General features: G+C 74.4%; 49 protein-coding genes. 22 read left to right on the top strand and 27 right to left on the bottom strand.

Annotated features, from left to right (window positions below; all coding sequences use genetic code 11):
- Positions 1-3: 3 nt before the first annotated feature.
- Positions 4-699 (bottom strand): TetR/AcrR family transcriptional regulator, encoded by a 696-nt coding sequence (locus tag ACIA79_RS26905; RefSeq protein WP_399430920.1) that lies wholly within the window; start codon positions 697-699, stop codon positions 4-6.
- Between the two features lie 120 nt (positions 700-819).
- On the opposite strand from ACIA79_RS26905, the gene ACIA79_RS26900 reads away from it, so the two are divergent.
- Positions 820-3,111 (top strand): MMPL family transporter, encoded by a 2,292-nt coding sequence (locus ACIA79_RS26900; protein ID WP_399430919.1) that lies wholly within the window; start codon positions 820-822, stop codon positions 3,109-3,111.
- Here ACIA79_RS26900 and ACIA79_RS26895 read toward each other — a convergent pair.
- The 10 genes from ACIA79_RS26895 to ACIA79_RS26850 all read right to left on the bottom strand — a co-directional run bounded on the left by ACIA79_RS26895 (position 3,108) and on the right by ACIA79_RS26850 (position 14,627).
- Entirely contained in the window at positions 3,108-3,734 is a 627-nt protein-coding gene (locus ACIA79_RS26895) for a GNAT family N-acetyltransferase (protein WP_399430918.1), read from the bottom strand. The genes ACIA79_RS26900 and ACIA79_RS26895 overlap by 4 nt on opposite strands.
- Before the next feature lie 100 nt (positions 3,735-3,834).
- Complete coding sequence (locus ACIA79_RS26890; RefSeq protein WP_399430917.1) at positions 3,835-4,032, bottom strand: helix-turn-helix transcriptional regulator; 198 nt, start codon at positions 4,030-4,032, stop codon at positions 3,835-3,837.
- Between the two features lie 281 nt (positions 4,033-4,313).
- Positions 4,314-5,744: a hypothetical protein gene (locus ACIA79_RS26885; RefSeq protein ID WP_399430916.1), complete on the bottom strand. Its 1,431-nt coding sequence runs from the start codon at positions 5,742-5,744 to the stop codon at positions 4,314-4,316.
- Positions 5,745-5,818: 74 nt separating this feature from the next.
- Complete coding sequence (locus ACIA79_RS26880; protein WP_399430915.1) at positions 5,819-7,111, bottom strand: MFS transporter; 1,293 nt, start codon at positions 7,109-7,111, stop codon at positions 5,819-5,821.
- Between the two features lie 8 nt (positions 7,112-7,119).
- Positions 7,120-8,457, bottom strand: coding sequence for a ThiF family adenylyltransferase (locus tag ACIA79_RS26875; RefSeq protein ID WP_399430914.1), 1,338 nt, complete (start codon positions 8,455-8,457; stop codon positions 7,120-7,122).
- Entirely contained in the window at positions 8,450-10,411 is a 1,962-nt protein-coding gene (locus ACIA79_RS26870) for a B12-binding domain-containing radical SAM protein (RefSeq protein WP_399430913.1), read from the bottom strand. Before ACIA79_RS26870 ends, ACIA79_RS26875 begins: the two co-directional genes overlap by 8 nt.
- Complete coding sequence (locus ACIA79_RS26865; protein WP_399430912.1) at positions 10,408-11,190, bottom strand: 2OG-Fe(II) oxygenase; 783 nt, start codon at positions 11,188-11,190, stop codon at positions 10,408-10,410. Before ACIA79_RS26865 ends, ACIA79_RS26870 begins: the two co-directional genes overlap by 4 nt.
- Positions 11,191-11,310: 120 nt before the next feature.
- Positions 11,311-12,717: an ABC transporter substrate-binding protein gene (locus ACIA79_RS26860; RefSeq protein WP_399430911.1), complete on the bottom strand. Its 1,407-nt coding sequence runs from the start codon at positions 12,715-12,717 to the stop codon at positions 11,311-11,313.
- A 95-nt stretch (positions 12,718-12,812) separates the two neighbouring features.
- The gene (locus ACIA79_RS26855; RefSeq protein WP_399430910.1) at positions 12,813-12,950 is read right to left on the bottom strand and encodes a hypothetical protein; all 138 of its coding nucleotides are present in this window, start codon (positions 12,948-12,950) and stop codon (positions 12,813-12,815) included.
- Positions 12,951-13,382: 432 nt separating this feature from the next.
- A complete protein-coding gene (locus ACIA79_RS26850; RefSeq protein ID WP_399430909.1) occupies positions 13,383-14,627 on the bottom strand; it encodes a helix-turn-helix domain-containing protein in 1,245 nt (414 codons plus the stop codon).
- A gap of 197 nt (positions 14,628-14,824) precedes the next feature.
- Here ACIA79_RS26850 and ACIA79_RS26845 point away from each other — a divergent pair, with 197 nt between their 5' ends.
- The gene (locus ACIA79_RS26845) at positions 14,825-15,097 is read left to right on the top strand and encodes a hypothetical protein (protein ID WP_399430908.1); all 273 of its coding nucleotides are present in this window, start codon (positions 14,825-14,827) and stop codon (positions 15,095-15,097) included.
- Between the two features lie 153 nt (positions 15,098-15,250).
- Entirely contained in the window at positions 15,251-15,448 is a 198-nt protein-coding gene (locus ACIA79_RS26840; RefSeq protein ID WP_399430907.1) for a hypothetical protein, read from the top strand.
- A gap of 84 nt (positions 15,449-15,532) precedes the next feature.
- Here the strand turns inward: ACIA79_RS26840 and ACIA79_RS26835 are convergent, their stop codons facing one another.
- Entirely contained in the window at positions 15,533-16,447 is a 915-nt protein-coding gene (locus tag ACIA79_RS26835; protein ID WP_399430906.1) for a sugar phosphate isomerase/epimerase family protein, read from the bottom strand.
- A 125-nt stretch (positions 16,448-16,572) separates the two neighbouring features.
- On the opposite strand from ACIA79_RS26835, the gene iolC reads away from it, so the two are divergent.
- The 6 genes from iolC (at position 16,573) to ACIA79_RS26805 (ending at position 23,616) form a co-directional block, all read left to right on the top strand.
- Positions 16,573-17,736, top strand: coding sequence for a 5-dehydro-2-deoxygluconokinase (iolC, locus tag ACIA79_RS26830; RefSeq protein ID WP_399430905.1), 1,164 nt, complete (start codon positions 16,573-16,575; stop codon positions 17,734-17,736).
- Positions 17,733-18,617, top strand: coding sequence for a deoxyribose-phosphate aldolase (locus ACIA79_RS26825; protein WP_399430904.1), 885 nt, complete (start codon positions 17,733-17,735; stop codon positions 18,615-18,617). The genes iolC and ACIA79_RS26825 overlap by 4 nt, the downstream gene beginning before the upstream one ends.
- A gap of 29 nt (positions 18,618-18,646) precedes the next feature.
- The gene (iolB, locus tag ACIA79_RS26820) at positions 18,647-19,498 is read left to right on the top strand and encodes a 5-deoxy-glucuronate isomerase (protein WP_399430903.1); all 852 of its coding nucleotides are present in this window, start codon (positions 18,647-18,649) and stop codon (positions 19,496-19,498) included.
- Positions 19,495-21,384, top strand: coding sequence for a 3D-(3,5/4)-trihydroxycyclohexane-1,2-dione acylhydrolase (decyclizing) (gene iolD, locus ACIA79_RS26815; protein WP_399430902.1), 1,890 nt, complete (start codon positions 19,495-19,497; stop codon positions 21,382-21,384). The genes iolB and iolD overlap by 4 nt, the downstream gene beginning before the upstream one ends.
- A 25-nt stretch (positions 21,385-21,409) precedes the next feature.
- Entirely contained in the window at positions 21,410-22,912 is a 1,503-nt protein-coding gene (gene mmsA, locus ACIA79_RS26810; protein ID WP_399430901.1) for a CoA-acylating methylmalonate-semialdehyde dehydrogenase, read from the top strand.
- Positions 22,913-23,016: 104 nt separating this feature from the next.
- A complete protein-coding gene (locus tag ACIA79_RS26805) occupies positions 23,017-23,616 on the top strand; it encodes a DUF4291 domain-containing protein (RefSeq protein ID WP_399430900.1) in 600 nt (199 codons plus the stop codon).
- Between the two features lie 45 nt (positions 23,617-23,661).
- On the opposite strand, the gene ACIA79_RS26800 is transcribed toward ACIA79_RS26805, so the two are convergent.
- Both ACIA79_RS26800 and ACIA79_RS26795 read right to left on the bottom strand, forming a co-directional pair.
- Entirely contained in the window at positions 23,662-24,852 is a 1,191-nt protein-coding gene (locus ACIA79_RS26800) for a S8 family peptidase (protein WP_399430899.1), read from the bottom strand.
- 72 nt (positions 24,853-24,924) lie between these two features.
- Complete coding sequence (locus ACIA79_RS26795) at positions 24,925-25,356, bottom strand: GNAT family N-acetyltransferase (protein ID WP_399430898.1); 432 nt, start codon at positions 25,354-25,356, stop codon at positions 24,925-24,927.
- A 133-nt stretch (positions 25,357-25,489) separates the two neighbouring features.
- Between ACIA79_RS26795 and ACIA79_RS26790 the strand changes: the two genes are divergently transcribed.
- Both ACIA79_RS26790 and ACIA79_RS26785 read left to right on the top strand, forming a co-directional pair.
- Entirely contained in the window at positions 25,490-28,297 is a 2,808-nt protein-coding gene (locus ACIA79_RS26790; protein WP_399430897.1) for an alpha/beta fold hydrolase, read from the top strand.
- Positions 28,294-29,151 (top strand): ABC transporter permease, encoded by an 858-nt coding sequence (locus ACIA79_RS26785; RefSeq protein WP_399430896.1) that lies wholly within the window; start codon positions 28,294-28,296, stop codon positions 29,149-29,151. Before ACIA79_RS26790 ends, ACIA79_RS26785 begins: the two co-directional genes overlap by 4 nt.
- A gap of 75 nt (positions 29,152-29,226) precedes the next feature.
- Here ACIA79_RS26785 and ACIA79_RS26780 read toward each other — a convergent pair whose 3' ends face one another.
- Positions 29,227-29,928 (bottom strand): DNA-binding response regulator, encoded by a 702-nt coding sequence (locus ACIA79_RS26780; RefSeq protein WP_399430895.1) that lies wholly within the window; start codon positions 29,926-29,928, stop codon positions 29,227-29,229.
- A gap of 1,005 nt (positions 29,929-30,933) precedes the next feature.
- Here ACIA79_RS26780 and ACIA79_RS26775 point away from each other — a divergent pair.
- Positions 30,934-31,650, top strand: coding sequence for a DUF4142 domain-containing protein (locus tag ACIA79_RS26775; RefSeq protein WP_399430894.1), 717 nt, complete (start codon positions 30,934-30,936; stop codon positions 31,648-31,650).
- 19 nt (positions 31,651-31,669) lie between these two features.
- On the top strand, positions 31,670-32,329 hold the full coding sequence (locus ACIA79_RS26770; protein WP_399430893.1) for a class F sortase: 660 nt from the start codon (positions 31,670-31,672) through the stop codon (positions 32,327-32,329).
- 7 nt (positions 32,330-32,336) lie between these two features.
- Here ACIA79_RS26770 and ACIA79_RS26765 read toward each other — a convergent pair whose 3' ends face one another.
- The 3 genes from ACIA79_RS26765 to ACIA79_RS26755 form a co-directional block, all read right to left on the bottom strand.
- The gene (locus tag ACIA79_RS26765; protein ID WP_399430892.1) at positions 32,337-33,107 is read right to left on the bottom strand and encodes an SDR family NAD(P)-dependent oxidoreductase; all 771 of its coding nucleotides are present in this window, start codon (positions 33,105-33,107) and stop codon (positions 32,337-32,339) included.
- Between the two features lie 65 nt (positions 33,108-33,172).
- On the bottom strand, positions 33,173-34,126 hold the full coding sequence (locus ACIA79_RS26760; protein WP_399430891.1) for an NAD(P)H-binding protein: 954 nt from the start codon (positions 34,124-34,126) through the stop codon (positions 33,173-33,175).
- Positions 34,123-34,746, bottom strand: coding sequence for a ScbR family autoregulator-binding transcription factor (locus tag ACIA79_RS26755; RefSeq protein WP_399430890.1), 624 nt, complete (start codon positions 34,744-34,746; stop codon positions 34,123-34,125). The genes ACIA79_RS26760 and ACIA79_RS26755 overlap by 4 nt, the downstream gene beginning before the upstream one ends.
- Before the next feature lie 205 nt (positions 34,747-34,951).
- Here ACIA79_RS26755 and ACIA79_RS26750 point away from each other — a divergent pair, with 205 nt between their 5' ends.
- Positions 34,952-35,908, top strand: coding sequence for a ScbA/BarX family gamma-butyrolactone biosynthesis protein (locus ACIA79_RS26750; RefSeq protein ID WP_399430889.1), 957 nt, complete (start codon positions 34,952-34,954; stop codon positions 35,906-35,908).
- 236 nt (positions 35,909-36,144) lie between these two features.
- Here the strand turns inward: ACIA79_RS26750 and ACIA79_RS26745 are convergent, their stop codons facing one another.
- Complete coding sequence (locus tag ACIA79_RS26745) at positions 36,145-37,365, bottom strand: IS701 family transposase (protein ID WP_399430888.1); 1,221 nt, start codon at positions 37,363-37,365, stop codon at positions 36,145-36,147.
- A 248-nt stretch (positions 37,366-37,613) separates the two neighbouring features.
- Between ACIA79_RS26745 and ACIA79_RS26740 the strand changes: the two genes are divergently transcribed.
- Together ACIA79_RS26740 and ACIA79_RS26735 are read left to right on the top strand one after the other, a co-directional pair.
- Positions 37,614-38,852 carry an acyltransferase family protein gene (locus ACIA79_RS26740; RefSeq protein ID WP_399430886.1) on the top strand — a complete coding sequence of 413 codons (1,239 nt, stop codon included), beginning with the start codon at positions 37,614-37,616 and terminating at the stop codon, positions 38,850-38,852.
- Complete coding sequence (locus tag ACIA79_RS26735) at positions 38,849-39,460, top strand: DsbA family protein (RefSeq protein WP_399430885.1); 612 nt, start codon at positions 38,849-38,851, stop codon at positions 39,458-39,460. Before ACIA79_RS26740 ends, ACIA79_RS26735 begins: the two co-directional genes overlap by 4 nt.
- Positions 39,461-39,733: 273 nt before the next feature.
- Here the strand turns inward: ACIA79_RS26735 and ACIA79_RS26730 are convergent, their stop codons facing one another.
- From ACIA79_RS26730 to ACIA79_RS26695, 8 genes are all read right to left on the bottom strand, one after another.
- Positions 39,734-40,219, bottom strand: coding sequence for a MarR family winged helix-turn-helix transcriptional regulator (locus ACIA79_RS26730; protein WP_399430884.1), 486 nt, complete (start codon positions 40,217-40,219; stop codon positions 39,734-39,736).
- Between the two features lie 191 nt (positions 40,220-40,410).
- A complete protein-coding gene (locus ACIA79_RS26725; RefSeq protein WP_399430978.1) occupies positions 40,411-42,900 on the bottom strand; it encodes a sugar phosphate nucleotidyltransferase in 2,490 nt (829 codons plus the stop codon).
- 52 nt (positions 42,901-42,952) lie between these two features.
- Positions 42,953-43,327: an STAS domain-containing protein gene (locus ACIA79_RS26720; protein WP_399430883.1), complete on the bottom strand. Its 375-nt coding sequence runs from the start codon at positions 43,325-43,327 to the stop codon at positions 42,953-42,955.
- Entirely contained in the window at positions 43,324-45,264 is a 1,941-nt protein-coding gene (locus tag ACIA79_RS26715; RefSeq protein ID WP_399430882.1) for an AGE family epimerase/isomerase, read from the bottom strand. The genes ACIA79_RS26720 and ACIA79_RS26715 overlap by 4 nt, the downstream gene beginning before the upstream one ends.
- Positions 45,261-45,872 carry a DJ-1/PfpI family protein gene (locus ACIA79_RS26710; protein ID WP_399430880.1) on the bottom strand — a complete coding sequence of 204 codons (612 nt, stop codon included), beginning with the start codon at positions 45,870-45,872 and terminating at the stop codon, positions 45,261-45,263. The genes ACIA79_RS26715 and ACIA79_RS26710 overlap by 4 nt, the downstream gene beginning before the upstream one ends.
- Before the next feature lie 38 nt (positions 45,873-45,910).
- A complete protein-coding gene (locus ACIA79_RS26705; protein WP_399430879.1) occupies positions 45,911-46,369 on the bottom strand; it encodes a nuclear transport factor 2 family protein in 459 nt (152 codons plus the stop codon).
- 35 nt (positions 46,370-46,404) lie between these two features.
- Complete coding sequence (locus tag ACIA79_RS26700; RefSeq protein WP_399430977.1) at positions 46,405-48,033, bottom strand: thiamine pyrophosphate-binding protein; 1,629 nt, start codon at positions 48,031-48,033, stop codon at positions 46,405-46,407.
- 28 nt (positions 48,034-48,061) lie between these two features.
- Entirely contained in the window at positions 48,062-48,889 is an 828-nt protein-coding gene (locus tag ACIA79_RS26695; RefSeq protein WP_399430878.1) for a type 1 glutamine amidotransferase domain-containing protein, read from the bottom strand.
- Positions 48,890-49,220: 331 nt separating this feature from the next.
- Between ACIA79_RS26695 and ACIA79_RS26690 the strand changes: the two genes are divergently transcribed.
- The 6 genes from ACIA79_RS26690 (at position 49,221) to ACIA79_RS26665 (ending at position 57,345) form a co-directional block, all read left to right on the top strand.
- The gene (locus ACIA79_RS26690; RefSeq protein ID WP_399430877.1) at positions 49,221-51,176 is read left to right on the top strand and encodes a maltotransferase domain-containing protein; all 1,956 of its coding nucleotides are present in this window, start codon (positions 49,221-49,223) and stop codon (positions 51,174-51,176) included.
- Between the two features lie 137 nt (positions 51,177-51,313).
- The gene (gene treS, locus ACIA79_RS26685; RefSeq protein ID WP_399430976.1) at positions 51,314-52,987 is read left to right on the top strand and encodes a maltose alpha-D-glucosyltransferase; all 1,674 of its coding nucleotides are present in this window, start codon (positions 51,314-51,316) and stop codon (positions 52,985-52,987) included.
- A gap of 8 nt (positions 52,988-52,995) precedes the next feature.
- The gene (locus ACIA79_RS26680) at positions 52,996-54,315 is read left to right on the top strand and encodes a hypothetical protein (protein ID WP_399430876.1); all 1,320 of its coding nucleotides are present in this window, start codon (positions 52,996-52,998) and stop codon (positions 54,313-54,315) included.
- Positions 54,316-54,338: 23 nt separating this feature from the next.
- Positions 54,339-54,968, top strand: coding sequence for a TetR family transcriptional regulator (locus ACIA79_RS26675; RefSeq protein WP_399430875.1), 630 nt, complete (start codon positions 54,339-54,341; stop codon positions 54,966-54,968).
- Between the two features lie 140 nt (positions 54,969-55,108).
- Positions 55,109-56,026, top strand: coding sequence for a UTP--glucose-1-phosphate uridylyltransferase GalU (galU, locus tag ACIA79_RS26670; protein WP_399430874.1), 918 nt, complete (start codon positions 55,109-55,111; stop codon positions 56,024-56,026).
- Positions 56,027-56,322: 296 nt separating this feature from the next.
- Complete coding sequence (locus ACIA79_RS26665) at positions 56,323-57,345, top strand: winged helix-turn-helix transcriptional regulator (protein ID WP_399430873.1); 1,023 nt, start codon at positions 56,323-56,325, stop codon at positions 57,343-57,345.
- Positions 57,346-57,512 lie beyond the last annotated feature (167 nt).

The raw sequence follows: 57,512 nt of genomic DNA, 5'->3' as shown, positions 1-57,512 counted from the left end.
GCGTCACGTCCCGGCGGGGGTCGCGGGTACGACGTGACCGATGACCGGCTCCAGGTAGCGGAACATCACCTGCTTCAGCTCCCTGATGTACGCCTCCCGCTCCTCGCCCTCGTGGCCGATGACGAGGTCGAGGCCGGCCTTGAAGAGCGCGAACGCCATGCTCGCCGTACGGGTCCGGTCGGCGGCGGGCATGTCCGGCAGATAGTGGCCGAGCAGTTCCTCGACCCGCGTCAGCAGGGAGGCGTGCAGGGCGTCGTGCTCCTCGGCGATGCGGCCGGGTACGTCCGAGCCGTGCATCAGCGCGAGGAACACCGGATGGGCGCAGTTGAACTCGATCATCGGGTCGAGGATCGCGTCGAGCATCTCGGCGAGCGGCAGGTCGAAGTTGGCCGGGGTGAACGCCTGGCCGTGCGCCTCGCGCATCCGGTGCAGCAGCCGCTCGCCCAGCTCGACGGCGATCGCCTCCTTGTTCGGGAAGTACTGGTACAGCGTGCCGGGGGAGACGTGCGCCTCGCGGGCGATGGCGTTGGTGCTCGCCGCCGTGTAGCCGGTCGTGCGGAAGACGGTGGCGGCGGCGTCCAGGAGCTGTGCGATACGTCGCTCGCCCCGGGCCTGCCGGCGTCGCGGTTTCACTTCGTCCGGCACGTGTATCCCCAGCTCCCTCGAACGCGGTTGACAAATGCGAGCGGGCGCTCGCATTCTTGGAAAACGCGAGTGATCTCTCGTGTTTGCCAGTCTATGGCGATGGACGACCCGTGCCGCGGCCGCAGCTACGGCCGCGGCCGCGGCTACGGGTCACGGTGAAGGGGACACCGCGTCATGTCCGAAGTCAACCGACCACCCCGGCAGGGTGGCTGGACCCGTTTCGCCACCGCGCGCCCGCGGCTGTCGCTGCTGGTCGCCCTGGTGATCACGGCACTGGCCGTGTTCGCCGGCAGCGGGGTGGGCGACCGCCTCGGCAGTGGCGGCTTCGAGGATCCGGCGGCCGGCTCGACGTACGCCACGGAGGCCCTGGAACGCGAGTTCCCCGCCTCCCGGCCGAACCTGCTGCTCCTCGTGGACGCCGGCCCGGCGGGCGTGGACGACCCGGCCGTCGCCGCCGAGGCGCGGCGCCTGGCCGAGCGGCTCGCCGCGGAGCCGGGGATCGTCGGCGTCGGCTCGTACTGGCAGACCCGTTCCCCCGCGCTGCGTGCCGACGACGGGCACGAGGCCCTGATCGCCGCCCGGATCCAGGGCGACGAGAAGACCGCGGCGGGGACACTGGAGCGGATCGCGCCCGCCTACCGCGGCGCGCACGGCCCGGTGCGGGTCTCCGTCGGCGGCCCGGTGGCGGTGCTGCACGAGATGCAGACCGTCATCCAGGAAGACCTGCTGCGCGCCGAGCTGATCGCCCTGCCCGTGACGCTCGTGCTGCTGGTGATGGTGTTCGGCAGCGCGGTCGCCGCGCTGCTGCCGCTGGGCATCGGCATCGTCGCCATCCTGGGGACGAACGCGGTGCTGAGGGGTCTGACCGAGTTCACCGACGTCTCGGTCTTCGCGCTGAACCTCACCACCGCGCTGGGACTCGGACTCGCCATCGACTACGCCCTGTTCGTGGTGCGCCGGTTCCGTGAGGAGCTGGCCGGCGGCGCCGGCACCGGAGCGGCGCTCGCCACCACCCTGCGCACGGCCGGGCGCACGGTGCTCTTCTCCGCGCTGACCGTTGCGGTCTCGCTGGCGGCGATGCTGGTCTTCCCGCAGTACTTCCTGCGCTCGTTCGCGTACGCCGGCATCGCGGTCGTGCTGCTGGCGGCGGCCGCCGCGCTGATCCTGCTGCCGGCCGCGCTGCTGCTCCTCGGGCACCGGGTCAACGCGCTGGACCTGCGGCGGGCCCTCGCCCGGGTCCGTGTCCCCGGGCGGCGCGGCGCAGCGGTGGAGGGCACCCGCGCGCCGGCCGGGCCGGGCTCCGCGGAGGGCACCGGGTGGGGGAGGGCGGCGGCGCTGGTGATGCGCCGGGCCCCCGTCTTCGCGGTCGCCACCACCGCCGGACTGGTCCTGCTCGGACTGCCGTTCCTGGGGGTGAAGTTCGGTACGGCCGACGACCGGCAGCTCCCGGCCGGCGCCGAATCCCACGTCGTCCAGCAGCACATACGGGACGGCTTCCCCGGCAACCCGAGCGGCGGACTCGACGTCCTCGCGCAGGGCCGGGCCACCCCGGCCCAGTACGCCGCCTACCGCGACCGGATCGCCGGCCTGCCGGGTGTGGCGCGGGTGGACGGACCGGTGGTCTCGGGGACGTACGCCTACTTCGCGGTACTGCCGGAGGGGGAGGCGGTCGACGAGGACACCCAGCGGCTCGTGGGGGAGCTGCGCGCGCAGAAGGCACCGTTCGCCACCGAGGTGACCGGGGCGGCCGCCGTGCTGGTCGACTCCAAGGACGCCATAGCGGACCGGCTGCCCTGGGCGGTGGGCATCATCGTCGTGGCCACGCTGCTGCTGGTCTTCCTGCTCACCGGCAGCGTGCTGATACCGCTCCAGGCCGTGGTGCTCAACGCCCTCAGCCTGACGGCGATGTTCGGCGCGGTGGTGTGGGTCTTCCAGGACGGCCACCTGTCCGGGTTCCTGGGCTTCACCGCGACCGGGAGCATCGAAACGACCCTCCCTGTGCTGATGTTCTGCGTCGCCTTCGGACTCTCCATGGACTACGGCGTCTTCCTGCTCTCCAGGATCAAGGAGGAGTACGACCACAGCGGCGACCACGACCACGCCGTGCGGTTCGGGCTCCGGCGCACGGGCGGGCTGATCACCGCGGCCGCGGTGATCCTGGCGGTGGTGATGGTCGCCATCGGCACCTCCCGCGTCACCAACACCAAGATGCTCGGTCTGGGAGTGGCCCTGGCGGTCCTGATGGACGCGATGGTGGTGCGCAGCCTGCTGGTCCCCGCCGTGATGAAGCTGACCGGACGCGCCACCTGGTGGGCGCCGGCGCCGCTGCGGGCCTTCCACGCCCGCTTCGGGATCAGCGAGAGCGGGATACCCGCCCCCGCGCGGCAGCCCGCCGGCGACGCACCGCCGGCCCCCGCGCGGGAGACGGAGCGCGAACCGGTGGAGCGCGAACCGGTGGGGCGCTAGGGGGTGTCCGGGCCGGGGTGGCCGCGGTGGGCGGCCCACTCCCGGTCCAGGACCGACATGGTGAGAGAGTCGATCCACTGGCCCTCGTGCAGCAGGACCTCACGCTCGACCCCCTCGTGGACGAAGCCCACCTTCTCGTAGACGCGCAGGGCGCGCGGGTTGAACGCGTAGACGCCGAGGGAGACCCGGTGCAGGCCGAGCCGTTCGAAGCCGTGGGCGAGGAACATCCGGATCGCCTCGGTGCCGAGGCCGCGGCCCCGGCCCGCGGGGCCGACGAGGGTGCGGAAGTTGCAGCTGCGGTGCGTCTCGTCCCACTCGTTGAACACCAGCTCGCCCACCACCCCGCCGGAGGCCCGGTCGACCAGCGCCAGATCCAGCCGGTCGGCCCGGTCGCCGCGGGAGCCGTACCAGGAGCGCAGGAAGTCCTCCGACATCTCCGGGTCGGCCCCTGTGCCGGTGTACTTCAGCACCTCCGGGTCGGCGAGGATCTCCGCCATCACCGGGGCGTCGTCGGCGGTGAAGGGCCGCAGCACGACCCTCTCGCCGGTGAGCGTGGGCTTGGTGGCGAAGTCGGCCGGGTGGCCGGCAGGGGAGTCGGGGACCGTCGGGTCGTACGCGCGCATACGGCGATCCTGGGCGGTCGGCGCGTCGGCGTGCAACGGAATAAGGTGCCGCGCGGACCGGCCCCGCACCGGGGGCGGTACGGGGCCGGAACGGCGGAGGTCAGGTCTTGCGCCCGCGGTTGCCGGGGCGATTGGCGACCCAGACGCGGATGGTGTCCGCGTACCAGTAGGGCTTGCCGCCTTCCACATGGTCGGGCTCGGGGAGAAGGCCGTGCTTGCGGTACGACCGGACCGTGTCCGGCTGGACCCGGATGTGCGCGGCAATCTCCTTGTAGGACCAGAGCCTTCTGTCCGTCATCTGTGGCACCTCCCTGCGGGCGCCGCGGCGGCAGCCCGGGAGGGCCGTCGGGGGAGCCGCGGCGGGACGCTGGCGATCACTGAGCCTGTGCCCGGACAACGACACAGAGTGATCGCTGGTGGGCGCCTGTTGAACTGCTGTGACGGAAGAAGCGCGGAGTGGAGACAAACGTGACGGGGGAGGGCCTCGTGTAACGGGTGGGGTCAAGGCGCCACCGGGCGCCGGCAGGGCGGCGATCCACCGGGCGCCGGCGGGGCGGCGGCCTGGCGGGGCCGGCCGGTTCAGGCACGGGTGCCGGGCATCTCCCTCAGCGATCCCAGGCGGGTGCCCCAGAGCTGCTCGGACAGGGCGAAGCCGTTGGCCGCGCGCCCGGCGAGGCGGCGGTCGTCGTCGAGCAGCCCCGGCCCGGCGATCATGATGACGATGCTGCCGGTGTCGAGCGGGTCCTGCACCAGGCAGGCGTCGCTGTGCTCGTCCTTGCGGCTCAGGCGCAGCCGGTCACCGTCCGCGGTGAGCCAGCGGGCGCGCCCCGGCGAGGTGCAGGGGGTGGCCGAGTGCAGGGCGACGGCCGCGCCGCGTTGCCCTTCGACGGCGGTGAGCAGGACGCGCTCCACCTCATGGGCGGGGATGCCGAGGTCGTGGCCGCCCGCGACGGCGCCCTGGAGCAGGCCCCACGGCAGTCCCGGGGTGGCGGTGGACATGACGCGGTGGGCGGTGTTGCCGCGCGGCAGCAGGTCGAGCGGGACGAAGCCGTTCGCCGTCTGCACGCCGCCGATGCTGAACGCTCCCCGGAAGCCGGTCTCGCGGTGCATCAGCGCGCCCACCCGTCGCGCCAGGTCCCGCATCCGGTCGCGGACGACCGGCGCCGGGTCGAAGTACGTGGAGCAGCCGGCGTACACCAGCCGGGACGGCTCGGGCCCCTGGAGCACCAGCTCCTCGAACGGCCGCAGCACGACCACGCCGTCGGCCAGGACGAAGCCGTTGATGCCGCACGGCGTCCCCGCCAGGAACGGCGTCACCTTCACCTGGCGGCATTCCTGCGCGACCGCGGCCGTGGCCGCCGCGAACTCCTCCTCGTTCCGCACCCAGCAGGCCTGCTCGAAGGTGACCTGCACACCGCCGTTCATGTCGCGGTACCAGACGGTGCCCTGCCCGAGGTCGAGACGCTCGTGCGCCGCGCGCAGCGCCCCGGGGGTGGCCGGGACGACCTCGGAGGGCAGCCGGTCGACGCCCAGTTCGTCCCAGATCCGCTCCAGCGTGATCTTGTCCTCCAGCGCGGCCCAGGCGGGCGGGCGGCCGTCGGCGACCTGCCGGCCGTCCATCGCGTCGTGGGTCACGTTGGACTCGGCGAGCACGATCGCGGTGCGTTCGGGGTCGTACGCGTCGAGGGCCTGGCGCACGTGCGCGGGCGGGTCGGCGAGCAGCCGGTCGGTGGCCCGGGCGGTGTCGGTGAAGCTGACGGTGCCCAGCTCGGCGGTGGCCCAGCCGGCGACACCGGCGGGGATGTCACCGTGCCCGATGCCGTTGCCCACGATGAACGGCGCCTGGGAGCCCATCGCCGCCAACGCCTGCACGCGCAGCCGGTACTGGGGGACGTCCCGTCCCAGCAGCACCACCTTGCGCCCCCGGTAGAAGCGGGCCACCGCTTCGGTCAGCTCCGCCCATGCGGGGGTGGGGGCCGCCGGGCCGCTGCTGGCTTCCTGGCTGTTCACGCCGTTTCCTTTCCTCGGTGGGGTTGTCCGTGTGTCCTGGGGCGGGTGGTGCGCGGGGTCGGGGAGGGCGGGCGCTAGGGCCGTGCCGTGCTCTCGGTCTCCGGGTCGGCCGCGGCGCCGTCCTCGTGGGTTTCGGGCAGCGAGCGCAGCGTCCGCGCCGGTCCGGCGAGCGGCCACACGGCCGAGGTGAGCAGCCCGAGCGCCGACAGGACGAGGGTGTTGCGCAACCCGAGGAGCCCGGCGCCGAGCGCACCCGCCAGGAGGGCGCCGAAGGGCTCGACGCCCCAGCTGATGAAGCGGACGGAGCCGGTGATCCTGCCGAGCATGTGGTCCGGCACCAGGGCCTGCTTGATGGTCTCGCTGAGGATCAGGTTCACGACCACGGCGAGCACCCAGCCGAACTGCGAGAGTCCGACGAGGACGAGGGCCCAGACCTGACCCCGCCCCTCGGCGAGCGGGACCAGCAGTCCGGCGGCGCCGGGGGCGGCGTAGGCGAGGGCGAGGGGGACGCCGTAGCCGAAGCGCCGGCTGATCCACGCGGCGGTGGCCGAGCCGAGGAGCGCGCCGACGCCGCCCGCCGCGCTGAGGACGCCGAGCAGGGCGGGGCTCAGCCCCAGGGTCTTGACCACGTACAGCGTGTAGAGCGCGTAGAACATCGCGGTGAAGAAGTTGAAGTGCGCCGCGGCCAGGGCGAGGGAGCGCTGGACGGGATCGCGCATCAGCAGCCGGAGACCCGACAGGGCGGCCTGCAGGTGCTTCTCGCGGGGGCCCTCGGGGGCGGCGGGCTCGGCACGCGGCAGACCGCGCAGCGCGAGCGCGCTGGCGGCGTAGCTCACGGCGTCGACCATGACGGCCAGCGGGGCGCCGAGGAACTGCACCAGGACACCGGCGAGGCCGGGCCCGGCGACGTCGCCGACCGCGGAGCTGCCCTCCATCCAGGAGTTGGCGGGGCCGAGCTGCTTCTTGCCGACGAGCCGCGGCAGGTACGCCGACATGGCGCTGTCGAACAGGAGGCTGAGCGCACCGACGGCGAAGGTGACGGCGAGCAGCGCCCAGATGGTCAGCGCGTCCAGCAGCCACAGCACGGGGATCACCGCGAGGACCAGGGCGCGCGCCAGGTTGGCGAACTGGAGGAGGCGGCGGCGTTCGAAGGAGTCCGCCCACACTCCGGCGGACAGGCCGAAGAACAGGGTCGCGGCCGAGCCGGCGGCTCCCAGCAGGCCCATCTCCCAGCTGCCCGCGTCGAGGACGAGGACGGCGATGAGGGGTGTCGCGAAGTAGGTGATCTGGGAGCCCGCGAGGGAGAGGGTCTCTCCGGTCCAGAGCCGGAAGAAGCCGGTCTTCCGCAGCTCGGAGGAGATGGGCATGGGTGTCCTCAGCAATCGGTGGAACGGTCGGTGGAGCGGTCGGTGGGGCCGGCGGTCGCGCGGTCGAGCGGGCGGTCGGTGAGGCCGGCGGTCGCGCGGCCGGTGGGGTCGGCGGTCGCGCTGTCGGTGGGGTCGGCGGTCGCGCGGTCGGGCGGGCGGCCGTTCGCGCGGTCCGTCGCGCCGGGTGCGGCCCGGCACCCGCACCGGCCGGGACCGGCATGGCGTGCCGTACGCCCGGTGTCGAAGGCCAGCATGCCGCGGGCGCCCAGGGTCGGCGCGTGCCCGGAGGCCAGCCAGCGCAGGGCGTCATGGGCGAGGAGGGCGGCCACGGCGGAGTTCGCCGGCCCGAAGGAGTACGGGGTGGGTGCCGTGCCGGCGTCCTCCAGCCGCAGTTCGTCGGCCCCGCACCGGGCGCGCCGGTCCTCCTCGAAGCACGGCAGGCAGTGACCCAGCGCCGGATCGAGGAGCGGTCCCCAGTACCCGCTGTCCAGTCCGACGGCGGCGGAGGTCATCGCCGTGCCGCGTGCGGCGGCCCAGGTCCAGCAGATCCCGGCGATGCCGGCAGGCGTGTCCGCGCCCACGACCAGCAGGTCGATGCCGCCCGGCAGGGCATCGAGGTCCTCCGGGGCGAGGACGCGCAGGGGCAGCCCGGTGATCCGCGCGTCGGGAGCGAGCGCCCTCAACCGGGCGGCGGCGGCCGTCACCTTGGGCGTGCCCACGTCCTCGAGGGCGTACAGGTGCTGCCGGTTGAGGTTGTGGGTCTCCACCCGGTCGGGGTCGATCAGCCAGAGCTCGCGCACCCCGGCGGCGACGAACTCCCGGGCGGCCAGCGCCCCGATGCCCCCGACGCCCACGACGGCCACGCGCGCGCCGTCGAGGCGGCGCTGCATCCGCACGGGCTCGGGGCCGAAGAGCTCCAGGTAGCCGAGCTGCCGCTGGTGCGGGAGCCCCTCGTACGCGCCGGGGTCGGGGGCCGGTTCGCCGGTGATCCAGCCCTGCCGGCCGAGCTCACCGACGAGCCGTCCGAGCGCGCTCCCGGCCGCCGGCCGTGCCGTGCCCCCGCGCAGCCGGTCCACCGCCCCGGTCAGCCACTCCTGGGGGCCGCGCACCCGCAGCGCCTGTCCGCCCCGGCTGAGCAGCACCCCGCCGGGAACGGGCACCGCGTCGACCGTCGCCGCCAGCCGCACCGTGGCCTGCTGAGGCGCCGGTGCCTGCTGACGCGCCGGGACCTGCTGAGGCGCCGGTGGACGCCGGAGCGCCGGTGTCCGCGGACGCGCCGGGGCCTGCGGCGGTACGCGGTCGTCCGGCGCCACCCCGGCCGGGCCGGTACGGCGGGTGTCAGCCACGGCCGGCCTCCGCGAGCAGACCGGAACGCCGGAGGTTGGCCACCAGGACGTCCGCGACCCGCTCCCCGTGGGCGGCGGCCAGCTCGCGCGGGGTGAAGGGGCGTCCGTCGAGCAGGTGCGTGAGCCGCGCGCGGGCGGCCGGTGGCAGGGTGATGCACTCCTTGGTGCGCAGGTTCACGGCGCGCAGCCGGCCGGTGGAGCCGCTGCCCGGGCCGGCTGCCGGACCCGGTCCGGTCCCGCCCGCCGCCGCGCCGCCCCCGTCGGCCGCGCCCTCCTCGTCGGGCACGTAGAGGTCGAAGTCCTCGACGGGGATGCGCAGGGCGGTGTCCGGCGCGACCCGTACCTCGCGGGGTGCCGCGTCCGCCGTGCCGTTGACCCGGTCGGCGAAGGCGGCGTAGCGGCGGTGGATGTCGGCGCGCTGCTCCGGCGTCATCGCGGGGTCGGTGTTGGGCAGGTGGTTCAGGGCGTACTGGGACTGCCAGGTGCCCTCCTGCGGCGCCGTCACGACCAGGCCGAACGCCTCGGGGTCGCGGCCCACGCGCGAGGACCGGGTCGCCTCGAAGGGGAAGACGGACACGGACTGCATGCAGTGCGCGAGCCCTTCGACGTCGGCGAGCGCCTGCAGCGCTTCCTCGTAGGTGGTGGAGGGCAGGTCCGGGATGAGGTTGACGACGAGCTTCACCCCCGCCGCGTGGGCCTCGCGCAGGAAGCGCAGGTTCTCCTCCCGGTCGGCGGACTTGTGCACCAGCTTCAGCACGCGCGTGATGGTGGTCTCCATCCCGACGACCAGGAACTCGCAGCCGGAGGCGGCCATCAGACCCAGCAGCTCCCGGTCGAAGCGGCGGTCGACCATCACGAACGACGACCAGGTGATGTCCAGCTCCCGCTCGATCAGCAGCTTGCTCATCCGGCGGGCGAAGGCCGGAGGGATCGACTCGGTGACGAAACTGAAGCGGCGGGTGCCGTGCTCCTTCACCAGGTGCTCCAGCTCGTCCACGAACGCATCGGGATGGCGGCCCCGGAAGGGCGGCGATCCGTCGTACAGCTCGACGAAGTCGCAGTAGTCGCACTTGCCCCAGTAGCAGCCGCGGGCCTGGGTGACGCCGAGGACCGGGTCCGACAGGCGGGCCATCGCCTCGGCGGGGAACACCGGCCGGGGCAGGGTGTTGAGGTTCGGACCCGGCGCCGGGTCCTTGGTGTGCGGGGTGCCGTCCGCCAGCAGGCAGGACACGCCGGGGACCCGTTCAGGCTCCCACGTGCCGGCCTCCGCCTGGCGGGCGAGCGACAGCAGCGGGAACTCCCCGTCGAACCGGACGACGGCGTCCACCTCGGGGAAGTCGGCGAGCAGCCGCTCCAGCTCGGGCACGAGCATCAGGCTGAGTGCGGGGCCGCCGAGCACCACCCGTACCGCCGGCCGGACCGCCTTGAGGCGCAGGGCCAGCAGGAGCGCCGGTACGAGCTGGGGACCCATCGGCACCGAGATGCCGACCAGGGTGGTGCCCGCGGGCACGGGCGGGCCGTCGTCCCCGGCCGCCCACCGCCCGTAGAACCGGCCGAAGACGCCGTCGCCGGCGGCTTCCACGGCCCGGCGCCGCAGCGTCACCTCGTCCGGATCGATACGGAACGGCACCGCCAGGGCCTCCACGATCCGGCCCGTGTGCCGTCCCGCCCCGAACAGGTGCCGGCCGTCGGGGCCGACCAGCAGGTCCGGTTCGCGCAGCGCCCAGCGCGCCGCCGAAGCGGTGTAGGAGTCGCGGGCCACCCCGGGCACCCGTCCCTCCGCGAGCGGAGCCAGCTCCGCCGGGGCCAGCAGGAACTCGGCGAAGTCCTCGTTGAGGTCGTGCTGCCACACGTCCAGGCCGCGGTCCTGGAGGAAACCCGCGAGGACGGCCGTGGAGGGGTAGAAGCTGCCGAAGTTCGACTCGACGAGCGGTGGGAAGACCAGACCGATCACTGGCCTCCCTCCCACCGGGCTTCGTGCGCCTGGCCCAGGAGGTGCTGCCCGATGCTGACGGTGTAGCGGCCGGTGCCCTCACCGGAGAACGGCTCGACCCAGTGCCAGCACTCCTCCCTGACCGGGATCATGGAGAAGGTGTTGAACAGCGGCTCGACCAGTTCGTCGGTGCCGGCCTCGTTGCGGAAGCCGAGCCGGCCGCCGGTGCCCGGGCGGTAGGCGGCGTCGAGGTAGAAGTTGACGGCCATCACGCGACCCGGGAACAGGTCCTGGTGGCGCCGGATGCGGTCGCCGTCGCGGTAGGCGGCCAGCTCCACGGAGGTGCGCGGCTCCAGCGGGAACCCGACGCCCGCGGTGATGAAGTCCCGCAGGGTGTCGGTGAGGACGCTGAAGGCGAGGAACTGCTCGATGGTGCGGCGGTGCTCGTCGGTGATGCTGCCGTCCTGCAGCGCCTCGCCCAGCGGGCGGGCCACGAAGTGGCGGGCGGCACGGTGCGGGTGGTCCGCCCACTCGGCCTCGGGGATCTCGGCGCTGTCCCGGGAGTCGGTGTAGACGGTGGCGCAGCGCGACCACACCGGCAGCGCACGCATCGCGGCGTCCATGGCTCCGGCCCACTCGGGCCGCAGGAAGTCGCGCAGGATGAACGGACGGCCCGGTTCGGCGGTGTACCACTCGCGCATCTCCTGCCGGACCGCCGGAGTGAGGTGGCGCTCGTCGATGAACCGGCGGGCGCGGGCGAGCGAGGACTCGGGCATGGCGGGGGCAGCGGAAACAGTCATGTCGCCTTCACAATCGGGTCGGTGCGTCGGGTGCGCCGGACGGCGGTGGTGCCCGGGCGGTACGGGGCCGGGCAGGGGAGAGCCGGGCGGTACGGGGCCGGCAGACGCGTACGGGAGGGGTCAGGGGTGGGCGGCGGCCGGCGCCCCCAGACCGAGTGGCGGTACGACCCCGCTCGGCGTCAGCCCGGCGGCGCGCACCCGGGGGCTCGCGAGGTAGTGGGCGCGGACCCGCAGCAGCGGCACGCGCGGCATCACGTACAGCCAGCGCTCCTCGGCCGCCAGCCAGGCGGCGGCCTCCGCCGAGCCGGTCGCGGTCCGCGCCGCGTCGAACAGTCGGTCGAAGGGGGCGTCCGTGAAGCCGGTGGTCCGGCTGTACGTACCGCCCGTCGACCACGGGCCCAGCAGCGCGGCCGGATGCGGGAAGTCGGCCGTGGTCAGCGTGTAGAGGAAGGTGTGGTCACCGGTCAGGGCGGCGCGCACATAGGCGGGGTAGGGCAGGGCCCGTGGCCGGAGGTCGAGCCCGAAGACCTGCCGCAGGCGCGCGCAGACCGCCGCCACGACGGTCCCGTTGGGCACGAAGTCCGCGTACGCCACCTCCAGTGGGCCCGCGCCCGCGCAGGCGGCGCGGACGGCCCGCACCTCCCGGGCGCCGGGTGGGGCCGGCCGGGCCGGGGCGTCCCGTCCGAGCAGCGCGGCGACGGGCGCCGGGGCGGCCTCCAGCAGGCCCCCGGTACCGGCCGCCAGCGCCTCGGGGTCGAGCGCGGCGGCGACCGCGGCGCGCAGTCCGGGCGCCCGGCGCAGCGCGGGCACCCGCCGGCCGAACTCCAGGCTGGCGAAGAGCGCCATGGGCGCGGTGACCAGGTCCGGGTCGTCCGCGTACCGCCCGGTGTCGGGCACGTCGAAGCTGGTGGTGGGCGTGGCGTGGACGCGACCGGAGCGGAAGGCGCCGACGGCCGCGTCGAGGTCGGCCACCACCGGGAACGCCAGCTCCTCGGGGAGCCCGTCGGCCTCGGCGTACCGGTGCAGCCTGAGCCGGGGCCCGCCGTCCGGACCGGTCGCGGCAGGTGCGTACGGGCCGAGGACGGCATCGGAGTCCGGGCGCAGCGGCGAGAACTGGGGCAGCGTCAGCAGCGGCGGGAGGAAGCCGGCGGGTTCGCGCAGGCGTATCTCCACCCGGCCGTCGGGGAGCTCGGCCGCCGCGGCGTCGCCGTCGGCGAAGAAGCGGCCCGTCTGCCGGTCCCGTACGGCGGCGTCCCGGACGCCCGCCACCAGGTCCTCGGCACGCAGCGGGGTGCCGTCCGACCAGCGCGGCCCCTCCGCCGGGCACATCCGCCAGCGCAGTCCGTCGTCCACCGGTTCGAGGCCGTACGCGGTGTGCGGCAGCGGGGTGGCCGTGCCGGGGGCCTCGCGGTACGGGGTGGCCAGCACGGCCTCGGCGACCAGGCGCGCGTTGTAGTCGACCGGCCGTCGGAGGTCGTCGCCCAGCGGCACGGCGTCCAGGGCGAGGGCGAGGGCATCGGTGGGCATGGGTCCGTCCTCCGGCAGTGCCCGCCGCCGTTTCCGCCGCCCCCTGCGAGGGGCGGCGGAAACGGCGGACGGAAACCGTCTCTGTCGAGTCCCGCTTACGAGCGGTGCTTGACGGCGAGCAGGTCGTTCAGGGTCTCGCGGTCGAACTCCAGCTCCTCCGCGAGCACCTCCTCGGTGACCTCGGCGGTCTGCGCGGCCTGCGCCTCGACGGTCTCGGCGATCTGCTGCGACATGGTTCATCTCCTTCCGGACACAAGGGATCACTGATCGACGGCCGTTCAGCGGAAGAGAACTTCCGTTCCCGGCCGACGCAGTTCACTGTGCCTGTGCCGTGCCCCCGCAACCAGGCCCTTCGCGCGGCCCTATCCGGCCATGACCCGAACCGTCCCGCCTCCGGAACCGTGCACTCCGCACCCGGGGCCGGTCGCCTCCGGCCGGAGGCGGGTGGGCCTCCCGAAGCCGCCCGGTTCTCCGGCACCGCCCCGGCACGCGCCCGGTTCTCCGGCACCGCCCCGGCACGCGCCCGGTTCACCGGCGCGGCCCCGGTAGCCGCCGGGTTCTCCGGCACGGCCCCCTGCAGGCCGCGGCGGCGGCACGCCCCGGCCTCCGGCACCTGACCCCCCGCCTTCGCCCCCGCCCCCCTGGCGGCCCTTGCCCGCGCGGTGCTACGCGACGTCCGCCCGGCCGCCGGGCTGCCCGTGCAGCCAGCCGCGGCGTGCGGCGAGTGCGCCCGCCTGGAAGCGGCTGCGCGCGCCCAGACGCTCCATCAGCGCGCTGGCGAGCCGGCGGGCGGTGCGCGGCGAGACACCGAGCCGCTTGGCGATGGCCTCGTCGGTGTACCCCTCCGCGAGCAGCCAGAGCGCCATCCGCTCCTGGCCCGTCAGCCCCTGCGCGTCCTCCCGCCGCTCGGGCGCCTCGCCCAGCGGGACGGCGCCTTGCCACACCTGCTCGAACAGTGCGCACAACGCCGCGAGGACGCCCGTGCCGGTCAGGACGGCGGCGCCCTTGGCGGAGTTGTCCGGGTCGACGGGAACCACGGCCAGCCGGCGGTCGACGATGATCATCCGGGTGGGCAGCGAGGGCACCGTCCGCACTTCGCCGCCCCTCTCGGTGAGCCAGGACGCGTGCGCGACGGTCGCCGGACTGTTGCGGATGCTGTCCAGGTACACCGTGCGCATCCGCACCCCCCGGTCGAGGAGCTGCTGGTTGAGGGGCTGAGCGGCGACCCGGTTCTCCTCCGTCTGCGCCCCGTCGGGCGCGAACGACAGCACTTCCTCGCGCACTTCGCGCGTGATCTCCGCCAGCCGCTGCCGTACGGTCTCCACCCCCAGCAGCACCTCGGCCTCGGCCTGCTCCTCGTACGGCCGCATCCGGTGGTACTCGGCCGCGAGCCGCGCGGCCAGGGCCTTGGTCTCCGCCAGCCGTTGCTCCTGCGCGGCGAGTTCGGCACGCTGCTGGGCGAGCAGCGTGTCCATCCCCACCTCGGGGTTCACCGCGCGCATCCCGCCGGGGTCCTGCGCCGCGGGGCGGACGAGCGCCAGCGCGCTCAGCCGGTCCAGAGCCCGCCGTATCCGCCCCTGGTCCCGGCCCAGGCGCCGCGCCAGCTCGGCCACACCGTCGTGCGGGTGGAGCAGCATCGCCCGGTAGACGTCCTGCGCCTCGGGATCCAGCTCGAAGCCGGCCCACTCACCGGCCGCCGCGCCCGCCGCGTCCCCGGTCGGCCCGTTCCCGCTCGCCGCGGTCCCGGCCGCCGCGCCCCCGCTCGCCGCGGTCCCGGCCGCCGCGCCCCCGGTCGTCGCGGTGCCGGCAGCCGTGTCACGGCCCGCCGGACCCCCCTGCGTGTCCTGTACGCCCCCCGGCGTCCGTATGGGCCGGTCTTCCCCGCCGGCCCTGGTCGCGTCCTCTGCCACGCCTTCCCTTCCTTCCCGCCCCGGGCGGCGGCACGGCTGGTCTGTCCGTGCGGCATGCCCGTGTCCGGTGACACGGACGGCCCGGGTCCCCATGAGGAGATCCGATGATGACATGTGCGGCCTCTTCCGGTCCGGGCCGGAAGAGGCCGGGCCCGCGGCCCGCCCGCGCCGCGCGACCCCTGGCACAGTTGGCTCGCGTGTTCCACGTTCTCGTCGGGCTGTACGGCCCCGACAGCCGCCCTCTGCCCCCGGATGCCGTGGCCCGCCTCGTCGCCGCCGGCGTCGAGCACGCCTGCGCGCACGCGCGCACCGGCGCGGTCCCGTCCCTCGGCGTCTTCCTCCATGCGCCCTCGCCCGCGGCGGCCGAACGCCGGGCCGTCCAGGCCTGCCGCACGGCCCTCTCCGGCTGGCGGATCGTCCACGTCCGGGCCACCGATCCGGCCGTCCTGCTTGGACACCTTGGGCCATGACCCGTTCTGGCCAGGCTCTTGCTCTTTTCCCGCGTTCCCCGTCCGGCGGACACTCCTGCCCTGCACCGGTACGGCCCGCTCCCACAGCCTCCACGGCCGACCGGTCGGCCCACGCCCGTTCGACCCGTTGGTTCATTCCGGAAAGGCCCCCGCATGACCCGCACGCACAGCCGCCGTGCCCTCTGCGTCTCCGCCGTACTGGCTGCCGCGGCCACGGCCCTGCTCGCCGTCCCCGCGGCGGCGGCCCCCCACCCCGCACCCGGCGGCTCCCCGGTCAAGGCGCCGCACTCCGCCGGCCACGGCCACGGCCCTGACCACAGGCCCACGCAGCACGACATGGGCTGGCAGTAGCAGCGCACAGCCGTCACGGCAGGGAGGCCCCGCCCGGATGTGCCCGGGCGGGGCCTCCCTGCCGTGACGCAGGCAGGACACCCTTCACGCCCCGCAGGACCGCAGGAAGCGGCGCGTGCGTTCGGCGATGGGGTACGGCTTGTCCGGCGGACAGGGGTACATGTCCTGCTCCACGATGGCGAACAGCTCGACGCCCAGGGCCTGGGCCGCCGCCAGGACCGGCTCCAGCGCGGGGACACCGGACGGGGGTTCGCACATCACGCCCCGGGCGACGGCCGGCCCGAACGGCGTTCCCTCCGCGACGACCTCGGCGAGGATCCGGGGGTCGACCTGTTTGAGGTGCAGGTAGCCGATCCGCTCCCCGTACGTCTCGATCAGCTTCACGCTGTCCCCGCCGCAGTAGGCGTAGTGCCCGGTGTCCAGGCACAGCGCCACCAGCTCCGGGTCGGTGGCGTCGAGGAAGCGGGAGACGTTCTCCTCGCTGTCGATGTGCGTGTCGGCGTGCGGGTGGACGACGATGCGCAGCCCGAAGCGGTCGAGCACCTGCCGCCCCAGACGCTCCGTCAGGCGGGTCAGATCGCGCCACTGCTCCGGCGTCAGGGTCCGCGGCTCCCGCACCTGGCCGGTTCTGTCGTCCCGCCAGAAGGACGGGATCACGACGAGATGGCCGGCGCCCGCCGCCTGCGCGAGGGCGGCGTTGTCGGCGACGTGCGCCCAGGTCTCCTCCCAGACCGCCTCGCCGTGGTGCAGCCCGGTGAAGACGGTGCCGGCCGACACCTTGAGCCCGCGGCGCGCGGTCTCCTCGGTGAGCCGGACCGGATCCGTGGGGAGGTACCCGTACGGGCCGAGCTCGATCCATGCGTAACCGGCCGCGGCGACCTCGTCCAGGAAGCGCTCCCAGGGGACCTGCCGGGGGTCGTCGGCGAACCACACGCCCCATGAGTCGGGGGCCGAACCGATCCGGATGCGGGACAGCGGCGGAGGTGACAGCGGCGTCATGAGGGCCAGCTTGACGGCGCCCGCCGCGGGGCGTCAAGCAATGGTCCGAATGTAAGGACAAAATGTTGACAGGCCCTCCGGCTGCGGCTAGACCTGACCACGGCGCCGATTGCGAAGGGACATGGATGGCAACCGACCCGACCGATCCCACCGACCCCGCCGACCCGTACGACCTCATCACCATGGGCCGCATCGGGGTGGACCTCTACCCGCTCCAGGTTGGGGTCCCCCTCGCCAGGGTCGATGCCTTCGGCAAGTTCCTCGGCGGTTCCGCCGCCAACGTCGCGGTCGCCGCCGCGCGGCTCGGGCGCCGCAGCGCCGTGATCACCCGCACCGGCGCCGACCCGTTCGGGGAGTACCTGCACCAGGAACTGCGGGCGTTCGGTGTGGACGACCGCTGGATGACGCCGGTGGAGGGGTGCCCCACGCCCCTCACCTTCTGCGAGATCTTCCCGCCCGACGACTTCCCGCTGTACTTCTACCGCTTCCCCAGGGCGCCCGACCTGGAGATCCACGAACACGAGCTCGACCTGGCGGCGATCGCCGCCGCCCGTGTCTTCTGGATGACCGGCACCGGCCTGTCCGCCGAGCCCAGCCGCACGGCCACGCTCGCCGCGCTCTCGCACCGAACCCGGCGCGGCACCACGGTCTTCGACCTCGACTGGCGACCCGCCCTCTGGAAGGACACGGCCGGGGCCGGCGCCGCCACCGCCCGCACCCACTACACCGCGGCGCTGCGGCACGCCACCGTCGCCGTCGGCAACCTCGACGAGTGCGAGATCGCCACCGGCCGGCGCGCCCCGGCCGACGCCGCCCGGGCCCTGCTCGACGCGGGCGTCCGCCTCGCCGTCGTCAAACGGGGCCCCGAGGGCGTCCTCGCCATGACGGCCGACGGGGAGACCGTCGACGTGCCGCCCGTCCCGGTCGACGTGGTGAACGGACTGGGGGCCGGTGACGCGTTCGGCGGGGCGCTGTGCCACGGGCTGCTCGCCGGCTGGGACCTGGAGCGGATCCTGCGGTACGCGAACGCGGCCGGCGCCCTCGTCGCCTCCCGCCTCGCCTGCTCCTCCGCGATGCCCCGCCCCGACGAGGTGACCGCCGCGCTGGACGGCGTACGGCCCGCGGCCCCCGGACCGCACGGCGCGGAGCCGCACGGCGCGGAGCCGGAGAACGTACGGCCGGAAGGCATACGCCCGGCACACGCGGAGCCGGCAGACGTACCGCGGGAAGACGTACGGCCGGAAGGCGTAGGGCCGGAAGGCGTAGGGCCGGAAGGCGTGCGGCCGTGACCGGCGTCGACCTCGGGCACCTCGTCGCGGTCCGCACCCGCCACCCCGAGGCGGTGGCCGAGGCCGCGGAGCGCCGCAGGCGCAGGCCGCTCGTAGGCGACTCCGGCCGGCTGATGATCGTCGCCGCCGACCACCCCGCGCGCGGCGCCCTCGCCGTCGGCGACCGCCCGCTCGCCATGGCCAACCGCCTCGACCTGCTCGAACGGCTCTGCCTGGCGCTGTCCCGCCCCGGGGTCGACGGCGTCCTCGCCACCGCCGACATCCTCGACGACCTGCTCCTCCTCGGCGCCCTGGAGGACAAGGTGGTGATGGGCTCCATGAACCGCGGCGGCCTCGCCGGAGCCGCCTTCGAGCTCGACGACCGGTTCACCGGCCACCGTCCGCGGGACCTCGCCCGCCTCCGCTTCGACGCCGGGAAGCTGCTGCTGCGCATAGAGCCCACCGACCCGGGCTCGCTGACCACGCTCCACTCCGCCGCCCGCGCCGTCGACGCCATGGCCGCGCTCCGGCTGCCCGTCTTCGTCGAGCCGTTCCTGTGCCGCCGCGACGCGGACGGCCGGCTCCGCAACGACCTCGGCGCCGAGGCGGTCACCACCTCCCTCGCCATCGCCTCCGGACTCGCGGGCACCTCCGCGTACACCTGGCTCAAGGTGCCCGTCACCGAGCACCCCGACGACATGGCGCACGTGATGGAGACCTCCACGCTGCCCGCCGTCCTGCTCGGCGGAGAGGCCGGGCGCGACCCGGACGCCGTGTACGAGACGTGGCGCAAAGCCTTGCGACTGCCGACCGTGCAGGGGCTGGTCGTCGGGCGCTCCCTGCTCTACCCGGCCGACGGCGACGTGGCCGCCGCCGTCGACACGGCCGTGGGCCTGCTCTGAGACACCGTGCCGAGGGGGTACGAAGGACCATGCGAGAACCGCAGCCGCGACCGCGGCGGGACCGGCAGTTGTACGTACCGCGGGGCGAGGCCGCCCACGGGCCCTACGCCTTGCGCGTCGACCCCCGGTACGCCGGCTGGGACTACTCCGCCCTGCGCGTCCTGGACCTCGGTCCGGGCGACACGCACCGGTTCGCCACCGGCGACAGCGAGTGGATCGTGCTTCCGCTCTCCGGCGGCTGTACCGTGCGGGTGGAGGGCGACGGTGAGGGCGCGGTCTTCGAACTGCTGGGCCGCACAAGCGTGTTCGGTGGCGTCACGGACTTCGCGTACGTACCGCGTGACGCCCACGCCCAGATCGCCTCCGGCGCGGGAGGCCGGTTCGCCCTGGCAGGAGCGAGGTGCGAGCGACGACTCCCCGCTCGCTACGGACCCGCGCCGGAGGTTCCGCTGGAGGCGCGCGGCAGCGGCACCTGCGCCCGCGAGGTGCGGGGCTTCGCCGCCGCCGACGCCTTCGCCTGCGACCGGCTCATCGCGGTCGAGGTCCTCACCCCCGGCGGCAACTGGTCCTCCTACCCGCCGCACAAGCACGACGAGCACCTCCCCGGCGAGGAGACCCGGCTGGAGGAGATCTACTACTTCGAGATCGAGCGCGGGGGAGTGGGTTACCAGCGGGTGTCCCCCTCCCGCCCCGGCGGCGCCGACGTGCTCGCCGAGGTCCGTACCGGTGACGCCGTCCTCGTACCGGACGGCTGGCACGGCCCGTCCATCGCCCCGCCCGGCCGCGCCATGTACTACCTCAACGTCATGGCGGGCCCGGGCGACGAACGGGAGTGGAGGATCCGCTTCCATCCCGACCATCCGACGGAGGCATACCGATGAGCGGCCCCCGGCCCGGCACGCGCCGGCTCACCACCGCGCAGGCGCTCGTCGCCTTCCTGGCCCGCCAGTACACCGAGCGCGACGGCCGGCGCCACCGCCTCATCGGCGCCACCTGGGCCATCTTCGGGCACGGCAACGTCGCCGGCCTCGGCCAGGCCCTGCTGGAGTACGGCGGGGAGATGCCGTTCCTCCAGGGCCGCAACGAACAGGCGATGGTGCACGCCGCCGTGGGCTACGCCCGCCAGTCGAACCGCCTCTCCGCCCACGCCGTCACCACCTCCATCGGACCGGGCGCCACCAACCTCGTCACCGGCGCCGCCCTCGCCACGATCAACCGCCTCCCGGTGCTGCTGCTGCCCGGCGACACCTTCGCCACCCGCCCCGCCGACCCGGTCCTCCAGCAGCTGGAGGTCCCCGGCGCGGGCGATGTGTCCGTCAACGACACCCTGCGGCCCGTGTCCGCGTACTTCGACCGGATCACGCGCCCCGAGGCGCTGGTCCCGGCGGCCCTGCAGGCGATGCGCGTGCTCACCGACCCCGCCGCCACCGGTGCCGTCACCCTCGCGCTGCCGCAGGACGTGCAGGCGGAAGGCTTCGACTGGCCGGAGGAGTTCTTCGCGGAGCGGGTGTGGCGGGTGCGCCGGCCTGCGCCCGACGCGGCGGAGCTCGACGCTGCGGCGCGGGCGGTCCGGGCGGCGTCCCGGCCCCTGATCGTCGCGGGCGGCGGCGTCCACCACAGCGCGGCCGAGGACGCCCTGCGCGCCCTCGCCGACGCCACCGGCATCCCGGTCGCCTCCACCCAGGCGGGCAAGGGCTCGCTGCGCCACGACCACCCGGCCGACGTCGGCGGCATCGGCCACACCGGCACCGCCACCGCCGACCACCTCGCCCGCACCGCCGACCTGGTCATCGGCGCCGGCACCCGCTGGACCGACTTCACCACCGCGTCCTCGACGCTCTTCGCCCACCCCGGCGTCCGCTTCGTCAACCTCAACATCACGGGCTTCGACGCCCACAAGATGGCCGGCCTGCCGCTGGTCGCCGACGCCCGCACCGCACTGCTGGCGCTCGCGGCGGAACTGGGCGAGCACCGCGTCGACCCGGCGTACACCGCCGAGTACGGGCGGCGCAAGGCCGCCTGGGAGGAGCGCGTCACCGCCGCGTACACCCCGCGCGGCGACGACGCGCGCCCCACCCAGCCCCAGGTCCTGGGCGCACTCGACACCCTGGTCACCGGGGACGACATCGTGATCAACGCCGCCGGCTCGCTCCCCGGCGACCTGCACAAGCTGTGGCGGGCCCGGTCGCACGACCAGTACCACGTCGAATACGGCTACTCCTGCATGGGCTACGAGATCCCGGCCGCCGTCGGAGTCGCCCTCGCCGCCCCGGGCCGGCCCGTCTGGGCGTTCGTCGGCGACGGTACGTATCTGATGAACCCCACCGAAATCGTCACCGCGGTGCAGGAGCGCCTGCCCATCAAGGTCGTCATCCTGCAGAACCACGGGTACGCCTCCATCGGTGGTCTGTCCGAGGCCGTCGGCAGCGAGCGCCACGGCACCGCCTACCGCCACCGCGCGGCCGACGGCACGTACACCGGGGACCTGCTCCCCGTGGACCTCGCGGCCAACGCCGCCTCCCTCGGCATGCGTGTCCTTCGCCCGCGCACCGTGCGTGACCTGCGGGAAGCCCTCGCCGAAGCCCGCGCGTCGACCGTTCCCACATGTGTCTACGTGGAGACCGAAACGGCAGACACAGTGTCGGGCGCGCCCCCGGCCGAGGCATGGTGGGATGTGCCCGTGGCCGAGACCGCGACCCGCGCGGCCGCGGTGAAGGCCCGCGAGGAGTACGACCGGCATGTCGCAGCCAGACGCCGCCACCTGTAGAGGTCCGAAGAGGAGCACGTACGTCATGACGAAGACCGTTCACCACTGGATCGGTGGCAAGACCGTCGAGGGCACGTCGGGCAACTGGGGCCCGGTCACCGACCCGGCGACCGGCGCGGTCACCACGCGGGTCGCCCTCGCCTCGGCCGAGGAGGTCGACGCCGCCGTCGCCGCCGCCAAGGCCGCGTTCGCGACCTGGGGCACGTCCTCCCTGGCCCAGCGCACCGGCGTCCTCTTCGCGTACCGCGCCCTGCTCGACGCCCACCGCGACGAGATCGCCGGCCTGATCACCGCCGAGCACGGCAAGGTCCACTCCGACGCGCTGGGCGAGGTCGCGCGCGGCCTGGAGATCGTGGAGCTGGCCTGCGGCATCACCGTCCAGCTCAAGGGCGAGCTGTCCACGCAGGTCTCCAGCCGGGTCGACGTCGCCGCCATCCGCCAGCCGCTCGGCGTGGTCGCCGGCATCACCCCGTTCAACTTCCCGGCGATGGTGCCGATGTGGATGTTCCCGCTGGCCATCGCCTGCGGCAACACCTTCGTGCTGAAGCCGAGCGAGAAGGACCCGTCCGCGGCGAACCTCCTCGCCGAGCTGGCCGCCGAGGCGGGCCTGCCCGACGGCGTCCTCAACGTCGTCCACGGCGACAAGGTCGCGGTCGACGCGCTGCTGGAGCACCCGGACGTCGCGGCCGTGTCCTTCGTGGGCTCGACCCCGATCGCCCGCCACATCCACGCCACCGCGTCCGCCAACGGCAAGCGCGTCCAGGCGCTGGGCGGCGCCAAGAACCACATGCTGGTCCTCCCGGACGCCGACCTCGACGCGGCCGCGGACGCCGCGGTGTCGGCGGCGTACGGCTCCGCCGGCGAGCGCTGCATGGCCATCTCGGCGGTCGTCGCGGTCGGCGCGATCGGCGACGAGCTCGTCGGGAAGATCCGGGAGCGCGCCGAGAAGATCAAGATCGGTCCGGGCACCGACCCGGACTCCGAGATGGGCCCGCTGATCACCGCGGCCCACCGCGACAAGGTCGCCTCGTACGTCACCGGCGCCGCCGCCCAGGGGGCGGAGGTCGTCCTCGACGGCACCGGCCTCACGGTCGACGGGTACGAGAACGGCCACTGGATCGGCCTGTCGCTCCTCGACAAGGTGTCGCCCGACTCCGACGCGTACCGCGACGAGATCTTCGGCCCGGTGCTGTGCGTGCTGCGCGCCGACACCTACGAGGACGGCGTCCGGCTCATCAACGACTCGCCGTTCGGCAACGGCACCGCGATCTTCACCCGCGACGGCGGTGCCGCCCGCCGCTTCCAGCTGGAGGTCCAGGCGGGCATGGTCGGCGTGAACGTGCCCATCCCGGTGCCCGTCGGCTACCACTCCTTCGGCGGCTGGAAGGACTCCCTCTTCGGCGACCACCACATCTACGGCAACGACGGCGTGCACTTCTACACCCGCGGCAAGGTCGTCACCACCCGCTGGCCGGACCCGTCCGAGGCCCCGGCGGGCGTCGACCTGGGCTTCCCCCGCAACCACTGACCCGCCCGGCCACGGCCGGACCGGGAACACGGCCGGACCGTGGAAACGGCCGGACCGGAAAAACGGCTGGCCCCGGACGGGGCCGGCCGTCGATCCTTGCCGGGATGAACGAGAACGAACCGAAGTACCGCATCCGCGCCCTCCACACCGGGGAGACGGTGACGGTCTACCAGGCGTACGCGCCCGGGATCGGAGAGCCGGCCGCCCGCACCGGCCGCTTCCCCGCAGCGTGGAAGCGGGAGCGGATGACGTGGATCAAGCCGAGCTTCCTGTGGATGATGTACCGCTGCGGCTGGGCGACGAAGGCGGACCAGGAGACGGTCCTGGCCGTCGAGATCACCCGCGAAGGCTTCGAGTGGGCGCTGCGCCACGCCTGCCTGTCGCACTACGTCCAGGGCTTCCACGCCGACCAGGCCACCTGGAAGCGGCAGTTGCGGGAGTCGCCCGCCCGCGTCCAGTGGGACCCGGAACGCGACCTGCGCCTGGAGCCGCTGCCGTACCGCTCGCTCCAGCTGGGGCTCGCGGGCGAGGCGTCGGCCCGGTACGCCGACGAGTGGACGGTCTCCATCCGGGACGTCACTCCGCTCGCCCGCGCGATGCACGCCCTGGTGCGCGAGGGCGACCTGGAGGGGGCGCGACGGCTGATGCCCGAGGAGCGCCCGTACCCGGCGGGTGCGGAGCTCCTCGGGCACCTCGTGCCGTGAGGGTCCCGGAGGCCGGGGACCCGGAGGCCGAGGTTTCCGGAGGTCCTAGAACAGCGAGTACAGCAGCCTGTTCGGGGAGCCGGTGAGGGCGTTCTGCACCACGCCGGGGGTCGCGTTGCCGACCAGCGCGTCACGCACCTGCGCCGGGGAGGCCGCCGGGTGCCGCGCCAGGTACAGGGCCGCCACGCCCGCAGCGTGCGGTGCCGCCATCGACGTGCCGGAGATGGTGTTCGTCGCCGTGTCGCCGGTCCGCCAGGCGGAGGTGATCTTCACGCCGGGCGCGAAGAGGTCCACGCAGGTGCCGTAGTTGGAGAACGAGGCGCGCTTGTCGGCGTTGTCGGTGGCGCCGACCGTGATGGCCTCGGGGACACGCGCGGGGGAGGTGTTGCACGCCTTCTCCGGCAGGCCGAGGATGTTGCCGTTGCCCGCCGCGACGGTGTACGAGACGCCCGAGGCGATCGACCGCGCGACGGCGCTGTCCAGGGTCGCGCTGGCGCCGCCCCCGAGGCTCATGTTGGCGACGGCCGGCTTCACGGCGTTCGCCGTCACCCAGTCCACGCCCGCGATGACCCCGGCCGTCGTTCCGGAGCCGTTGCAGTCCAGCACGCGGACGGCGACCAGCCGGGCCGCCTTCGCCACACCGTACGTCCGGCCGCCGACCGTACCGGCGACGTGGGTGCCGTGGCCCTGGCAGTCCTGCCCGTTCTGCCCCCCGCCGACGGTGTCGGTGCCGACCACCGCCCGCCCGCCGAACTCGCTGTGCGTGGTGCGGATGCCGGTGTCGATGATGTACGCGTTCACGCCCGCCGCGCCGGTGTCGTACGTGTACGTCGTCGACAGCGGCAGGCCGCGCTGGTCGATCCGGTCCAGCCCCCAGGTGGCGTCCGTCTGGGTGGCGCTGAGGCGGACGGTCCGGTTCTGTTCGACGTACGCCACCCTCGGGTCGGCCGCGAGGGCGGCGGCCTTCGCCCGGGTGAGGGTGGAGGTGAAGCCCGTGAGGGCGCTGCGGTACTCGCGCTGCGGGGTGACGCCGAGGTCGGCGGCGCGCGTCGAGCCGTCCTTGAGGACGACGATCCAGCTGTCGGGAACGGCGGTGTCCGCGGGGGCGGGACGGAGGTCGCCGGCGGGCGCGCCGTGCGCCGTGGGGGCCGTGGTGAACTGGAGGCCGGCGGCGAGGGCGAGGACGGGTATCAACGCGCCGATGCGGCGGCGGGGCCTGCGAGCGGGGGCTCTCATCTCGGGGCACCTGACCTTTCATGTCCGGAGGGCCCCACAGCGTCTCGGCTGGTCATGTACCGCACAAGGGAGCTAGCCGCTCCTCCCCACTTCGTCGCCGAATTCCCACGTCAGCATGGCGAATTCTCCATCGTCGGCGGCGCCGGCCGAGCGGTACGTCGCCAGCGCCGGGGCGTTGTCCGTGTCCACGCCGGCCCACAGGCCGTAGCAGCCGCGCCCGCGGGCCTCGGCGGCGAGCGCCCGGGTGAGCGCCCGGCCGATGCCGCGCCGCCGGTACGGCTCGTCGACGAACAGCTCGTACAGGCACATCTCCGCGCCCTTGTCCGGGTGCAGCATCTCGATGCCCGACACCATTCCGGCCGGTACGCCCTCCACGTACGCGATGAGCATCAGGTGACCGGGCGCGGCGAGGAACCGCGCGGCCCACTCCGGGCGCGCCGGGCCGTCGTAGAGGTGCTCGGCGGCCAGGAGTTCGGCGACGGTGGTGGCGCGGCGGATCTCCATGGCGCGTTCCTTTCGTCCCCGCGCATACCGCGGCTGGTGTACGGCGACGGTAGTGCGTACGCCCCGAGGAGGTGACCGAGTTCCGCCCGGCGGCGGCGACGGGCCGCCCGCCGGCCCGTTTAGGGTCGGGTACATGCAGATCCGACTCCCCCGGCTTCCCCGCCCGGCCCGCGGCCGACGGGCCACCGCCGTGGCCACCGCCGTCGTGCTGCTGGCCGGGGCCGGCACGTGGACCGCGGTCGCCGCGGACGACGAGCCCGCCGTGCACCGCGAGGACACGGTGGTGGACATGCCCGGGGCGAGGATCGACACGTCGTTCTTCACCGCCTCCGGTACGGGGGGCGGCGGCCGGCGCCCCGCCGTCCTGCTCGGTCACGGCTTCGGCGGCAGCAAGGACGACGTGCGCGGTCAGGCCGAGAGGCTGGCCCGGGACGGGTACGCGGTGCTGACCTGGTCCGCGCGCGGCTTCGGCGCCTCCACGGGCCGGATCGGCTTGAACGATCCGGCGTTCGAGGTCAAGGACGTCTCCCGCCTCGTCGACTGGCTCGCCCGGCGCCCCGAGGTCCGGCTGGACGCCGCCGGCGACCCGCGCGTGGGCGTGAGCGGCGTCTCCTACGGCGGCGCGATCTCGCTCCTGGCGGCCGGCCACGACCGGCGGGTGGACGCGATCGCCCCGCAGATCACCTACTGGAACCTCGCGGACGCGCTCTTCCCCGACGGCGTCTTCAAGAAGCTCTGGGCCGGCATCTTCTTCTCCACCGGCGGTGCCCCCGCCCAGGGCACGGCCCCCGCGCCCACGACCACGGATCCCGCGGACCCCGACCCGGCGGGCCGCGGCGCCGCGGCCCCCGGCGGTGCCCGCGCGGGGAGCGCCGCGGCGGGGGAGGCGCCGGCCGCGTGCGAACGGTTCCAGGACGAGCTGTGCCGCATGTACGAGCGTGTGGCCGTCACCGGGAAGCCCGACGCCGGGGCACGGGAGCTGCTGGAGCGGCGCAGCCCGTCCGCCGTCGCGAACCGCATCAAGGTGCCCGCGCTCATCGTGCAGGGGCAGTCCGACTCCCTCTTCCCGCTGTCGCACGCCGACGCCATGGCCGCGGCCCTCCGCGCCAACGGCGCACCCGTCGCCGTGGACTGGATCGCCGGCGGGCACGACGGCGGCGACCGCGAGACGGAACGCGTCGAAGCACGCATCACCGCCTGGTTCGACCGGTACCTCAAGGACGACACCGCAACCGGCACCGGGCCCGCCTTCCGGGTCAGCCGCACCGGCGGCGTCGACTCCACCGACGGGCAGGCGCAGCTGCGTGGCGCCGTCGCCGACCGCTACCCCGGGCTGCGCAGCGGCACGCGCACCATCGCCCTGACCGGCGGGGAGCAGCGCTTCCGCAACCCCGCGGGCGCGAGCCCGCCCGCCATCTCCGCCGTCCCCGGCGTCGGCGGCGGACTGTCCCGGCTCTCCTCCCTCGGCGTCGGCCTGTCCCTGGACTTCCCCGGGCAGTTCGCCCGCTTCGACACGCCGCCCCTCGGCGGGACGCTCCGCATCACCGGCTCACCCACGGTCCGGGTGCGGATCGCCTCCGACACCGGCGAGGCGGTCCTCTTCGCCAAGGTCTACGACGTCGGCCCCGACGGCCGCACCCAGGTCCTGCCCGCGCAGCTCGTCGCCCCGGTCCGCGTCGGCAACGCCGCCCCGGCCACGGCGGGCACGGGCGACGGCAAGGGCCGGGAGGTCGAACTGACCCTGCCCGCCATCGACCACGAGGTCGAGGCCGGGCACCGCCTGCGGCTCGTCCTCGCCGCCACCGACCTCGGCTACGCCTCCCCGGCCGCCCCCGCCACCTACACCGTCACCGCCACGAGCGGCCTGTCCGTACCGACCGCGCCCGCGGTCCGCACCCAGGCGGCCGGACTGCCGTGGTGGGTCTGGGGTCTGCCGGCCGCCGGTGCCCTGATCGCGGCCGCGCTGCTGCTCACCGCCCGCCGCCGCACCACCGCGCCCGCCCCCGACCCGGCGCTCGCCGACGTGCCGCTCACCATCAGCGGCCTGACCAAGCGGTACGCCAGGTCCGCCGACCGGTACGCCGTCCGCGAGCTGTCGTTCCGCGTGGAGAAGGGCCAGGTCCTCGGGCTGCTTGGGCCCAACGGGGCCGGCAAGACCACCACCCTGCGCATGCTCATGGGCCTGATCACCCCGGACGCCGGTGAGATCCGGGTCTTCGGGCACGCGATCCGGCCGGGCGCGCCCGTGCTGTCCCGCGTCGGCGCGTTCGTCGAGGGAGCGGGCTTCCTGCCGCACCTGTCGGGCCGGGACAATCTGGAGCTGTACTGGCGGGCGACCGGCCGCCCCGCCGAGGACGCCCGCATCGACGAGGCCCTGGAGATCGCGGGTCTCGGCGAAGCCCTCGCCCGTGCCGTCCGCACCTACTCGCAGGGCATGCGCCAGCGGCTCGCCATCGCCCAGGCGATGCTCGGACTGCCGGACCTCCTCATCCTCGACGAACCGACCAACGGACTCGACCCGCCGCAGATCCGGGAGATGCGGGACGTGATGATCCGGTACGCGGCCGGAGGCCGGACCGTCATCGTCTCCTCCCACCTCCTCTCCGAGGTCGAGCAGTCCTGCACCCACCTGGTGGTCATGGACCGCGGCCGGCTCGTCCAGGCCGGCCCGGTCGCGGAGATCACCGGCGCGGGCGACACCCTGCTCGTCACCACGGCCGACGAGGTCCCGGAGGCACTGGTCGAGAAGATCGGCACGCTGGCGGGCATCGGCTCCGCGGCCCGTACCGAGGGCGGCGTGCTGGTCCGCCTGGACGGGACGAGGAGCACCGCGGCCCTGATCGCCGAACTGGTCCGGCTCGACGTGCCGCTGACCGGCATCGGACCGCACCGCCGCCTGGAGGACGCGTTCCTCACCCTGATCGGAGGAGGATCCGCGTGAGCACCCTGCTCGACTCCGCACCCGGCTACCGGCCCGGGCACACCCTGCCGCTGCGCGTCGAGGCCGTGCGCCAGCTCAAGCGGCGCCGCACCCTGGTCATGGGCGGGATCCTGGCCGCCCTGCCGTTCGTGCTCACCATCGCCTTCGCCATCGGCGGCGGCCCGGACGGGCGCGGCAACGACCGGATCACCCTCATGGACACGGCGACGGCGTCCGGCGCCAACTTCGCCGCCACCTGCCTGTTCGTCTCGGCGGGCTTCCTGCTGGTGGTGCCGGTGGCGCTGTTCTGCGGCGACACCGTGGCGTCCGAGGCGAGCTGGTCCTCCCTGCGGTACCTCCTCGCCGCGCCCGTGCCGCGGGCCCGGCTGCTGTGGTCGAAACTCGCCGTGGCGCTCGGCTTCAGCGCGGCCGCGATCCTGCTGCTGCCGGTGGTGGCCCTCGCGGTGGGCACCGCGGCCTACGGCTGGGGGCCGCTGGAGCTGCCCACGGGCGGTTCGCTGGACACGGCCGCCACCGTGCCCCGCCTCGCGCTGGTCGTGGGCTACGTCTTCGTCTCCCAACTCGTGACGGCCGGACTCGCCTTCTGGCTGTCCACCAGGACCGACGCGCCGCTGGGCGCGGTCGGTGGCGCGGTCGGCCTGACGATCATCGGGAACGTCCTGGACGCGGTCACCGCACTCGGCTCGTGGCGCGACTTCCTGCCCGCGCACTGGCAGTTCGCGTGGGCCGACGCCCTCCAGCCGCACCTGGAGTGGGGCGGCATGCTCAGGGGCGCGGCGGTCTCCGTGACGTACGCTCTGGTGCTGTTCGCGCTGGCCTTCCGCGGCTTCGCGCGCAAGGACATCGTGTCCTAGGCCCCGGTCGGCGTCCGGTCGCGGTCCGTCTCCGGTCCCGGGGGCGCAGGCGGCCGCCCGCGCCCGCTGTGCGCGTCAGACCCAGCCCCGGCGAGCCGCTTCCGCTCCCGCCCGGAAGCGGCTCGTCGTGCCGAGGGCCGCGAGCAGCTCCCCCACGCGCCGGCTGTACGTACGTCCCGATATCCCCAGCCGCGCGGCGGCCGTCTCATCCGTGAGACCGGCCAGCAGCGCCTCCAGGACCGGCCGCAGGTGCGGCGGCAGCGATCCGGGCGGCGCGGGCATCGCCGTCACCTCGTCGCCCGCCTCCCACCAGGCGCGGTGGGCCCGCACCAGGGCCTGGACGATCACCGGGTCGCGGATGAGCAGCAGTCCGTTGTAGAGCAGTTCGAGGTCGAGCGGGATCGCCGCGACCGTGCGGTCCACGATGATCATCTTGAACGGGATCGACTCGGTCAGCCGCGCCCGGCCCGTGAGCCGGCCCGCCGCCGCGACATCGGCGGCCGTGACCCTGTCGAGCGCGTGTCGCGGCACGATCTGACGGACCGTGCCCACCCGTTCCACCCGCTCGGTGGCCGTGCGGACACAGGCGCCGGCGAGCTCCAGGAACGGCTGCGGGATCGACTGGCCGAGGCAGGCGGCCGGATCGTCGAAGGTCAGCAATTCTCTGCGGGCGGACTCGGCGAGCGCCGCGAGCGCCGCGCAGATCTGCCGGGTCCCGCGCACCGACTGCCCGGCGGGGCGCGGCTCCTGACGCGGTGGTGCTTGTTGACGTGTCATCTGCTGAGGTACCTGCACCGGCACGTGTGGCGGTGCCTGCGATGGCACCACGGCACGGACCGGTGCCCTGTCTCTTAATGCCGTCCGGCCGAGCACGGAGCCCGGAGCGTTCGCCACGGCTGACCACCCCCGCCATCCCCTTGGAACGTACGCAACTCCATGTACGCACGTGACTGCGTACGGTGACAAGACCCAGTTCAGGGGTTGGCGAGTCCAAGCCATCACCGGGCGAACGGGGGACCGATACCCCACGGCGGCCTCTTCGAGACCCGAACAGAGGCTCCGACGGGCCCCGTCCGGCGGCCGCCGGGCGGCGCCGGGAGCTGACCCGTGAGGTGGCCCCGGGGGGTGCCGGGAGGTGACCCGGGAGGTCCCGGGAGGTGGCCCGGACGGCGGCCCGGGACGCGGCCGGCGGTCGCGCCCGGCGCGCTCCCGGTTCCGGCTCGGGGCGCCGGCTCGGATCGGGCTGGGGCACGGTCCCGGTCCCGGGTTGGGGCGTGGCCGGTTCCGGCACGGGGCGCGGGACCGGTTCCAGGCTGGGGGCGCGCTTGGTTCCGGCTCGGACGCGGGTCCGGTTCCGGCCCGGGGTGCGGTCCGGGATCGACGAGCGCTCGGGGACGCGGTCCGGAACCCGCTCGGGGTGCGGGTCCGTGCGGTCCGGGATCGACGAGCGCTCGGGGACGCGGTCCCGGAATCCGCTCGGGGCGCGGGCCCGGTTCCGGGTTGGGGGGTTCCCGGAGCCCGCTCGGGAACGCGCGCCGCAGGCGCCCCGCCGGGTGCCCGCGCGCCGCCCGCGCCGCGTTGTCCCCCGTCGTCACCATGGCCGGAAATCTCCCCTTCGGCAGCGCCCCCGCCGACCCGGGAGACCCGGCGGGTGCGCGGCCGGGGGATGCGCCGTTTGCAGTACCGCGGGTGGCGCGCCGGCCTCCGCCGGTTTCGGATGGTCACCGTGGGCCCTCTCCCCGTGAGGGTCGTGCACCGCCGACGAGAAACGGACAAGACATCGTGATCCGCTCCCGCTCCTCCCGGCGAGGGGCCGCCACGGCCCTCGCCTGCCTCGCCTTCACCGGTATAGCCGCAGGTCTTGCCGCCCCCGCGGCCGCCTCCGGCGACGCGAGCCCGCTGCCCGTCGACAACGCCTTCCTGCGCGCCTCCCACCAGGGCAACCTCACGGAGATCGCCGCGGGTCAGGACGCGCAGAAGAACGCCACGACCTCGTGCGTCAAGAACGTGGGCCAGACCCTGGTCCGCGACCACACCAAGCTCGACGCCGCCACCAAGGCGCTCTCCGACAAGCTCGGCGTCGACCTGCCCGTCGCGCCCACGGCGGAGCAGCAGAAGGCGCTCGAGAACGTCATGAAGAAGGCCGGTACGAGCGCGTACGACGCCGCCTGGCTCGACGTGCTGGCCGCCGCCCACGAGAAGACGCTGGCGCGCATCGACAACCAGGTCGCCCACGGCAGGAACGCCGAGGTGACCGCCGCCGCCAAGGCCGCCCGGCCGGTCGTCGCCATGCACCTGGGCATGGTGCGCGGCGGCGTGTGCCACGGCACGGGCGACCACACGCCGAAGACCATCCACGCGGGCAGCGGCGGACAGGCCGCGCTCGCCGCGGAGGTCCCGGTGTTCCTCGCGGTGCCCGCGGTGGCGCTCGGCGGCGTGCTCGTCGCGGGCGGCGCCTTCTGGGCCGCGAACCGCATCCGCCGCAACGACAGCCGCTGACCCGGCGGATGTCACGGCCGTGACCGGCAAGGACGGCCTTCGGCCGCGGCCGCGCGGCGGGCCCCGTCCGGACCGGCTGCTGGTCCGGGCGGGATGCGCGTCGGCGGCCGTCGCGGCGCTGGCGTGCCTGTTCCTGGCACCGGCCGGCCGGCCCGTCGCGCGCCCGTACGACGCGGGCGCCGTCCCCACGTCCGGGGCGGCGTCCGGGCCGGCCCGGGCGGCGTCCCCGCCCCTCGTCCTCACCGTCCCCGGGCACGTCGAGCGGATCCCCGTCGATCCGGTCACCGTCGGCACCGGAGGCGTCCTGGCCGTACCGGAGTCACCGTCCCGTCTGGGCTGGTGGGCCCTCGGCGCCCACCCCGGCGCCGCCCGGGGCACGCTCCTGCTGGCCGGGCACCTGGACACGGCCGACGAAGGGGCGGGCCCCCTGGAGGAGCTCCACGCGGTGCCGCTGGGCGCCCGCGCCCACGTCATCACGGCCGACGGCGCCCGCCACACGTACCGGATCGTCGCCCGCCGCACGTACCCGAAGTCCGAGCTCCCGGCGGACCTGTTCAGCGCGGACGGGCCTCCGCGCCTCGCGCTGGTGACCTGCGCCGGCACGTTCGACCGGACGGCGCACGCGTACGAGGACAACCTCGTCCTCTACGGCGTGGCCGAAAACGACACGCGGCACTGAGTCCGTGTCAGGCGGCCGTCCAGCCCCCGTCCACGGGGACCGCCGCACCGGTGACGAAGGAGGAGCGGTCGCTGCACAGCCACGCGGCGGCCTCGGCCACCTCCGAAGGGGCGGCCATCCGCTTCTGGATCGGACGGGCGAGGAAACGTTCCTCCAGGCCGGGCGTCTCCTCCAGCACCTGGTCCATCAGCTCCGTACGGGTGTTGCCCACCACGAGCGCGTTGACCCGCAGGCCGCGCTGCCCGTACTCGGCGGCGGCCGCGCGGGTGAGGCCGATCACCGCGTGCTTGGCGGCGACGTAGGGCGAGACGGCTCCGGTGGCGAGCACGCCCGCGACGCTGGAGGTGTTGACGATGGCGCCTGAGCCGGAGCGGAGCATCACCGGTATCTGGTGGCGCATGCAGTTCCAGACACCCCGCACGTTGACGTCCATGATCTGCTGGAAGACCGCGTCGTCCGTCTCGTGCAGGTCGGTCCCCACCGTGGCCCAGCCCGCGTTGTTGAAGGCCCCGTGCAGGCCCCCGTAGGTGTCCACGGCGACCGCCACGGCCCCGGCGACCTCGTCCGGCCGGGTCACGTCGGCGGGCGCCGCGACGGCGCGGCCGCCGCTGTCGGCGATCTCCTTCTCCAGGGCCCGCAGCCGGTCCTCCCGGCGGGCCACCAGCACCACCGCCGCGCCCTCCGCGGCGAACAGCCGGGCCGCGGCCGCGCCGATGCCGCTCGACGCGCCGGTGACCATGACGATCTTTCCGTCGAGGAGTAACTGACCAGGTCTCATGCGGCCATTGAACTCCCCGGCCCGGGGCGGCGCCGTGACGCCGGTCACGAGGGGGCCGGATCCGGTCACACCGCGTCGCGGAACACGGCGGCGTGATCCCGGGCCCAGGCGGCGAAGGCCGCGGGCGGGCGCCCGAGCACGTCCGCCACCCCGTGGGCGACGTCCGCCTTGCCGCCCGCCGCCTGACGGGCGCTCATCTCCAGCAGCGCCTGCACCAGGGGTTCGGGATGGCGCGCGCGCCAGGCGTCGACCGCCTCCCCTACCGTCATGCCGACGAAGCGCAGGGGTCTGCCCAGCACGGCCGCCAGCTCCCGGCACTGGTCGCGCGCGGACACGGCGGCGGGCCCGGTCAGGGCGTACGCGCGCCCCGCGTGTCCGGGTTCCGTCAGCACCCGCGCCGCCACCGCCGACACGTCCCGGGGGTCGACGCAGGCGTTGCGCGAGTCGCCGTGCAGCGCCCGTACCACCGACTCCCGCGCGATCGAGGGCGCCCAGTCGCGCGTCTTGGACATGAACGCCCGCGGGCGCAGCAGTGTCCACGCCATCCCCGAGGCGCGCACCCGCTCCTCGTTCTCGCGCTGCCAGCGGGTCACGAGGTCGTCGGCGTCCGGGTCCGTGACGGCGAGCGCCGACACCTTGACGACGTGCCGGACACCGCCCGCCCGGGCCGCCGCGAGGACGTTGTCGTCGTGGTCGGGCCGCAGGGGGTCGCTCGTGATGACGAGCAGCGCGTCCGCGCCCTCGCAGGCGCGGGCGAGCGAGGCGCGGTCCGCGAAGTCGGCGCCGATGACCTGCCCCGCCAGTCCGCCGGCGGCCGCCCGCGCGGGGTCCCGGGTGAGCGCCCGGACGTGGTGGCCGGGCGCCAGCAGGGCCGCCGCCTCGCGGCCCAGCGTGCCGCTGGCCCCGGTGACCACGACGGTCAGACCCCGCGGGGCGGCAGCACCGCCCGGTGCGGCGGTGGTCCGCGGTGCGGCCGTGGTGCCCGGTGCCGTGGTGCCCGGTGCGGCGCGGGTGCTCATACGCTGCTCGCGCGGTCCGTGGCGAGTTCGATCCGCTCCGCCACGGCGGGGACGGCCATCCCCGGGAGCAGGTAGCGCCACATCGCCACCGTCCGCTCGGGCAGGTCCGCGCGCCCGCTGACCAGCTGCGAGTAGAGCTGGATGCCGGTACAGGCCCCGACGACGAACTCGGCCACCTCGACCGGATCGGTCGACTCCAGCAATTCGCCCCGGTCCTGCGCGTCGAGCAGGCACTCGGTCATGATCCGCATCCACGTCCGGTACGAGGTGTCGTCCCGCATCCCGAACGCCCCCTGCTCCACGGCCAGCCGGACGGCGGCGCGCAGCAGTGCGTCCTCCTGGAGCTGCCGCGACCACACCAGCGTGATGTCCACCAGCCGTTGCAGCCCCTGCGACTGCAGGAGCGGCACGATCGTGTCCGGCTGGGCGTTCATCACGGCCTGCGCCAGGCCCTCCTTCGACTTGAAGTGGAAGTACATGGCGCCGGTGGTCGCGCCGGCCCGCTCCGCGATCTTGGTGATGCTGGCGCCGGCGAAGCCGTACTCGTCGAGGACCTCCGCGGCCGCACGCAAGATCGATTCTCGCGTCCTGACGGCCCGTTCCTGTGTCGTCCGTGCCATGCACCCTCCTCAACATAGAGAACGCTCTCTATGGTATCCGGCGCCCTCCTCAACACCACCGTCCTGACCAGCGGTTCGGCAAAGTTCGGCTGATACCGCTCGACAAACAAAAAGAACACTCTCTATTTTATGAGGGTGCGTACGAGGCCCACCGGAGCTCGTGCGCACGGTCATCGACACATGCGACCTGGGGGGAAGACTGCGCATGCCCAACACCACCGCGCGCACGACCGGGACGTCCGCACCCGTGTTCACGCCCACTCTCACCCACGCCGTCCCGCGGCAGTTCGTCCACCGTGCGGCCATAGCGGAGGTGTTCCTCACCGGCTGGCACCCCACCGGTGAGGACTCCTTCACCGTCACCGCCCAGTGGCCCCGTCAGCACTGCTTCTACACGGCGCACGAGGGGCTGCACGACCCGCTGCTGCTGAGCGAAACCGTTCGTCAGACCCTGCCCCTGCTCTCCCACGCGGCCTACGACGTCCCCTTCGACACCCGTCTCAGCTGGGACTTCTTCCGCTACGCGCTGGACCCGGCGGCCCTGCCCACCGGCTTCGTGCCGGCCGAGCTGGAGCTGCGCGTCACCGCCTCGGACATCCGGCGCCGGGGCGGCCAGCTGGCCGCCGTGACCATGCACTTCGACATCCTCCGGGACGGCGCGCCGCTCGCCACGGCCGAGACCCGGTTCGGCTGCTACTCCCGGGCGGTCTACCAGCGGGTGCGCGCCGGACGGGCCGACATCGACCGGGTGCTGGCGACCGCGCTTCCTCCCGCCGCGCCGGTGGATCCCGCCGTCGTGGGCCGCGACCGGTGGCCGGATGTAGTGCTCGCCCCGGCCGACCGGGACGGGCGCTGGCGGCTGCGCACGGACACCGGCCACCCGGTGCTGTTCGACCACCCGGTCGACCACGCGCCCGGGATGCTCCTGCTGGAGGCCGCGCGCCAGGCCACCCAGGCCATCCGGCCGGGCCGCCGGGTCCTCCCGGTGGGCATGGACATCGCCTTCTTCCGGTACGTCGAGTTCGACTCGCCCTGCTGGATCACGGCCGACCCGGACGGCGTGGACGCGGTGGGCCGGGACCGTACGAAGGTCACCGCGTGGCAGGACGAGCACGTGGCCTTCTCGGTGACGGTGACCTCGGAGGCGGTCGCGGGCCGCTGACGGCGCGTGCGGCCGCTGCGCGTCCGGCAGTCGCACGTCGTCCGGGAGCCGCACGTCGTCCGGCAGGTGCGCGGGCGGTGCGGTGACGCGGGCGGTGCGGAGGGGCTTCACGGCTCCTCCGCACCGCCCGCTCCGTCATGTCCGGCGCCGTCGTGTCGCGGCGCCCCGCCGGTCGGTGGCGGACATGCGCCGGCCGCCGCACAGGGGGCGGTGCGGCGGCCGGCGGGGTCGGGCGGTCAGGCGGAGCGCCTGTCCAGTCCGACGATCCGTGGCGGTTCGGCGGGCACGGCCAGGCGGCTGTAGGCGTACGCCGCCGAGACGAGCGTCATGTGGTGGTGCCAGCCCGGGAAGGACCGGCCCTCGAAGTCCAGCAGGCCCAGGTGCTCGCGCAGGCTGTGCACCGCCGCGGCGGTGCCGGCCCGCAGCCGGGTCAGGGCGAGCAGTTCGTTCATGCGCGCCTGCACCATGTTGGTCAGCCACACCCGCGACGGCCGCTGCTCGTCCGGGTGCCACTCGGCGAACAGGCGGTAGGTGCGGTGCGGTGTGCCGACGCCCTCCCGGACGCCGGGCACCCGGACCAGCCCGTTGAGGATGCGCAGCAGGCGCTGCTCCCCGTCGGTCGCCGTCACGGTGGCCGTGTGGGGGTGCCGCCTGCTGTTCATGGCCAGGAACGAGCGGGCGCTGAGCGTCGAGGACGAGGCCGCAGGGCGCCCGGCCGGCTGGGACTTGAGGTGCCCGTCGGCGATCACCTGCATGCCGTCCGGCACCGCCACGACGAAGTCGAAGCCACGGGAGGTCAGACCGGAGGCGAGCGGAGCGACGCTGGGCAGCTCCGTCATGTCGGCCACGACCGGTACGGCGGCCAGGGAGGTGCGCGCGGCGGCCGTCGCCAGCAGGTCGAGCGTGTCGGCCCACAGCGGGCGGTGGCGGACGGTGTCCGGGATGCGGGTGCGCCGGCGCAGCACCTTGTCGTCCGTCCAGTGGTCGGGGAGGAACAGGCGCCAGTCGACCGGGACGTTGTGTCCCGGGACGGAGAGGAACAGGCCCAGGCAGACCTGGCAGTTGACGGTGCGCCCGACGGAGGGGACGAAGCGGCGGTGGACGCCCACCGAGTGCTCGCCCCGCTTGGGCAGGACCGTGGGGGCGATCGTCCAGGCCCGGACGGGCGCGCGCCGCTCGACCCAGCGCATCAGCTCCTCACGGGCGGGTTCCCACTCCCACGGGCTGGCGTTCACGAACTGCTGGAGCGACTGGGAGGCGGTGGGTGAGGTGGAGACGGCGGCGGCCAGGCGCCGGACCGACTTCTTGCCGGGTGTGGTGAGCAGGCCCTGAAGATAGGCGTGCGCCCATCTTCGCTGGTCCGCACGTGGCAGATGGCCGAAGAGTTCCTCCGCGTAGGCGGCGATCGGAGCCGGGTCGGCCGGCCCCCGCAGGTGCGTGATGCCGTGCGCAGCCACGATGGTTCCCCCCTTGTGGTTCGGACGGGCGACGGGTGTGGAGCTCTCCTCACTCAAAAGAATAGAGAACGTTCTGTATTTTCCAAGAGGGTTGCGGGGTAGACGACCTACTTGCGGAAGTCCGCCCGGGCACGCGGCAGTTGGCCGTGCGATCCGCCGCGTCTTGTGCAAGTCGGCGTTGCCGGGCCGCCACAGGGCCCACAGGCTGGTCGGGACAGGATCCGGACCGCCGTAGAGGGGGCACAGTGGTGGCAGTTCACGCACGGGAGGCGGATGCGGCGACCGCGGCGGCCGGCCGCCCGGGCGGCGCGCGGCTGCCTTCCCTGACGGGGATGCGGTTCGCCGCGGCGCTGCTCGTCTTCCTCTTCCACGCCACGTACGAGCACGTCTTCAGCGATCCGGGGACCGACGCCGCCTTCTTCCGTCTGTTCTCCAAGGCGGGCTGGGTCGGTGTGTCCTTCTTCTTCGTCCTCAGCGGCTTCCTGCTCACCTGGTCGGCGCGCCCGGACGACACCGCGCGCCGCTTCTGGCGGCGGCGCCTGTGGAAGATCTACCCGAGCCACGTGCTGACCTTCGCCCTGGCGGCCGCGCTGCTGGCCTGGACCGGGCAGGCGCTGCCCGGGGCGGTGCGCAACCTGCTGCTCGTCCAGACCTGGGTGCCGGACGTCGACGTGATCCTGAGCGTCAACCCGGTCAGCTGGTCCCTGGCCTGCGAAGCGGTGTTCTACCTGGCCTTCCCGCTGCTGCTGCGGCTGGTGCTGAGGATCCGGCCGGACCGGCTGTGGCGGTGGGCCGCGGGGCTGGTGGCGGGGATCTTCTGCGTGCCGCCCCTCGCGTCGGCGGTCCTGCCGGCCGGGCCCGAGATGTGGTGGCTTGCCGTCTCGGAGGAGCACTACTGGTTCGTGTTCGCGTTCCCGCCCGTACGGGCCCTGGAGTTCGTCCTCGGCATGGTGATGGCGCGGATCCTGTGGACCGGGCGCTGGCGCGGTCCCGGGCTCCCGCTCGCGGGGCTCATGCTGCCGGCCGGGTACGCGGTCGCGCTGGTGGTGCCGTTCGCGTACGGGATGGTGGCGGCGACCGTCGTCCCGCTGGCCTGCCTGGTGACCGCCGCGGCGGCGGCCGATGTGCGAGGAAACGGTTCACCGTTCGGGTCCCGCGCCATGGTCCGGCTCGGCGAGGTCTCCTTCGCCTTCTACCTGCTGCACCGGCTCGTGCAGATGTACGGGCACCGGGTCGTCGGCGCGGAACGGTCCTGGGGCCTGGTCGAGGGCACCGGGATGCTGCTGCTGTGGCTCGCCGTGACGCTGGCGCTGGCCTGGCCGCTGTACGTGTTCTTCGAGCGGCCCCTCACCCGGCGCATGGGCGCCGCCCCCGCGCCCGTCCCGCCCGCACCCGCGCCGCCCGATCCCGGTGCGCCCGGGATTTCGCACCACCCCCTGGCCCGAGGGGCCGGAGAGTCCGGCCCGCCCCGTGACGGAGGCTCATGATGACGCTGACGATCGACGTATGGTTCGACTACATATGCCCCTTCTCGGTGATGACCCGCCAGGTGCTGGCCGAGGCGGTCACCGACCCGGACGTCCGGACGGTGTGGCGCGCCTACGAACTGCACCCGGAGGGCACGCCGCCGCCCGGCGAGGGCGACTACCCCGAGCGGGTCTGGGAGAACTCCGTGCTGCCCATGGCCGAACGGCTCGGGGTGAAGCTCGGCTCCGCCCCCTCGCTGCCGCTGCCGCGCACCGGGTGCGCGCTGCTGGGGCACCGGTACGCCGAGCGGGAGGGGGCGGGGGCGGCGTACAGCGACCGCGTCTTCGACGCCCACTTCCTGGAGCACCTGGACATCTCGGACCCGGGGCTCCTCACGGACCTGGCCGCCGAGGCCGGTCTCGACCGCCGCGGGTTCCACGCACACATCACGTCCGGGGCGGCCGCCGAGGAGTACCGCCGCGAGCAGGAGGAGGCGCGGCGCACCCACCGCATCCACACCGTGCCGACGCTGACCATCGGCACCTGGCGCACCGAGGGCGTCCCGAGCACCGACCGCCTGCGGGAGGTGCTCGCCACGCTGCGAGGCCGTGCGACCGAAGCGGCGTGAGGGACGCCGCGCGGCCTCGCAGCGGTGTGACGGCCGCCGCGCGACCGGAGCGGTGTGACGGCCGCGGCGGGACCGGAGCGGTGTGACGGCCGCGGCGGGACCGGAGCGGTGTGACGGCCGCGGCGGGACCGGAGCGGTGTGACAGGCGGGCCCCTGTGACGGGCGGGCCCGTGACGGGCGGCGGACGAGGGCCCCGGTGCCGGACGGCACCGGGGCCCTCGTCGCGTGCCCCACCCGCCGGCCGCGGGGACGGCGCCGCGTCCCCGGCGGAGGTCAGGCGCCGGACTCCAGGGCGTCGACCGCCTGGGCCAGCAGGGCCGTCAGCGCGTCCACCACGCCGGGCGGCAGACCGGCCAGCAGACGGGCGTGCACGCCGTCCACGGTCTCCTGCACCCGGTCGCACACGCGCGTGCCCTCCTCGGTGAGCTGTGCCCAGGAGCTGCGCCCGTCGTACAGGTCGGCCTCCCGCACGACATAGCCGGACTCCGTCATCCGCCGGATGACGTTGCTCGTCCCGCCCGACGACAGACGGCACAGGGAGGCCAGATCGGTGGGCTTGAGCCGGTGGTCCGGTGCGGCCCGGAGCGCGGCCAGGACGTCGAAGTCGGCGCGGGTCAGACCGTGCCGGGCCGCCTCGGCGTTGACGGTGGCGTCCATCGCGGAGGTCAGCCGCGCAGCCTGCTCGGCCAGTTCCGCCGGCGCGCTGCGCGCCGTGGGGCCGGCCGCGCTGCCATGGCCCCGCCTTGCCTTCACGTCCACGTCACTTCCCCGGTTCCTCCCCGGCCTGGGGACCTCGCCCCGCACGGGCGAGGGGAAGTCTAGGCGTGGACGCCCCGCCGCAGTAGCACGCCCCGGAACACGGCGAGCGGCTCCCGGACCGTGGAGGGCCGGGAGCCGCGACCGCGCGGGGCGGCGGAAGGGGAGGGGAGGGGCGGGGAGGGGAGCGGGGGTCAGGCGGTGGAGCGGGACACCGCGTCGGCCCAGCGGGTCAGCAGGGCGTCGGCCGCGTCGGCGCTCGGAGCCTCGGCCCAGACCCTCGTGACCGCGCGCGAGGCGTCCGGCAGGACCAGCGCCCACCGGCCGTCCGGCTCGATCACGCGGATGCCTTCGGTGGTGTCCACCTCCAGGCCGGCCGCGGCCTCGGCGACCTGCCGCATCACCGCGCCCTTGGCCTCCCACGGGGTGGTGAGCTCGCGCCTGCGGACGAAGGTGCGCGGCACCTCCTCCACCAGCTCGCTCAGCGGCCGCGCGCGGCGGGCGAGGAGGCCGGTCAGCCGGGCCAGCGCGCAGAACCCGTCGGTGTACGGGGAGTTCTCCGGGAAGGTGAAGCCCCCGTGGCCGTCGGCGGCCAGGACGGTGCCGGCGGCCTCCGCGGCCCTGATGGCGCGGTCCGGCGCCGAGGCCGTCCGCACCACCCGTCCGCCGTGCCGGGCGGCGACGGTCTCGGCGGCGCGGCTGACGGTCGGCGGCAGCACGACCGTGCCGCCCGGCCGTTCGGCCGTGACGAGCCCGGTCACGAGGAGCAGCAGCGTCTCGTCGGGAACGATCGCGCCCCGCTCGTCGACGACCGCGATGCGCTGCCCGGTCGGGTCGACGCGGACGCCGAAGTCGGCATCGTTGGCGGCGACGACGTCGCCGAGGTAGCGCAGGGCGGCCCGGCGCTCGATGTCGGTCTCGGTGGCCCGCTCGTCGTCCAGGCCGGTGTTGAGGGTGACCGCGCGGACGCCCAGGCCGTGCAGGAGGCCGGGCAGCACCAGGGCGCCGCTGCCGAACGCGGCGTCCACGACCACCTTGGGCGCGCGTTCCCGGGCCGCCGCCGTGCCGGTCCGCTTCAGCAGCCGCTCGGTGTACGCCGTGATCGCGGTCTGCGCGGACTCCTCGCCCGACAGCAGTCCGCCGAACTCACCGGCGGGCGCCCGGCGGAACCGGGCCTGGTTCAGCAGGCGTTCCAGCTTGCGCTGGGCGGCCGTGCCGAGGTCGACGCCGTGTTCGTCGAGGAAGGTCAGGCTCACCGAGTCGACCGCGCCGGGGGTCGCCGTCAGCAGGACGCCGCCGTCGGTGAGGGCGGCCTCCCGCCGGGCCACGGGCACCGGGACGTGCCCCAGGTCCCGTACGTGCACCCCGCTCGACTGGAGCGCGGAGACCACCGCGGCGGCCAGCACCCGTGACCCCTGGGCGTGGTCGCGGGCGACGGTGACCGTGGCGTCGTGGGGCACCGTCGTGGCGTAGGCCCCGGCGAGCCGCACCGCCAGTTCGGCGGTGAGGTCGACGTTCACGACGCCGCTGACACCGCGGGGGCCGAACAGGGAGCGGGAGCCCTGGCCGTCCCAGATCAGGTCGGTGCCGATGACGGCGCCGGGCTCGACGGTCTTGGCCGGGTTGACGACGACGCCCGCCGAGACGACCGCGTCCTGCCCCACCCGCGAGTCCTCGCCGACGATCACGCCCTCCTCCAGGCGCGCCGAGCGCCCGGTGGTGGCGTTGCGCCCCACCACGCAGCCGCGCAGGGAGGTGTGCGGCCCGGCGTACGCGTACGGATGGAGCACCGCCCGGTGCAGGTGGGCGCCGCGCTCGACGACGCTGTGGGCGCCGATCACGGAGTGCTCGTGCACCCGCGCCCCGGCGGCGACGCGGGCGTGCTCGCCGATGACGACGGGGCCCCGGACGTCCGCCTCGGGGTCGACGGTGGCGCTGTCGGCCACCCACACCCCCGGCAGGACCTCGGTGCCGGGGACCTCGCCGTCCACCCGGCCGTCCAGCAGGTCCGTCTGGGCCTGCCGGTAGCTGTCCAGGGTGCCCACGTCCTGCCAGTACCCGTCCGCGACGTAGCCGTGGACGGCCGCGCCCTCGGCGATCAGGCGCGGGAAGACGTCCCCGGACCAGTCGACCGGCTCCCCGGCCGGGACGCGGTCGAGGACCTCCGGTTCCATCACGTAGATGCCGGTGTTGACGGTGTCGGAGAAGACCTCGCCCCACGTCGGCTTCTCCAGGAAGCGCTCGATGCGCCCGTCCGCGCCCAGCACGGTGACGCCGAACTCCAGCGGGTCGGGCACGCGGGTCAGGCAGACCGTGACCAGCGCGCCCCGCTCCCGGTGGTGGCGTATCAGCGCCGACAGGTCGATGTCGGTCAGGGCGTCGCCGGAGATCACCAGGAAGGGGGCGCCGGCCAGCTCCGGTTCGGCGTTCTTGACGCTGCCCGCCGTGCCCAGGGGCGTCTCCTCGTGGGCGTACGTGAGCGACATGCCGAGGTCCGATCCGTCGCCGAACCGCTCCTGGATCAGATGGGCGAGGAACTGGACGGTGACGACCGTCTCCCGGATGCCGTGTCTGCGCAGCAGCCGCAGCACGTGCTCCATGATCGGGCGTTCGCCGACCGGGAGCAGCGGCTTGGGGAGGGAGGTGGTCAGGGGGCGCAGGCGGGTGCCCTCGCCGCCGGCCATCACGACGGCCTTCGCAACGGTCTTCTGAACAGCCTTCACGGGGAGGAACTCCTTATCGACGGATGGCGTGCAGGGAGTGGGGTGCGGGCGCGGGCGGTGCGGGCGGTGCGGGGGAGGGGGGCGCGGCGGGTACGGCGACGGCGTGCACACCGCCGAGGCGCAGCGCGGACAGCACGGCGTCCCGGGCGCCTTCGAGCACGAGGTCGGTGCCCTGGGGCAGTTCCTGCTGGGCCAGGGCGACGCAGCGCACACCGCCCGCGGCGAGCGAGGTCAGCTCCCCCAGCCGGAGGACCAGGCGGTCCACCGGCTGCCGGACGGCCTGGCCCAGCAGGGCGCGCAGGGCGGTCACCCGGGCGTCGGTGAGCTCGCCGGACAGATGGATGACCGCCGTCCGTCCGGAGACGGCGAGGTAGGCGTCGAAGGTCATCGGCCGGTTCCTTTCCGTACGGGCGCGGGGCCGGGCCGCAGGCGGACCCGGACCGTCGGCCGGCCGGCGGTGTCCGGCAGCCGTACCGCCATGGCGTCGGCGTCGAAGTCGGTCCAGGGCTCGCCGTCGACGAGCACCCGGTCCAGGTGGACCTTCCCGGGCGGCAGCAGGTCGGGGGCGACGCGCAGGACACGACGGCCGGGCAGGGCGGCGTCCGGCCGGGGCTTGTACCACAGCTCCAGCGGCTCCCCGTGGATCAGCAGCCGCTGGTAGGTCTCGGCGAGGTAGCACAGCTCCGCCTTGTGGTACATGGACATCGCGTGGCTGCCCTTGAGCCGCTCGTTGCCGACCGCGTACGGGATGCCCTGGGCGAGCACGGTGAAGTGGACGGCCCCGGCGTCGTGGTCGAGGAAGAAGGCGTTGTAGAAGGCGGCGGCCTCGCGTGCGTGCCGCAGGTGCCCGGTGTCGCCGGTGTGGGCGGCCAGCAGCAGATAGGCCAGGATCGCCTGTTCCTGCTGCCACCAGGTCTTGCGGTCGTGCCGGGCGAAGGCGTGCCGGCCGTCGCGCGGTACGCGCTCCATGAGGTCGTACCAGCCGCCGCGCTGGGCGTCCCGGGCGATGGCGGGCAGCCGGGCGCCGAGCTCCTCGGCGAGCGCCCGGTACTCGCGCTTGGGGCGGGTCCACTGCATGCGCAGCAGATTCCAGACGATCTTCAGGTTGTGGCCGACCACCGCGTGGTTCTGCTGCCAGCCCCAGCCGTGGTCGGGGGTCCAGTCGGCGTGGAACCGCTCGTTGACGAAGGGGCCGGGGCCGCCGCGGTCCGGCATGTGCTCCACGATCATGTCGAAGGCGTGCTCCAGCATGCGCAGGTGCCGTTCGTCGCCGGTGGCGAGGTAGAGGTTGATCAGGTAGGCGGGCGCGTGGTCGCCGGTGGAGTTCCAGTTCTTGCGCGACCGGTTGGGGCCCAGGGTGTCGGCGTGCGGGCTGAAGGTCACCGGGTCGATGTGGGAGTAGTAGCCCCCGAGCCGCGGGTCGGCGTAGAAGCGCTCGAAGAGCCGTACCGTGCCGTCGATGTCCGCGCGGATCTCCGGGTCGCCGGTGATCCGGTACGTCTGGGCCAGGCCGACGAGCGCGTAGATCTGCTCGTACGCGGGCAGCGACCGGTGCTCGTCGCCGAACTCCGAGGCGAACAGCTTGCGTTCGCCCAGCGGGTGCTTCTCGATGCCGTGGTACCAGTAGACGACGTCCTCCGCCGGGTCGTGGAACCGCAGGTGGTCGTGGAGGTAGGCGCAGCCGCGCTCGGCGATGTCCAGGTACTCCTCCTCGCCGGTGAGGAGGTAGGTGGTGGCCATGCCGTACACGAGGCGGGAGATGGTGTCCGTCTCCTGCACCCCGTACGCGGGCTTCTCGCCGCCGCCGCGCAGTTCGGTGCGGTACTGGCCGAAGTCGGCGGGCCCGTCGCCGAACTGGGACCGGCGGTAGAAGGCGGCGAGCCGGCGCAGCTGGCCGGTCCACCACCCGGGCGCGTCCCCGGGCAGCGGCGTGTCCGGGCCGCCGGCCACGACGATGTGGTCGACCTGGAACCGCGGTCCCTCCGGGCTCCCGTAGTAAAGGGGGCCGTAGCTGAACACCAGGGCGCCGGGCACCAGGAACTCCGCCATCCGCCCGGTCACGTCCTGGTGGGGCTCGCCGAGGTTGCGCAGCCGCTGCGCCGAGGTGGCGGGGGTGAGCTCCAGCGTCACGGGGTCGCCGCCCAGGGTGCGCACCAGGAGTTGGTCGCCGCGGAGGTGCTCGACGTAGCCGGCGACCGTGTCGGAGAAGGACGTCACCGGCCCGGTTCCGGACCGCGCGGCTGCCGTGCGGGCGGCTGCCGTACGGGCCGTGCCCGCGGCGTCCGGCCCGGCGGTGGGGCGGGGCGGGATTCCGGTGGCGGTCACGCGGCCGCTCCGCGGGGGCGGTCCAGCGCCTCGATCACGGTGCGCGCCAGCAGGTGGCAGTGCTCCGCGCTGCGCGAGGTGATGAGGTCCCCGTCCTCGACCAGGTCCTGGTCGAGGTAGCAGGCGCCCATGTTGCGGACGTCGGCGACCAGGTTGTTGTGACAGGTCACCGGGCGGCCCCGGACCAGCTCCTTGGCGGCCGAGAGCAGCAGCAGCCCGTGGCAGGAGAACGCCTTCACCAGGTGCGGGACGCCGAAGGCGCGCCGCATCAGCCGGACGGCCGGGGCCTCGCGCTCCACGTCCTCGCTGTAGCGCAGCCGGTCGGCCACCATCCCGGCGGGCACCACCAGCGCGGACAGCCGGGACAGCTCGTGGTAGTCGAGCGCCTCCAGGTCGCCCGTCACGTGGACGGTACCGCGGTGGTCGTGCCCGTGGAAGGTGAGGGAGTCACGCCCCCACAGCCGGGTCAGCAGCTCGACCCGGGCGCCTTCCTCGGCGAACCGCCGCTCGTAGTAGGCGATCTCGTCCTCGGCGAAGTCGTTCTCCATGAGGACGCCGATGCGCTTCCCGGCCAGGCGTCCGTCCGGCAGCGGCTTGATCGTTGCCATGCTCGCATTCCCCCGTCGAGTGGAGTACGGATGGGACGTCACGCGTCGGCCAGGGCGGGGTACCCGGGCCGGGGCGTGAGGGCGTCCACGGTGTAGGTGCGGATGCGGGGCCGGCCGTCGTGCAGGACGACCGACCAGCTCTGCCGGGCGTCGAAGGAGAGGGTCCGGCTCTGTGCTGCGGGCGGTCGCCAGGTGCGGGTGGTCCAGGTGACGGCGACCTCGACCTCCGCGCTCAGCGGGGTCACCGGGCGGACGGTGACCGCGTCCACGCGGTGGGCCTCGTCGAAGAACAGGCGGCAGACCGTGCGATACCAGGTGCGGAAGCCGCGCAGTCCCCGGACGGTGCCCTCGGGGAAGTGCATGACCAGGCCGCGCGGGACCAGGTGCGGCAGCACCTCCTCGACGGGTGCGTGGCGGTCCAGGGCGGCGTACCAGTCGGTGACGGTCCGTTCGACGGCGGATGCGGTGAGGACGCGGGGGTCCCCGGCAGCGGGCATGAGGGTCTCCGTAAGGGGCGGGGGTGCGGGCGGGGTCAGGAGGTGACGAGGTCGATCAGGAACGGGCCGCGGCCGGACAGCGCGGTCCCGACCGCCGGACCGATCGCGTCGGGTGTCTCCACGCGCACCGCCGGCACGCCGAGGGACTCCGCCAGCGCGGTGAAGCGGATGGCGGGCCGGGACAGGTCGAACGCCTGCGGCGGCGGCGCGTGCGGGGGGCGGCCCGGCTGGGCGCGGTAGGCGGCGAGGTTGAGGTCGAGCAGCCGGTAGCGGCCGTTGTTGCAGATGACGAAGGTGGCGTCGATGCCGTACCGGGCGGCCGTCCACAGGGCCTGGATCGTGTACATGCTGCCGCCGTCCCCGGTGAAGCCGACCACCTCCAGGTCGGGCCGCGCCAGCTTGACGCCCAGGGCCCCGGGGATCCCCACGCCGAGGGAGCCGCCCCGGGTCTGGAACCAGGTGCCCGGGACCCGCGGCGGAAGGTGCCGGGTGAGGTCGCCGGACGCGGTCAGCGCCTCGTCGAACACGGCGAGGTTCCGCGGGGCCCGCGCCGCCAGCTCCTTGCAGAAACGTTCCATCAGGGAGGGGGCCGGGGACGGCGCCGCGGAGGACGCCGGTCCGGCGGCGGCCCGCGCCGCGCCGGCCCGGATCCGCGGCGCGGCGCCCCGGCGGCGCAGCTCGGCCGCCAGGGCCGCCAGCGCCGCCCGCGGATCGGCGCTCACCCCCAGGTCGACCGGGAAGTTCTTGGCGATCTCGTACGGATCCGCGTCGACGTGGACGACCCGGGCACCCGGCCGGAACGGGTTGTCCAGCCACGGGAACACCTCGGGGAACACATAGGTGCCCACGATCAGCACGGCGTCGGCGTCCGCCACCGCACGGGCGCTGTCGTCGCCCGACATGTGGCCGAGCGCACCGGCGAACAGCGGGTGCGCGGCGTCCATGTTGACCTCCGAGGAGTTCACCCCCCAGACCGGCGCGCCGAGCAGCTCGGCCACCTCCGTCAGCTCGCGCTGCGCCCCGCTGACCGCCACGCCGTCCCCCATCAGGATCAGCGGCCGCTCCCCGGCCAGCAGCAGGTCCGCCGCCTCCCGCGTGGTCGCCGGGTCCGGGACGGAGCGGGTCACCGGCACCGGGGTGGGGACCGCCGGTTCACCGGTGAGCTCCTCCAGGACGTCGGCCGGCAGCACCACCAGCACGGGGCCCCGCGGCGGTGTCGACGCGATCTTCACCGCGCGGCGCAGCACCCGCAGGACGGAGTCGGGGTGGACGACACGGGTGGCGTACTTGGTGACCGGCGCCGCCATGGCGACCAGGTCGGCGGCCATCTGCGCGTCCATCGCGTCGTACCGCAGCCCCGCCTCACCCGCCAGCGCGACCAGGGGGGAGCCGCCCCGCAGCGCCTGGTACAGCATGCCGACGGCGTTGCCGAGCCCGGCGCTGCTGTGCAGCTGCACCACCGCGGGACGCCCGGAGGCGCGGGCGTAGCCGTCGGCCATGGCCACGGCCACCCCCTCGTGCAGGGCGAGCACGTACGCGGTGTCGCTGCTGTCGACGAGGTCGAGGAAGCCCTGCTCCACCGTGCCCGGGTTGCCGAACATGTACCGGACGCCGTCCGCGGCGAACTGCTCGAACAGCGCCGCCTTGGCCGGTCGCGGGGGCACGGCGTCGACGGCCCCCGCCCGGGTGCGGTCACCAGCCATGGCGGCGCAGCCCGGAGTCCAGGACCTCGGCGAGCAGTTCCCCGGCCAGGGTCGAGTCCGGTGTGGACCGGGCGGTGACGAAGGGGAAGTCGACGATGACCGAGGTCTCCTTTCCGACGTTGCCGTGGAACCGGCCGTGCGGCCCGGTGGCGTCCCGCAGGATGTACTCCAGCGGATAGGGCGGCGGTCCCATGACGAAATCGGTGCCGAGAAAACCGGTCCCGTCCTTGTAGTCGTATTCCTTCGGATGCCCGGTGACGTGCTTTCCCCACAGCAGGCTCGTACGGCTTTCCCAGTCGCGCGCGAAGGCCAGCGCCGCCACTCCGTAGCATTCCGCGAGAATGGGCCGGTCCGCCGCGGCGAACGCCAGGATGACGTCGTGCAGCCGCTCGTTGTTGGCGAGGTCCACGAGCGGTCCGCTGCCCCCGACGATGACCAGCGCGTCGAATCCGGCGAGCAGGTCGTCCGTGACCGCGGCGAGCCGGCGGTGGTAGTCCTCCAGCTCCCGGAGGTGGTTCAGGGCGCTGAGGTAGGGCCGTTCCGGTATGAGCCCCGCGAGCGACAGCGGCTGGTCGAGCCGGCTGGACTCGTCCAGCTCACGGGCGCGCCGGGCCATGTCGGGCGTGGTGACCGTGCGCCCCAGCGGCGGGTCCAGATAGCCGGGGTCGTAACTCGGCGGCAGGGCGTGCGCCCGTTTACCGGTCGGCGTGATGAACGTGGTGCGGTAGCCGCGGGCGTCGAACACGTCCAGCGGGCCGACCAGTTCCTCACCCCAGTACCCGTATTCGGACAGCGCCACGAGAATGCGTTGGGACACGACAGGACTCCATGCGGTGGAAAAGCCCGGCGGCATGGCGGATTTCGGCGTCCGGTCTGCCGGGACAACGGTGGAGTTTGAGTCAAACCGCAGGCGTGTGCCACCGGCAACATCCGGCCGCCGGGCGGCTGACACTGCCGCGAGTTGCCGAAGTCGCCGTGTTCCCGGCGTACCGGAAACCGCGTGCGCCCCGCACCCGTTCTTCCCCGACATACCGAGGTGCTTTTTTGTGATTCCCCGGCGGAGTGCTCCGCTTCCGGTGACGGCGCGGGACGCCGCCGCCGGGAGCGCCGCGCGGCCGGCCCGGGGCGAGCCGTGAGAGGGAGCCGACATGACCGGCCGTCTGTTCATCGACGACGTGTCACCCGTCGTCAGCATGGGGCGCCTTCCCGCCAAGGCGGTGGTCGGGGACCCCCTGCCCGTCGAGGCGACCGTGTGGCGGGAGGGCCACGAAGCGCTCGCCGCCGCCGTGCTGTGGACGGGCCCGGACGGGATCTGCCGGGAGGTGCCGCTGCACCGCACCGACCCCGAGGGGGACCGGTGGCGGGCCACGGTGGTGCCCGACCGCACGGGCGAGTCCACCTTCCGGATCAGGGCGTGGACGGACCCGTGGCAGAGCTGGCTGGACGCCGCGGAGGCCCGCCTGCGGGCCGGCCTGCCGCCCGGCCCCTCGGGCGATCCCGAGAGCGGCGCGCGGCTGCTGGAGCGCGCCGCGCGCCCGGCCGACGCCGCGACGGCGCGGCTGCTGACCGGCGCCGCCGCCGCGCTGCGGCGCGCCCGGGACGCGGCCGGCTTCACCGGGGCGCTCACCCCCGCCGTCCGCGCCGCGATGGCCCGCCATCCGCTGCGCGCCCTGTCGGCCGACAGCCCGGCGTACCGGGTGCGGGTGGACAGGCGCCGCGCCTCCTACGGCAGCTGGTACGAGTTCTTCCCCCGCTCCACCGGGGGCCGCGCGGCCGACGGCACCCCGGTGCACGGCACGTTCCGCACCGCGGCCCGCGAGCTGCCCCGGATCGCCGCCATGGGTTTCGACGTGGTGTACCTGCCGCCCGTCCACCCCATCGGCACCACGGCCCGCAAGGGCCGGGACAACGCGCTGACCGCGGGCCCGGACGACGTCGGGTCGCCGTGGGCGATCGGGTCCGCGGCCGGCGGCCACGACGCCGTCCACCCGGACCTCGGCACCCTGGAGGACTTCGACGCGTTCGTGGCCGCCGCCCGGGAGGCCGGCCTGGAGGTGGCGATGGACCTCGCCCTCCAGTGCTCGCCCGACCACCCGTGGCTGCGCGACCACCCCGAGTGGTTCACCCGCCGCCCCGACGGCACCATCGCCTGCGCGGAGAACCCGCCCAAGACGTACGAGGACATCGTCCCGCTGAACTTCGACAACGACCCGGAGGGGCTCCACGCGGAGGTGCTGCGCATCGTCCGCTTCTGGACGGCGCGGGGCGTGCGGATCTTCCGGGTGGACAACCCGCATACCAAGCCCCCCGGCTTCTGGCACCGGCTGATCGGCGACGTGCAGGCGGCCGAGCCGGACGTGCTGTTCCTGGCCGAGGCGTTCACCCGGCCCGCCGTCCAGCACGGGCTGTCGAAGCTCGGGTTCAGCCAGTCGTACACCTACTTCACCTGGCACACCGGCAAGCGCGAGCTGACCGCCTACCTCACCGAGCTGACCGGGGAGGCGGCCGCCTGGTTCCGGCCCAACTTCTTCGTCAACACCCCCGACATCCTGCCCGTGGACCTGCAGGGCGCCCCGCCGGCCGCGTTCGCGCTGCGCGCCGCCCTGGCGGCCACGCTGTCACCGAGCTGGGGCGTGTACTGCGGCTTCGAACGGTGCGAGAACGAGCCGCTGGTGCCCGGCGAGGAGGAGTACCGCTCCTCCGAGAAGTACGAGCTGCGGCCCCGGGACCACGCCGCCGTGCCCGACGGGCGCTCGCTGGAACCCTGGATCACCCTCCTGAACACCCTCCGCCGCCGCCACCCCGCCCTCCAGCAGCTGCGTTCGCTGCACTTCCACGACAGCGACAGCGACCGGCTGCTCGTGTACTCCAAGCGCGACCCGGTCGGCGGCGACACCGTCCTGTGCGCCGTCACCCTCGACCCGTACGAGACGGAGCAGGCCACCGTGCGCCTCGACATGGCCGCCCTGGGCCTGGCGCCCGGGCAGTGCGTCCGGGCCGTCGACGAGGTGACCGGCCGCACCACCTGGCTCGGCCCGGTCATCGACCTCAAGGTCGATCCCCAGCAGTCCGTCGCCCACGTCTTCTCCTGGAGTGACCAGTGACCTCTACGCCCCCGCCCCCGCCCGGCGCGTCCCCGCACGCGCTGCCCCCGCACGGCCTGCCCGCGCACGCGCTGTCCCCGCACGCCCTGTCGGCCCACGCCCTCGCCCGGCGCACCCCCGGCCGCCGGGCGACCCCGCTGCCGTACGAGGACCGGTGGTACAAGCGGGCGGTGTTCTACGAGGTCCTCGTCAGCGCCTTCCAGGACAGCGACGGCGACGGCGTCGGCGACCTGAAGGGACTGACCCGGCGGCTGGACTACCTCCAGTGGCTGGGCGTGGACTGCCTGTGGCTGCCGCCCTTCTACTGCTCGCCGCTGCGGGACGGCGGGTACGACATCGCCGACTACTGCCTCGTGCGGCCCGACTACGGCACCATCGACGACTTCGTCGACCTGCTGGACGCCGCCCACGCCCGGGGCATCCGGGTCATCACCGACATGGTGATGAACCACACCAGCGACCAGCACCCCTGGTTCCAGGAGTCACGGCGCGACCCGTCCGGCCCCTACGGCGACTTCTACGTGTGGGCCGACGACGACACCGGCTACCCCGACGCCCGGGTCATCTTCACCGACACCGAGAACTCCAACTGGGCCTTCGACCCGGTCCGCAAGCAGTACTACTGGCACCGCTTCTTCAGCCACCAGCCGGACCTCAACTACGAGAACCCCGCGGTGCGCGCGGCGATGCTCGACGCGCTCGGCTTCTGGCTCGACCTGGGGGTGGACGGCTTCCGGCTGGACGCCGTGCCCTACCTCTACGCACAGGAGGGCACCAGCTGCGAGAACCTGCCCGCCACCCACGACTTCCTCAAGCTGGTGCGCAAGACGGTCGACGACGAGTACCCCGGCCGGGTGCTGCTGGCGGAGGCCAACCAGCGCCCCGAGGAGCTCGTCGACTACTTCGGCGACCCCACCACGGGCGGCGACGAGTGCCACATGGCGTTCCACTTCCCCGTCATGCCGCGCATCTTCATGTCCGTGCGCCGCGAGTCGGCCCGGCCGCTGTCGGAGATCCTGGCCAAGACGCCGGAGCTGCCCGAGGGCTGCCAGTGGGGCATCTTCCTGCGCAACCACGACGAACTCACGCTGGAGATGGTCACCGACGAGGAGCGCGCGTACATGTACGGCCAGTACGCCCGCGACCCGCGGATGCGCATCAACGTCGGGATCCGCCGCCGGCTCGCCCCGCTGCTCGACGGCGACCGGGAGCAGATGGAGCTGTGCACCGCCCTGCTGCTGTCGCTGCCCGGCTCGCCCGTCCTCTACTACGGCGACGAGATCGGCATGGGCGACAACATCTGGCTCGACGACCGCGACGCGGTGCGCACCCCGATGCAGTGGAGCCCCGACCGCAACGCCGGTTTCTCCACCGGCGATCCGGGCCGGCTCGTCCAGCCGGTCGTCATGGACCCCGTGTACGGCTACCAGGCGGTCAACGTGGAGGCCCAGCAGCGCACCGGCGCGTCCCTGCTGCACTGGACGCGCGCCATGCTGGCCGCCCGGCGCGCCCACCCCGCCTTCGGGCCCGGCGACTTCACCGAGGTCACCACCAGCAACGAGGCGGTCTTCGCCTTCGTCCGCCGGCACACCACGGCCGACGGCACCTCCCACACGGTGCTGTGCGTCAACAACCTCTCCCGCCACCCCCAGCCCGTCGAGCTGGACCTGGGGGAGTGGGCCGGGGCCGTGCCCGTCGAGATGCTCGGCGGATCGGTGTTCCCCGCGGTCGGGCCCGCGCCCTATCCGCTGGCGCTCAAGGGCCGCGGGTTCTACTGGCTGTCGCTCACGGCGGACGGGCCCCACACGTGACCGTGGACATGACCACCGTGAAGGGCCGGCTGGAGCGGGCCCTGACCGCGTGGGTGCCGTGGCAGCGCTGGTACGGCAGCAAGGGCAGGCCGACGCACCGGACCTCGATCGTGCGGACCACCGCCTTCAGCGACACCCTGCGCTCCGGCGGGGCGCGCGGTGTGCTGCTCCTGCTGCGCGTCACCTTCGCCGACGGCGGGCCCCCCGAGTACTACCAGGTGCCGGTCGGGATCCGGGCGGTCCTCGCCCCCGACCTGGAGCCGTACGTCATCGCCGCCGTCGACGACGTCGTCGTGTACGAGGCGGTCGGCGACCCGGCGCTCGTGGGCGCGCTGCTCCGGCTCACCGGCGCCGGGGCGCGCGGGGACGCCCCGCCGGCGCCGCATCCCTCCAGCCGGCCGCTGGGGGTGGAGCAGACCCACACCTCCGTCGTCGTGGACGAGCGGTACCTGCTGAAGATCTTCCGGCGGATCAGCACCGGCACCAACCCGGACGTCGAACTGCTGCGGGCCCTCGGGTCCACCGCCAACCCGCACGTCACGGGCTTGCGCGGCGCCGTCGAGGGCGAGCTCGACGGCGAGCCCGTCACCTACGCCATGGTGCAGGACTACCTGCCGGAGGCCACGGACGGCTACACGGCGGCCCGTGCCGCGGCGCGGGCCGGCGCGCCCCTGGCCGGGGCGTTCGCGCGCGAGGCGTACGCCATGGGGGAGGCGGTGGCCCGGGTCCACGCGGACCTGGCGGAGCGGCTGGGCACGGCGCCGACCGGGGCGGCCGAACTCGCCGCGCTGGGCGGGGAGCTCACCGCCGGCCTGGAGGCAGCGGCACGGCGGGTGGCCGCCCTGCGCCCCCTGCTGCCGGCGGTGCGCGCCGCGTACGGCCGTCTGCGCGGCCTGACCTCCGGCCCGCCGGCGCAGCGGGTCCACGGCGACCTGCACCTCGGCCAGCTGCTGCGGTCCGCGGGCGGCTGGATCCTGGTGGACTTCGAAGGCGCGCCCGGACTGTCCCTGGCCGAACGGAGAGCGTCGCATTCGCCTCTGCGCGACATTGCAGGCATGCTGCGATCGTTCGACTACGCGGCCCGTTGTGCCGAGGCGCCCGCGACCGGCCACTGGGCTGACCGGTGCGCGGACGCCTTCTGCGACGGCTACGCACGGGTGTCGGGCCTCGATCCGCGGGAGCACGCGCTCCTGCTGCGGGCCTGCGTCCTTGCCAGGGCCGTACATGAAGTGGTGTACGAGCACGACCACCGGCCTGGCAGGATCAGCGTTCCTCTCGAAGCCGTCGCAGAATTGGTGCAGTACGGACACCCGGACAGCGGGATTTGAGAATGGTGAAACAAGAACGGGCCGTGCGGACCAGGCACGCCCTGGTCGTCGCGGCAGCCGACGAATTCGACAAGAGCGGCTACGAGGGCACGTCCCTCTCGCGCATCAGCAAGGCCGCGGGAATATCCATGGGAGCGCTGACTTTCCATTTTCCGACCAAGGACCACCTCGCGGACGCGGTCCACGCGGGCGGCCGGTCCATGACCCGCAGCGCGCTGGAGCGCTCCGGCGTGCGGCGGGAGGCGGCGCTGGACGGCCTGGTGGCGCTGACGGTCGCGCTGGCCCGGCTCCTCCAGGAGCAGAGCCTCGTCCGCGCCTGCGTGCGGCTGGAGCGGGACGGCTGGCGCAGCCCGCAGGAGACCTGGGCCTCGGTCTGGACGCCGCTCGCGCGCGAGTTGGCGAAAAGCGCCTGCGACCAGGGGGAACTGCGGAAGAGCATCGACCCCGGCACGGTCACGGCGCTGGTGGCGCACCTGGTCGCCGGCGCGGAGGTGCAGGTGCGTGAGTGGCTGCACGGCTTCCCGCAGCGGGAGGGCACGCCCTGTCCCGCCGACGCGCAGCTCGCCCGCATCTGGGAGCTGGCGCTGCGCGGGCTGCGCGACCCGGCGGACCGGGCCGGGGGCGGGCGCGTGCGGCACCGGCCGGAGGGCTGAGCCCTCCGGCCCTCGGGCGCGGAGAACGGATCCCGGCCGCTGCGGGGGCGCTGCCGGGCACTCCGGCGAATTGCCCAAGTCGTTTTGAGCCACCAGGCGTTGCTTCCCGCCACGCGGAGGCGGCGCCTAGCGTTTTTTCCATGAATTCCACTCGGCGCCGCATAACCAAGGCAGTTGTCCCGGTGGCGGGACTCGGCACACGATTCCTGCCGGCCACGAAGGCCACACCGAAGGAAATGCTCCCGGTGGTGGACAAGCCCGCCATCCAGTACGTGGTCGAAGAGGCCGTGACCGCGGGGATGTCGGACATCCTGATGGTGACGGGGCGCAACAAGCGCCCCCTGGAGGACCACTTCGACCGCAACTACGAGCTCGAGGAGACGCTGGCGCGCAAGGGCGACCGGGACAAGCTCGCCCGGGTCTGCGCCCCCACCGAACTCGCCACCGCCGTCCACTACGTACGCCAGGGTGACCCCAAGGGCCTCGGCCACGCGGTGCTGTGCGCCGCGCCGCACGTCGGCAGCGAGCCCTTCGCCGTCCTCCTCGGCGACGACCTCATCGACCCCCGCGACCCGCTGCTCACGCGCATGGCCGAGGTCCAGGCCCGGTACGGCGGCAGCGTGGTGGCGCTGATGGAGGTCGATCCCGGCCAGATCCACCTGTACGGCTGCGCGGCGGTCCGCCCCGCCGGGGACGGCGACACCGTGCGCGTCACCGACCTGGTGGAGAAGCCCGCGCCGGGGGAGGCGCCCAGCAACTACGCGGTCATCGGGCGGTACGTGCTCGACCCGGAGATCTTCGAGGTGCTGCGCCGCACCGAGCCCGGCCGCGGCGGCGAGATCCAGCTCACGGACGCCCTGCGCGAGCTGGCCGTGCGCGAGGACGCCGGTCCGGTGCACGGGGTCGTCTTCTCGGGCCGGCGCTACGACACGGGGGACCGGCTGGGCTTCCTCCAGGCGACGGTCCGGCTCGCCTGCGAACGCGAGGACCTCGGGCCGGAGTTCCGCGCCTGGCTGGGCGAGTTCGTCGGCCGGGACGTGCTCGTCCCCGTGGGCTGAAGCGGGCCGGGGGGCCACCGGGTGTGCAACCGCGCGTCCTGCGCGGTTGCACACCGCGATCCGCACCGTTCTCGGCAAGTTGCCAAGGTTGCGCCGGGTGTTCCGGGCCAGGGCGAAATACCGAACGGTATCTACGTAACCTCTTGTCCTGCCCGGTCCGGCCGCACCTCGCGGCCGGGTCCCGCACCGCACGGCACCCGCACCGCGCACCGCCACCACACCGCGCGCACGGCCATCCGTACCGCTCGCACAGCCATCCGCTTCCGTACGACACACCCGAGGGGGTGCGCCCGACCATGTCCCCGATCCGGACCGACACCGCCGTGCCGCCCGCCGACGCCGAACCCCGTCCGCTGGAGGACGCCGTGGACCGGCGCGTGCACCAGGTCCCGCTCGACGACCTGCTGCCCGCCGACTCACCGCGCACCGCCGGCGAGGACACCGGGCACGCCCAGGCGCTGGCCGCCTGCGGCGACCCGCTGCCGCCCCTCCTGGTGCACCGGGCGACCATGCGGGTGATCGACGGGACGCACCGGCTGCTGGCCGCACGGCTGCGCCGGCAACCGACCGTCGCCGTCAGGTTCTTCGACGGGAGCGCCGAGGACGCGTTCGTCCTCGCCGTCGAGTCCAACACCCTGCACGGCCTGCCCCTGACCCTCGCCGACCGGACGGCCGCGGCGGCGCGCATCCTGGTCAGCCACCCCCGGTGGTCCGACCGCGCCGTGGCCGCGCGCACCGGGCTGGCCGCCGCCACCGTCGGCGCGCTGCGCCGGCAAACGGCGCCGGCCCCCGAGGACACCACGCACCGGGTCGGCAGGGACGGCCGCGTCCGCCCGCTCAGCACCGCCGAAGGCCGCAGGGCCGCCGCCCGCCTCATCGCCGAGGACCCCGGGGCGTCGCTGCGCGCCATCGCGGAGCGCACCGGGCTGTCCCCCGGCACGGTGCGCGACGTCCGGCGGCGGACCGTCGTCGGCGAGGACCCGGTGCCTCCGCGCCAGCGTGCGGCGGAGCGCCGCGCCACGGCCGGGGCCGGGCCCCGCGCCGCCTCCGGCGGGCCGCCCGGCGACCTGGACACGCTGGTCAGGAACCTGTGCCAGGACCCGGCGCTGCGGCTGAGCGACGCCGGACGCCTGCTGCTGCGGATGCTCGACGTCCAGGTGGCGGGGTCGCGCCGGCGGCAGCAGATCCTCGCCGCGGTGCCCGCGCACCGGGCGGCCACGGTGGCGGCGGCGGCCGCCGCGTGCGCCTCGGCCTGGCAGGAGCTGGCCACCGGGATGCGCTCCCGGTCCGGCTCCGGCTCCGGCTCCGGTGACGCCTGATGTCCGCCGCGACGTCCCCACAAGCTTCCCCACGGAAGACCCCCCAAGACAGTGCCCAGGAGAGGAACCTCCCCATGTCCGTTGTTGATGGTGTGCAGTCGGTGAGTGAGGGGACGTCGGGTCCGCCTCGGATGACGGGCCGGCAGCGGCTGGTCCTGGTGGTGTTG

It is taken from the genome of Streptomyces sp. NPDC051310, assembly GCF_044455245.1.
Lineage (GTDB): Bacteria > Actinomycetota > Actinomycetes > Streptomycetales > Streptomycetaceae > Streptomyces.
This window is presented reverse-complemented; position numbering and strand designations above follow the sequence as displayed.

Bases quoted from the DNA above. Each gene is read 5' to 3' on its own strand.
- ACIA79_RS26860 (WP_399430911.1), bottom strand. From the start codon at position 12,717: ATGCCCACCGATGCCCTCGCCCTCGCCCTGGACGCCGTGCCGCTGGGC.
- ACIA79_RS26835 (WP_399430906.1), bottom strand. From the start codon at position 16,447: ATGACGCCGCTGTCACCTCCGCCGCTGTCCCGCATCCGGATCGGTTCG.
- ACIA79_RS26720 (WP_399430883.1), bottom strand. From the start codon at position 43,327: ATGACCTTCGACGCCTACCTCGCCGTCTCCGGACGGACGGCGGTCATC.
- ACIA79_RS26880 (WP_399430915.1), bottom strand. From the start codon at position 7,111: ATGCCCATCTCCTCCGAGCTGCGGAAGACCGGCTTCTTCCGGCTCTGG.
- ACIA79_RS26790 (WP_399430897.1), top strand. From the start codon at position 25,490: ATGCAGATCCGACTCCCCCGGCTTCCCCGCCCGGCCCGCGGCCGACGG.
- ACIA79_RS26690 (WP_399430877.1), top strand. From the start codon at position 49,221: ATGACCGGCCGTCTGTTCATCGACGACGTGTCACCCGTCGTCAGCATG.
- ACIA79_RS26680 (WP_399430876.1), top strand. From the start codon at position 52,996: ATGACCACCGTGAAGGGCCGGCTGGAGCGGGCCCTGACCGCGTGGGTG.
- ACIA79_RS26895 (WP_399430918.1), bottom strand. From the start codon at position 3,734: ATGCGCGCGTACGACCCGACGGTCCCCGACTCCCCTGCCGGCCACCCG.
- ACIA79_RS26755 (WP_399430890.1), bottom strand. From the start codon at position 34,746: ATGGCACGGACGACACAGGAACGGGCCGTCAGGACGCGAGAATCGATC.
- ACIA79_RS26795 (WP_399430898.1), bottom strand. From the start codon at position 25,356: ATGGAGATCCGCCGCGCCACCACCGTCGCCGAACTCCTGGCCGCCGAG.
- ACIA79_RS26840 (WP_399430907.1), top strand. From the start codon at position 15,251: ATGACCCGCACGCACAGCCGCCGTGCCCTCTGCGTCTCCGCCGTACTG.
- ACIA79_RS26855 (WP_399430910.1), bottom strand. From the start codon at position 12,950: ATGTCGCAGCAGATCGCCGAGACCGTCGAGGCGCAGGCCGCGCAGACC.
- ACIA79_RS26865 (WP_399430912.1), bottom strand. From the start codon at position 11,190: ATGACTGTTTCCGCTGCCCCCGCCATGCCCGAGTCCTCGCTCGCCCGC.
- ACIA79_RS26735 (WP_399430885.1), top strand. From the start codon at position 38,849: ATGATGACGCTGACGATCGACGTATGGTTCGACTACATATGCCCCTTC.
- ACIA79_RS26905 (WP_399430920.1), bottom strand. From the start codon at position 699: ATGCGAGCGCCCGCTCGCATTTGTCAACCGCGTTCGAGGGAGCTGGGG.
- ACIA79_RS26900 (WP_399430919.1), top strand. From the start codon at position 820: ATGTCCGAAGTCAACCGACCACCCCGGCAGGGTGGCTGGACCCGTTTC.
- ACIA79_RS26665 (WP_399430873.1), top strand. From the start codon at position 56,323: ATGTCCCCGATCCGGACCGACACCGCCGTGCCGCCCGCCGACGCCGAA.
- mmsA (WP_399430901.1), top strand. From the start codon at position 21,410: ATGACGAAGACCGTTCACCACTGGATCGGTGGCAAGACCGTCGAGGGC.
- ACIA79_RS26750 (WP_399430889.1), top strand. From the start codon at position 34,952: ATGCCCAACACCACCGCGCGCACGACCGGGACGTCCGCACCCGTGTTC.
- ACIA79_RS26805 (WP_399430900.1), top strand. From the start codon at position 23,017: ATGAACGAGAACGAACCGAAGTACCGCATCCGCGCCCTCCACACCGGG.
- ACIA79_RS26760 (WP_399430891.1), bottom strand. From the start codon at position 34,126: ATGAGCACCCGCGCCGCACCGGGCACCACGGCACCGGGCACCACGGCC.
- ACIA79_RS26725 (WP_399430978.1), bottom strand. From the start codon at position 42,900: ATGGCCGGCGGCGAGGGCACCCGCCTGCGCCCCCTGACCACCTCCCTC.
- ACIA79_RS26890 (WP_399430917.1), bottom strand. From the start codon at position 4,032: ATGACGGACAGAAGGCTCTGGTCCTACAAGGAGATTGCCGCGCACATC.
- ACIA79_RS26780 (WP_399430895.1), bottom strand. From the start codon at position 29,928: ATGACACGTCAACAAGCACCACCGCGTCAGGAGCCGCGCCCCGCCGGG.
- iolB (WP_399430903.1), top strand. From the start codon at position 18,647: ATGCGAGAACCGCAGCCGCGACCGCGGCGGGACCGGCAGTTGTACGTA.
- ACIA79_RS26765 (WP_399430892.1), bottom strand. From the start codon at position 33,107: ATGAGACCTGGTCAGTTACTCCTCGACGGAAAGATCGTCATGGTCACC.
- iolD (WP_399430902.1), top strand. From the start codon at position 19,495: ATGAGCGGCCCCCGGCCCGGCACGCGCCGGCTCACCACCGCGCAGGCG.
- galU (WP_399430874.1), top strand. From the start codon at position 55,109: ATGAATTCCACTCGGCGCCGCATAACCAAGGCAGTTGTCCCGGTGGCG.
- ACIA79_RS26800 (WP_399430899.1), bottom strand. From the start codon at position 24,852: ATGAGAGCCCCCGCTCGCAGGCCCCGCCGCCGCATCGGCGCGTTGATA.
- iolC (WP_399430905.1), top strand. From the start codon at position 16,573: ATGGCAACCGACCCGACCGATCCCACCGACCCCGCCGACCCGTACGAC.
- ACIA79_RS26705 (WP_399430879.1), bottom strand. From the start codon at position 46,369: ATGCCCGCTGCCGGGGACCCCCGCGTCCTCACCGCATCCGCCGTCGAA.
- ACIA79_RS26710 (WP_399430880.1), bottom strand. From the start codon at position 45,872: ATGGCAACGATCAAGCCGCTGCCGGACGGACGCCTGGCCGGGAAGCGC.